40 protein-coding genes and 1 riboswitch are annotated in these 43292 nt (G+C 68.5%); of the genes, 24 read left to right on the top strand and 16 right to left on the bottom strand.

What is annotated here, in order from left to right; genetic code table 11:
• Positions 1 to 60: 60 nt before the first annotated feature.
• Positions 61 to 546 (bottom strand): SseB family protein, encoded by a 486-nt coding sequence (locus ABD088_RS04535; RefSeq protein ID WP_343900362.1) that lies wholly within the window; start codon positions 544 to 546, stop codon positions 61 to 63.
• Between the two features lie 129 nt (positions 547 to 675).
• Here ABD088_RS04535 and ABD088_RS04530 point away from each other — a divergent pair, with 129 nt between their 5' ends.
• Complete coding sequence (locus ABD088_RS04530) at positions 676 to 2382, top strand: fumarate hydratase (RefSeq protein ID WP_343900361.1); 1707 nt, start codon at positions 676 to 678, stop codon at positions 2380 to 2382.
• Positions 2383 to 2414: 32 nt separating this feature from the next.
• On the opposite strand, the gene ABD088_RS04525 is transcribed toward ABD088_RS04530, so the two are convergent.
• Complete coding sequence (locus tag ABD088_RS04525; RefSeq protein ID WP_343900360.1) at positions 2415 to 3362, bottom strand: M15 family metallopeptidase; 948 nt, start codon at positions 3360 to 3362, stop codon at positions 2415 to 2417.
• 101 nt (positions 3363 to 3463) lie between these two features.
• Between ABD088_RS04525 and dcd the strand changes: the two genes are divergently transcribed.
• Positions 3464 to 4045, top strand: coding sequence for a dCTP deaminase (dcd, locus tag ABD088_RS04520; RefSeq protein WP_343900359.1), 582 nt, complete (start codon positions 3464 to 3466; stop codon positions 4043 to 4045).
• A gap of 22 nt (positions 4046 to 4067) precedes the next feature.
• Here dcd and ABD088_RS04515 read toward each other — a convergent pair whose 3' ends face one another.
• Positions 4068 to 4835, bottom strand: a complete 768-nt coding sequence (locus tag ABD088_RS04515) for an SDR family oxidoreductase (RefSeq protein ID WP_343900358.1) — start codon at positions 4833 to 4835, stop codon at positions 4068 to 4070.
• A complete protein-coding gene (locus ABD088_RS04510) occupies positions 4832 to 6178 on the bottom strand; it encodes an MFS transporter (protein ID WP_343900357.1) in 1347 nt (448 codons plus the stop codon). Before ABD088_RS04510 ends, ABD088_RS04515 begins: the two co-directional genes overlap by 4 nt.
• Positions 6179 to 6331: 153 nt before the next feature.
• On the opposite strand from ABD088_RS04510, the gene ABD088_RS04505 reads away from it, so the two are divergent.
• Genes ABD088_RS04505 through mnhG form a run of 6 tightly spaced genes read left to right on the top strand, consistent with a single transcriptional unit; the run spans position 6332 to position 12833 of the window.
• Positions 6332 to 9319 (top strand): Na+/H+ antiporter subunit A, encoded by a 2988-nt coding sequence (locus ABD088_RS04505; RefSeq protein ID WP_343900355.1) that lies wholly within the window; start codon positions 6332 to 6334, stop codon positions 9317 to 9319.
• The gene (locus ABD088_RS04500; protein WP_343900354.1) at positions 9316 to 9888 is read left to right on the top strand and encodes a Na(+)/H(+) antiporter subunit C; all 573 of its coding nucleotides are present in this window, start codon (positions 9316 to 9318) and stop codon (positions 9886 to 9888) included. The genes ABD088_RS04505 and ABD088_RS04500 overlap by 4 nt, the downstream gene beginning before the upstream one ends.
• Positions 9885 to 11510, top strand: coding sequence for a Na+/H+ antiporter subunit D (locus tag ABD088_RS04495; protein WP_343900352.1), 1626 nt, complete (start codon positions 9885 to 9887; stop codon positions 11508 to 11510). Before ABD088_RS04500 ends, ABD088_RS04495 begins: the two co-directional genes overlap by 4 nt.
• 41 nt (positions 11511 to 11551) lie before the next feature.
• Positions 11552 to 12175 carry a Na+/H+ antiporter subunit E gene (locus ABD088_RS04490; RefSeq protein ID WP_372710426.1) on the top strand — a complete coding sequence of 208 codons (624 nt, stop codon included), beginning with the start codon at positions 11552 to 11554 and terminating at the stop codon, positions 12173 to 12175.
• Positions 12172 to 12438 (top strand): MrpF/PhaF family protein, encoded by a 267-nt coding sequence (locus ABD088_RS04485; RefSeq protein WP_343900348.1) that lies wholly within the window; start codon positions 12172 to 12174, stop codon positions 12436 to 12438. Before ABD088_RS04490 ends, ABD088_RS04485 begins: the two co-directional genes overlap by 4 nt.
• Positions 12435 to 12833, top strand: coding sequence for a monovalent cation/H(+) antiporter subunit G (mnhG, locus tag ABD088_RS04480; protein WP_343900347.1), 399 nt, complete (start codon positions 12435 to 12437; stop codon positions 12831 to 12833). Before ABD088_RS04485 ends, mnhG begins: the two co-directional genes overlap by 4 nt.
• Positions 12834 to 12840: 7 nt before the next feature.
• Here mnhG and ABD088_RS04475 read toward each other — a convergent pair whose 3' ends face one another.
• Entirely contained in the window at positions 12841 to 13110 is a 270-nt protein-coding gene (locus ABD088_RS04475) for a DUF4235 domain-containing protein (RefSeq protein WP_343900346.1), read from the bottom strand.
• A gap of 68 nt (positions 13111 to 13178) precedes the next feature.
• Positions 13179 to 13305: riboswitch (TPP riboswitch) on the top strand.
• Positions 13306 to 13357: 52 nt separating this feature from the next.
• Between ABD088_RS04475 and ABD088_RS04470 the strand changes: the two genes are divergently transcribed.
• Positions 13358 to 13978, top strand: a complete 621-nt coding sequence (locus tag ABD088_RS04470; protein ID WP_343900345.1) for an ECF transporter S component — start codon at positions 13358 to 13360, stop codon at positions 13976 to 13978.
• A 4-nt stretch (positions 13979 to 13982) separates the two neighbouring features.
• On the top strand, positions 13983 to 16394 hold the full coding sequence (locus ABD088_RS04465) for an ATP-binding cassette domain-containing protein (RefSeq protein ID WP_343900344.1): 2412 nt from the start codon (positions 13983 to 13985) through the stop codon (positions 16392 to 16394).
• 12 nt (positions 16395 to 16406) lie between these two features.
• On the opposite strand, the gene ABD088_RS04460 is transcribed toward ABD088_RS04465, so the two are convergent.
• Complete coding sequence (locus ABD088_RS04460) at positions 16407 to 17663, bottom strand: SH3 domain-containing protein (RefSeq protein ID WP_343900343.1); 1257 nt, start codon at positions 17661 to 17663, stop codon at positions 16407 to 16409.
• Between the two features lie 25 nt (positions 17664 to 17688).
• Complete coding sequence (locus ABD088_RS04455) at positions 17689 to 18564, bottom strand: aminodeoxychorismate lyase (protein ID WP_343900342.1); 876 nt, start codon at positions 18562 to 18564, stop codon at positions 17689 to 17691.
• A 69-nt stretch (positions 18565 to 18633) separates the two neighbouring features.
• On the opposite strand from ABD088_RS04455, the gene cls reads away from it, so the two are divergent.
• Positions 18634 to 20127, top strand: a complete 1494-nt coding sequence (gene cls, locus ABD088_RS04450; RefSeq protein ID WP_343900341.1) for a cardiolipin synthase — start codon at positions 18634 to 18636, stop codon at positions 20125 to 20127.
• Between the two features lie 24 nt (positions 20128 to 20151).
• Here cls and ABD088_RS04445 read toward each other — a convergent pair whose 3' ends face one another.
• From ABD088_RS04445 to ABD088_RS04420, 6 genes are read right to left on the bottom strand one after another with little or no spacing between them, the layout of a single operon-like run.
• Entirely contained in the window at positions 20152 to 22230 is a 2079-nt protein-coding gene (locus ABD088_RS04445) for a chorismate-binding protein (RefSeq protein ID WP_343900339.1), read from the bottom strand.
• The gene (locus ABD088_RS04440) at positions 22220 to 22723 is read right to left on the bottom strand and encodes a low molecular weight protein-tyrosine-phosphatase (RefSeq protein WP_343900337.1); all 504 of its coding nucleotides are present in this window, start codon (positions 22721 to 22723) and stop codon (positions 22220 to 22222) included. The genes ABD088_RS04445 and ABD088_RS04440 overlap by 11 nt, the downstream gene beginning before the upstream one ends.
• Positions 22724 to 22776: 53 nt before the next feature.
• Positions 22777 to 23403, bottom strand: a complete 627-nt coding sequence (locus ABD088_RS04435; RefSeq protein WP_343900336.1) for a LysE family transporter — start codon at positions 23401 to 23403, stop codon at positions 22777 to 22779.
• A 9-nt stretch (positions 23404 to 23412) separates the two neighbouring features.
• Entirely contained in the window at positions 23413 to 24078 is a 666-nt protein-coding gene (locus ABD088_RS04430; RefSeq protein ID WP_343900335.1) for a Pr6Pr family membrane protein, read from the bottom strand.
• Positions 24062 to 24892 (bottom strand): class I SAM-dependent methyltransferase, encoded by an 831-nt coding sequence (locus tag ABD088_RS04425; protein WP_343900334.1) that lies wholly within the window; start codon positions 24890 to 24892, stop codon positions 24062 to 24064. Before ABD088_RS04425 ends, ABD088_RS04430 begins: the two co-directional genes overlap by 17 nt.
• A gap of 37 nt (positions 24893 to 24929) precedes the next feature.
• Positions 24930 to 25391: a MarR family winged helix-turn-helix transcriptional regulator gene (locus tag ABD088_RS04420; protein ID WP_343900333.1), complete on the bottom strand. Its 462-nt coding sequence runs from the start codon at positions 25389 to 25391 to the stop codon at positions 24930 to 24932.
• A gap of 33 nt (positions 25392 to 25424) precedes the next feature.
• On the opposite strand from ABD088_RS04420, the gene ABD088_RS04415 reads away from it, so the two are divergent.
• From ABD088_RS04415 to ABD088_RS04380, 8 genes are all read left to right on the top strand, one after another.
• Complete coding sequence (locus ABD088_RS04415; RefSeq protein ID WP_372710266.1) at positions 25425 to 27611, top strand: MMPL family transporter; 2187 nt, start codon at positions 25425 to 25427, stop codon at positions 27609 to 27611.
• A 123-nt stretch (positions 27612 to 27734) separates the two neighbouring features.
• Positions 27735 to 27857: a hypothetical protein gene (locus ABD088_RS04410; RefSeq protein ID WP_343900330.1), complete on the top strand. Its 123-nt coding sequence runs from the start codon at positions 27735 to 27737 to the stop codon at positions 27855 to 27857.
• A 21-nt stretch (positions 27858 to 27878) separates the two neighbouring features.
• A complete protein-coding gene (locus tag ABD088_RS04405) occupies positions 27879 to 29579 on the top strand; it encodes a DEAD/DEAH box helicase (RefSeq protein ID WP_343900329.1) in 1701 nt (566 codons plus the stop codon).
• 243 nt (positions 29580 to 29822) lie between these two features.
• Positions 29823 to 31682 (top strand): molecular chaperone DnaK, encoded by a 1860-nt coding sequence (gene dnaK, locus ABD088_RS04400; protein ID WP_343900328.1) that lies wholly within the window; start codon positions 29823 to 29825, stop codon positions 31680 to 31682.
• 15 nt (positions 31683 to 31697) lie between these two features.
• Positions 31698 to 32327, top strand: coding sequence for a nucleotide exchange factor GrpE (locus ABD088_RS04395; RefSeq protein ID WP_343900327.1), 630 nt, complete (start codon positions 31698 to 31700; stop codon positions 32325 to 32327).
• 87 nt (positions 32328 to 32414) lie between these two features.
• Positions 32415 to 33398 (top strand): DnaJ C-terminal domain-containing protein, encoded by a 984-nt coding sequence (locus ABD088_RS04390; RefSeq protein ID WP_343900326.1) that lies wholly within the window; start codon positions 32415 to 32417, stop codon positions 33396 to 33398.
• A gap of 62 nt (positions 33399 to 33460) precedes the next feature.
• Positions 33461 to 33907 carry a heat shock protein transcriptional repressor HspR gene (locus tag ABD088_RS04385; protein WP_343900325.1) on the top strand — a complete coding sequence of 149 codons (447 nt, stop codon included), beginning with the start codon at positions 33461 to 33463 and terminating at the stop codon, positions 33905 to 33907.
• Between the two features lie 10 nt (positions 33908 to 33917).
• The gene (locus ABD088_RS04380; RefSeq protein WP_343900323.1) at positions 33918 to 34856 is read left to right on the top strand and encodes an alpha/beta hydrolase; all 939 of its coding nucleotides are present in this window, start codon (positions 33918 to 33920) and stop codon (positions 34854 to 34856) included.
• 56 nt (positions 34857 to 34912) lie between these two features.
• On the opposite strand, the gene trmB is transcribed toward ABD088_RS04380, so the two are convergent.
• Both trmB and ABD088_RS04370 read right to left on the bottom strand, forming a co-directional pair.
• Positions 34913 to 35779, bottom strand: a complete 867-nt coding sequence (gene trmB, locus ABD088_RS04375) for a tRNA (guanosine(46)-N7)-methyltransferase TrmB (protein ID WP_343900322.1) — start codon at positions 35777 to 35779, stop codon at positions 34913 to 34915.
• A 34-nt stretch (positions 35780 to 35813) separates the two neighbouring features.
• Positions 35814 to 37340 (bottom strand): polysaccharide deacetylase family protein, encoded by a 1527-nt coding sequence (locus ABD088_RS04370; RefSeq protein WP_343900392.1) that lies wholly within the window; start codon positions 37338 to 37340, stop codon positions 35814 to 35816.
• 137 nt (positions 37341 to 37477) lie between these two features.
• Between ABD088_RS04370 and ABD088_RS04365 the strand changes: the two genes are divergently transcribed.
• The 3 genes from ABD088_RS04365 to clpB all read left to right on the top strand — a co-directional run bounded on the left by ABD088_RS04365 (position 37478) and on the right by clpB (position 41219).
• Positions 37478 to 37894: a YccF domain-containing protein gene (locus tag ABD088_RS04365; protein WP_372710270.1), complete on the top strand. Its 417-nt coding sequence runs from the start codon at positions 37478 to 37480 to the stop codon at positions 37892 to 37894.
• Between the two features lie 125 nt (positions 37895 to 38019).
• A complete protein-coding gene (locus ABD088_RS04360) occupies positions 38020 to 38478 on the top strand; it encodes a VOC family protein (RefSeq protein WP_343900320.1) in 459 nt (152 codons plus the stop codon).
• A 134-nt stretch (positions 38479 to 38612) separates the two neighbouring features.
• On the top strand, positions 38613 to 41219 hold the full coding sequence (gene clpB / locus ABD088_RS04355) for an ATP-dependent chaperone ClpB (protein WP_343900319.1): 2607 nt from the start codon (positions 38613 to 38615) through the stop codon (positions 41217 to 41219).
• On the opposite strand, the gene ABD088_RS04350 is transcribed toward clpB, so the two are convergent.
• Entirely contained in the window at positions 41216 to 41803 is a 588-nt protein-coding gene (locus tag ABD088_RS04350) for a septum formation family protein (RefSeq protein ID WP_343900317.1), read from the bottom strand. The genes clpB and ABD088_RS04350 overlap by 4 nt on opposite strands.
• Before the next feature lie 196 nt (positions 41804 to 41999).
• Here ABD088_RS04350 and ABD088_RS04345 point away from each other — a divergent pair, with 196 nt between their 5' ends.
• Both ABD088_RS04345 and ABD088_RS04340 read left to right on the top strand, forming a co-directional pair.
• Positions 42000 to 42227: a DUF3073 domain-containing protein gene (locus ABD088_RS04345; protein ID WP_343900316.1), complete on the top strand. Its 228-nt coding sequence runs from the start codon at positions 42000 to 42002 to the stop codon at positions 42225 to 42227.
• A 117-nt stretch (positions 42228 to 42344) separates the two neighbouring features.
• Positions 42345 to 43271, top strand: a complete 927-nt coding sequence (locus ABD088_RS04340; RefSeq protein ID WP_343900315.1) for a Sir2 family NAD-dependent protein deacetylase — start codon at positions 42345 to 42347, stop codon at positions 43269 to 43271.
• The last annotated feature ends 21 nt before the right edge of the window (positions 43272 to 43292 follow it).

The raw sequence follows: 43292 nt of genomic DNA, 5'->3' as shown, positions 1-43292 counted from the left end.
CGCGCCGAACAAACGCTCATTGACTGCCTACGACCACTGAAACCAATAGGAATTAATCATCTAGGCGCCTGCTGGGGTCCCGCCGTCGTTCGTTGCCGTGGGCGCCTGCGCTGCCGGGGAACCGTCGGGGGCGAAATCGCGCTTGATGGCCTCCACTCCGTCGGCAGGGATCTCGAAGCCCAGCTGGTGCCCGGGGTTCAGGACCAGGCCGGCGCCGGAGAGGTTGTCGATGACCGCTGCTCCGACCACCCGCACGGCGAAGGGGGCCTCGGCGATGTAGGTCTCGGGAATGCGGTTCACGTGGGTGAACAGGGCGATGACCGGCTCGCCGTCCTTGTTCTGCAGCAGCAGCGGCTGGACGTTGTCGGTTTCCTCGGTCACCTGTTCGCGGCTGAGGAAGAAGACCTCCTCGGACAGGAAGGTCGCGATGACCTGGCCCGCCTTGGCCTCATCGGCCTGCCCTTCGTGGAGTACCGTCTCCAGGTGGGTCTGCGGCTCGTCGGGATCCGGGGTTTCGGATGGGGTCTGGTTTGGCTCTTCGCTCATGCCTTCCAGCCGATCACGCCCGCCGATGAAGCGCAACCCGCCCCGCCGCAACGCAGGGTGTGCGGTTCGGGGAACCGGGCGCCCCGAATTAGACTGGGCGCAAACAACCCCGGATGCCAAGGATGCCCCATGACCGAGTTCCAGTACGAGGACCTGTTGCCGATCGGCCAGGACGAGACCACCTACCGCCGGATCGCCACCGAGGGGGTGCGCACCGTTGAGGGGCCCGCCGGCAGGACGTTCCTGGAAGTGGACCCGGAGGCGCTCTCACATCTGGCCCGGACCGCGCTGCATGACATCTCGCACTACCTGCGCCCGGCCCACCTGCAGCAGCTGCGCAACATCCTCGACGACGAGGAAGCCAGCGCCAACGATAAATTCGTCGCCCTGGACCTGCTGAAGAACGCCAACATCGCAGCCGGCGGCATCCTGCCCATGTGCCAGGACACCGGCACGGCCATCGTCATGGGAAAGCGCGGCCAACACGTGCTCACCCAGGGCCCGGACGAGAAGGCGCTGTCGCAGGGGATCTACGATGCCTACACGCAATTGAACCTGCGCTACTCCCAGCTGGCACCGCTGACCACGTGGGAGGAAAAGTCCACGGGCAACAACCTGCCGGCCCAGATCGAGCTCTACGCCGACACCGAGCCGGGCCACGAGGAGCAGTACAAGTTCCTGTTCATGGCCAAGGGCGGTGGCTCGGCCAACAAATCGTTCCTGTACCAGGAGACCAAGGCGATCCTGAACGAGAACGCCATGTTGACGTTCCTCGACGAGAAGCTGCGTTCACTGGGAACGGCTGCCTGCCCGCCGTACCACCTCTCGATCGTCATCGGCGGCACCAGCGCCGAATTCGCGCTGAAGACGGCCAAGTATGGTTCCGCGAAGTACCTGGACAACCTGCCGACCACCGGTGCCATGACCGGACGGGGTTTCCGGGACGTGGAGTTGGAGGAGAAGGTGCTGGAACTGACCCGCCACTTCGGCATCGGCGCCCAGTTCGGCGGCAAGTACTTCTGCCACGACGTGCGCGTGGTGCGCTTGCCCCGCCACGGGGCCTCGCTGCCCGTGGCGATCGCCGTATCCTGCTCGGCGGACCGGCAGATGCTGGCCAAGATCACCGCCGACGGGGTTTTCGTCGAACAGCTCGAGACCGATCCCGCCCGGTTCATGCCCGATGAGTCCCACCCGGCCCTCGCGGCCCACGATGACGAGACGGACGGGGTCTCCGGCACCGGAGGCTCCTCGGTGGTCAAGATCGACCTGAACCGGCCCATGGGCGAGGTCCTCGCGGAACTGTCCAAGCACCCGGTGAAGACCCGCCTGTCGCTGACCGGGCCGCTGGTGGTGGCCCGCGACATCGCCCACGCGAAGATCCGCGAACGGCTCGACGCCGGTGAGGACATGCCGCAGTACCTCAAGGACCACCCGGTCTACTATGCGGGCCCCGCCAAGACCCCCGAGGGCATGGCCTCCGGTTCCTTCGGCCCCACCACTGCAGGGCGCATGGATTCCTATGTCGACCAGTTCCAGGCGGCTGGCGGGTCCATGGTGATGCTCGCCAAGGGAAACCGTTCCCGTCAGGTGACCGAGGCCTGCAACAGCCACGGGGGCTTCTACCTGGGCTCCATCGGCGGCCCGGCGGCGCGACTGGCCCAGGACTGCATCCGCAAGGTCGAGGTCCTCGAGTACGAGGAACTGGGCATGGAGGCCATCTGGAAGATCGAGGTCGAGGACTTCCCGGCCTTCACCGTGGTCGATGACAAGGGCAACGACTTCTTCGCCGAGACGCTCAAGCCGACGTTTACCGGGATCCCGGTCCGCGCCAAGTAGGTACTGGTGGGGCTACCGGGTCGTCGTCTGCGTCAGCGCGTGGCGGCGGTCCGGGCCCATGCGGGCATCCACCGGGTTTCCTCGGCACGGCGGGCCGCTTGCTCGGCGGCTGCCTGGCGCAGCGCCTCCTCGACGGCGGCCTGCCGTTGGGCATCGGCCTCCTGGCGTGCGGTGCCTGCGCGGTGCTCGTCCCGGGCCTGCACGAGCTGGTCCGAGTACTCCTCGAAGGTGGCGACGTCCTGTGCCCGCATCTTGCGTGCCGCCGTCGTGCCCACATAACGCAGGTGCCACGGTTCGAAGTTGTAGCCGGTGGTGGCCTGCTGGTCCTTCGGGTACCGGATGATGAACCCGAATTCGGCGGCGTGCGCAGCGGTCCACTTGCCCTCCGGCAGATCGGCCAGGCAGGCACGGAGCGAGCATTGGCCGCTGGCTGCACCGATATCGGCCGACAGGCCCAGCTGGTGTTCGCTGGTTCCGGGGCGGGCCGAGATCCTGGAGGCGTAGGCCTCGCCGTACATGTTCGTGTAGCGGCGGAACAGGCTCACCTGGTAGCCGTGGGACCGGTAGGCGCTCTCCACGATGAGGCCGTGCCCGTCCTGGCGTGCGGCGGCGAAGAGCTTTTCCAACGCGGCGGCGGCCTGGGGGACCATTTGGGCGCCGGAACCATGGACGGCCACCAGCTTCTTCGGCGTGTAGTCCCGGGGCTGCAGGGGGTGGTGTTCGTTCACCAGCACCAGCGGCGAGGCCGGGTCGTCGGTGAAGGCCGCGAAATCCTGTTCCTGGCTGGAGGTCTTCGACTTCTCCTCGTGGCCGGCCTGCCCCGGAGCGGGTTGGGAGGAGGACGACGGCGATGCCTGGGTCTCCTGCAGGTCACCCACGGGAGAAGCGTGGGCGGCGGCGGGCAGCACGAACGCAGCCGCGAGGGTGGCCGTGAGGGCCACCGCGGCCGAACGACGGTGCAGGCGTGATGATGTCGGCATGGTGTAGGTGGTGTGCCGGGCGCTCCGCGGCGTTCGCGGTGCAACTCAACCCACCGACTTCAGGATAACGCCGTCCGGGCTGCATGGGCTATTTTGGAACGGTGCTGATTTCAGACCGCGACATCCGGACAGAACTGGACTCGGGGCGCATCGGGCTGGACCCGTATGACCCCCAGATGATCCAGCCCGCCAGCGTCGACGTCCGCCTGGACCGTTTCTTCAGGCTTTTCGACAACCACAAATACGCCCATATCGATCCCTCCTTGGAGCAGCCCGAGCTGACCCGTCTGGTGGAGGTCGACCCCACCGAGGCGTTCATCCTGCACCCGGGCGAGTTCGTCCTGGGATCCACCTACGAGCAGGTCACGCTGCCCGATGACGTGGCTGCCCGGTTGGAGGGCAAGTCCTCATTGGGCCGTCTGGGCCTGCTGACGCACTCGACAGCAGGGTTCATCGACCCGGGTTTCTCCGGGCACGTGACCCTGGAACTCTCGAACATGGCGACCCTGCCGATCAAGCTGTGGCCCGGCTCGAAGATCGGCCAGTTGTGCTTCTTCAAGCTCTCCTCGGCCGCGGAACACCCCTACGGTGACGGCAAGTACGGCAACCGGTACCAGGGCCAGCGCGGCCCCACGGCATCACGGAGCCACCTGAACTTCCACCGCACCGACCTCGGCGCGTAACCTCCGGCCGGCGGGCCGGCGGTCAGCCGCGCCCGGTGAACGGCATCCCGGTGGCCGTGACCACCAGTGAATCCACCGTGACCTCCAACGGCAGTTCGGCCAGCTGGCGTACCAGCCGGGCCGCGTGGGCCACGTCGAAGACCGGCTCGACCCGGCTGCTGCCATCGGCCTGCAGGGTCCCGGTGGTGAAACCGGCGGTGAGCTCGGTGGCCGTGTTGCCGATGTCGATCTGCGAAGCCGTGATCCCGCAGCCCCTGCCGTCCAGCGAGATCGACTTCGTCAGGCCCGTGATGGCGTGCTTCGTGGTCGTGTAGGCCACGGAAGCCGGACGCGGGGTGTGGGCGGAGATGGATCCGTTGTTGATGATGCGGCCGCCGCGCGGATCCTGGGCCTTCATGGCGCGCACCGCGGCTGCGGCACAGAGCATGCTGCCGGTCAGGTTCACCGCGACGACGTCGTTCCACTCCTCGACGCTGATCTCGTCCACTGCAGCCCGCGGACCGAAGGCCCCCGCGTTGTTGAAGAGCACGTCGACCCGCCCCCAGGCCTGCACCACGGCGGTGAAGAGTGCCTCGACCTGACCGGGCACGGTGACATCGGTGGGGACGACGAGGGCCTGCGGATGCCCGTTGGCGGTCTGTTCCAACGCGTCGGCCCGGCGCCCGGCCAGGGCCACCTGCCATCCGGCGTCCAGCAGTTCGCGGGCTACGGACCGTCCGATGCCCGACCCCGCCCCGGTGACGACGATGACCCGTGCCTGGGGGTCCTGCTGGCTTCCTGCCGTGGTCACGGGGTGGCTTCCGTGGGGGCGGGTGCTCCGGGTTTGCGTACGGGAAGCAACAGGCACAAGCCGACCAGCAGGACAAGCATGATGCCCAGGATGCCGTAGCGCTGGGCGCTGCCGGAGGCCACATGCGGGGCGGCCAGGGCAATGGCGAGGGAGAACAGGGCCGGGGCCAGGAAGGACACCGCGCGCCCCGTGGTGGCATAGAGTCCGAACAGCTCGCCCTCCTTGCCCGTCGTCGCCAGCCGCGCCAGGAACGCACGGGACGAGGATTGGGCGGGGCCGACGAACAGGCACAGCATCAGGCCGAACACCCAGAACCCGGAGGCGCCGGGGGAGAGGAACACCCCGGTGGCGGCGACCAGAAGCCCGCAGAGGGAGGCGACGATGACCGCCTTGGGGCCGATCCGGTCATCGAGGAACCCGCCGATCATGGCGCCGGCGGCGGCCACGACATTGCCGATAATGGCGAACGTGATGACCTGGCTGAGCTCGAAGCCGAACGTGCCGGCGGCGATGACCCCGCCGAAGGTGAAGACCGCCGCGAGCCCGTCGCGGAACACTGCTGCGGCGATGAGGAAGAAGACGGTGTGCGGTTCGGTGCGCCAGAGGGCCTTCACGCTGCGTCCGAGCTGGCGGTAGGACTCCAGGAAGCTCACGCGTGCCATCTTCTGGCGGCGCTTGACCTCCGGGACGGCGAAGAGGACCGGCAGGCCGAATCCGAAGAACCACACGGCGGAGAAGATCGCGACCAGCCGCAGGTTCAGGGAGCCGTCCGTGGAGGCTCCGGGCCAATCCACCACGGGCTGCACGAAGAGGAACAGCACCAACGCCAGCGCCAGGATGCCGCCGAGGTAGCCCATGCCCCACCCGAAGCCGGAGACCTTGCCGATCGTCGCCGGGGTGGAGATCTGCGGGAGCATCGCGTTGTAGTTCACCGTGGCGAACTCCGAGAAGATGCTGGCCACGGCGATGAGGGTGGCGCCGAGGATGAGGAAGCGCGGGTCGGGAAGCACGAAGAAGCAGGCAGCCGTCGCGAGGGCAACCAGCAGCGTGTTCACCCCCAGCCAGAACCGTCGTCGTCCTCCGGCGTCGGAACGCTGTCCGGTCACCGGGGCCAGCAGGGCGATGACGACGCCGGCGATCGCCAGGGCATTGCCCAGCACCGCCGAGTTCGCATCGGTCTCGCCGAAGAGGGAACTGGTCAGGTAGACCGTGAATACGAAGGTGGTCATCACGGCGTTGATCGCCGCGGATCCCCAATCCCAGGAGGCCCAGGCGAGGACCTGCTTCGAAATCGTCGCCGCACCGCGGGACGGGAGGGCCGTGGGCGTGGCGTTCGGGCTCATGCCTGCATCGTAACGCCCTGCGCGAAATATCCGGGGGGACCAGCCACAAAAAGAGGTATTGCATTGATTAACTGTTAAACTCAATTCAAATACCTGACCGAACAAGCTGCGGTGACCAACCATGCGTGGCCCCGAGCCCTTCAGGAGTACATAGTGGCAGTGGTTCTCATCGCACTCTTCGCGGTGAGCGCCGTCGCGCCGTTGCTCTTCCGCAGGTTCGGACGTGCTTCGTTCTACCTGCTCGGTGCGGTTCCCGCCGTGTCCTTCGTCTGGCTGCTGCTTAACTTCCAGTCGTTCACCTCGCCGGATCAGGCAGCGTTGGGCGGCGAGCCGAACGCGCCGCCGGGACTGGTGCTCCAGTGGATCCCCGCCTTGCAGCTGGAGCTTGCCTTCCGGATGGACGCCCTGGCAGCGGTTCTGAGCCTGCTCATCCTCGGCGTCGGTGCGCTGGTGCTGTTCTACTGCGCCCGGTACTTCAAGAACGAGGACGCCAACATCGGCCCGTTCGGTGCCCAGCTGCTGGCGTTCGCCGGCGCCATGTTCGGCCTGGTGATCTCCGACGACGTGATCCTGCTGTTCATCTTCTGGGAAATCACCACCATCCTGTCCTACCTGCTGGTGGGCTTCGCCCGGGCCCGCATCTTCGCCCGCCGTTCGGCACTGCAGGCGCTGCTGGTCACCACCTTCGGCGGGCTGGCCATGCTGCTCGGCCTGGTCATGATCGGCCAGAGCGCAGGAACCTACCGGCTCTCCGAGATCATGGCGATGGCCCCCGAACTGGTCTCCCGGGGCACGCTCATCGACGTGGCCATCGCCCTGGTCCTGCTCGGCGCGGTCAGCAAATCGGCGCTGGTCCCCTTCCACTTCTGGCTGCCCGGCGCCATGGCCGCCCCCACCCCGGTCTCCGCCTACCTGCACGCCGCAGCCATGGTCAAGGCAGGCATCTACCTGGTGGCACGCCTGGCTCCCGGCTACTCGGACACCGCCTATTGGGACCCGCTGGTCATCGGGCTGGGCCTGGCGACCATGCTCATCGGTGGGTGGAGGGCCCTGCGCCAGACGGACATCAAGCTCATCCTGGCCTACGGCACCGTCTCCCAGCTCGGATTCCTCATGCTGGTCATGGGGCAGGCCAATGCCGACGCCGCCATCGCCGGGCTGGCCATGATGCTGGCCCACGGCTTCTTCAAGGCGGCACTGTTCCTGGCAGTCGGCATCATCGACCACCAGGCGGGAACCCGCGATGTCCGGCTGCTCTCCGGGCTCTGGCGGACCGCCCCGAAGCTGTTCGTCGTGGCGCTGCTCTCGGCAGCCTCGATGGCCGGCATCCCTCCGCTCTACGGGTTCGTGGCCAAGGAGTCGGTGCTCGAGGTCCTGTTCGCCGCACACGGTAGCTGGGGGACCGTGGTGCTCATCGGCGTCGTCCTCGGTTCCATCCTCACCGTCGCCTACAGCGCCCGGTTCATCTGGGGAGGCTTCGCCAGCAAGCCGGGCATGCCGGACACCCCGTTCAAGGCGGTGCCCTGGCTGTTCCTGGCCGCCCCGGCGCTGCTGACCGCCATCACGGTGGCCTTCGGCTTCTACCCGGCACCGATCGAGCACGCCGTCGCGTCCTTCGCCACCCTCTTCCCGGCCTCGGAGCACCCGATCCACCTGGCCCTGTGGCACGGGTTGACCCCGGTGCTGGGGCTCTCGGCCCTCATGGTCGTCGGCGGCCTGCTGCTCTTCCGCTGGCGCACCGGATTCGGAGCCCTCCAGGCCCGGGTGCCGGCGCTGCTCGACGCCGAACGGACCTACAAGGCGACCCTGAACGTCATCGACGAGGTGGCCGTCTGGGTCACCGGGCGCACGCAGCGTGGTTCGCTGCCGTTCTACCTGGGGGTCATCCTGCTGGTGGCGCTGATCGTCCCGGCCGTCGCCGCGTTCGCGAACGACACCCCGCTGCCGACCTCGATTGCCTGGTTCGACACCCCCGCCCAATTGGTCACGGGGCTGTGCATGATCGTCGGCGCGCTGGCCGCGGTGCGGGCCAACAGGCGCTTCCTGGCGGTGCTCATGGTCTCCGTCACCGGGTATGGCATGGCGTTCATCTTCGCCCTGCAGGGCGCCCCCGACCTCGCGCTGACGCAGCTGCTGGTGGAGACCATCGTGCTGGTGGCCATGGTGCTGGCGCTGCGCGTGCTGCCCCCGCCGTTGTGGACGGCGAACCCCTCGGGGCACCGGCTGGCCCGTGCGGTCCTGGGCATCGGATTCGGGCTGGCCATGATCGCCATCGCCATGACCGCCATGGCCTCGCGCGTCGCCGACCCGATTTCACTGTCCTTCCCCGAGCTGGCCTACTACGGCGGGGCCGGGAAGAACATCGTGAACGTCACCCTGGTGGACATCCGCGTCTGGGACACCTTCGGGGAGATCACCGTCCTGGCCGTGGCGGCGACCGGTGTGGCCTCGCTGATCTTCGTGCGGGGACGCGGCGACGTGCGCCGGCGGGCCCACGAGGTCGAGCCGGGATCCGTCGGGCGCGCCCGGACGGACGGGGGCGGCGGTAGCCGAGCCGCCGCAGCGCTGGCCACCGCACGGCATTTTGCCCAGTCGGCCAAGGACGCCTGGCTGGTGGCCGGCAAGACCATGGCGCCGGAAAGCCGTTCGATCATCTTCGAGGTCGTCGCCCGACTGGTTTTCCACACGATCATCCTCTTCTCCATCTACCTGCTGCTCGCCGGGCACAACACGCCCGGCGGCGGATTTGCCGGAGGCCTGTTGGCCGGGCTCGCGATGACGATCAGGTACCTGGCCGGTGGCCGCTTCGAACTCGTCGAGGCCACCCCCATCAGCCCGGGCACCCTGCTCGGCCTCGGACTGGGCACCGCTGCCCTGTCCGGCGTCGTGCCCCTGCTGCTCGGCGGCCACCTCTTCCAATCGGCAGTCCTGGAATTCGCGTTGCCGCTCTTCGGCGAACACAAGTTCGTCACGGCGACCTTCTTCGACATCGGTGTCTACCTCGTCGTCGTCGGCCTGGTGGTCGACGTATTGCGCAGCCTGGGATCTGAAATCGACGAGAAGATCGAAATGCGCCGCGCCCGATCCGCCAGGGGAGCCCGCAACACCGAGAGCCGGCAACGGACGGGGGCCGGACGATGACCGTGAACGTGACCCTACTGCTGGTGATGGGTGTGCTCTTCGCCACCGGCATCTACCTGCTGCTCGAACGCAGCCTGACCCGCGTGCTGTTGGGGATCATCCTGGTCGGCAATGGCGTGAACCTGCTGATCCTGGCTGCCGGGGGGCCGAGCGGGGTGGCCCCGCTGTATGAAGCAGGAACCCCCGCTGGCGATTACGCGGACCCCCTGCCGCAGGCGTTGATCCTCACCGCCATCGTGATCACCTTTGCGGTCACCGCGTTCCTGCTGGCCATGATCTACCGGTCCTGGGTCATCGCCCGGCGCGATGAACTCACCGATGACGCCGAGGACCGCCGCGTCGCGGTCAAGAGCGCCTACGACTTCGAGGAGGACTCGGAAGTCGCCGTGGAGACCTCCGAGTTCCCCGAGGACGCCGATGACGACGGCGCCATGGAACGTCCCGGCGAAACGACCCACGCCCGGGCAGCCCGGGAGGCCGGGGAACGCCTCGCCGATGACTTCCGGCAGGCCTCCTCCGAGGAGAGCGCAGGAACCAACAACCACCGCAGGAACAGGAAGGCGCGATGATGGGCACACAGACCGCAATCGACTTCGCGCCGCTGGCGGTGCTGCTGCCGATCTTCGGGGCCGCCCTGGCCTTCGTGCTGCGACGCCACGTGCTGGCCCAGCGCTCGGTGACCATCGGCGCCCTGGTCGCCACCCTCGGGCTGGAGGCCTGGATGCTGGTCTCCGCCTGGCAGAACGGGGCACAGGCCGTCACGATCGGCGGGTGGGCGCCGCCCTTTGGCATCTCCCTGGTGGTCGATGAGTTCTCCGCGCTGATGCTGGTCGTCTCCACGGCTGTCAGCCTGACAGTGCTGCTCTATGCCACGGGCCAGGGCATGGCCGACGGGGACGAGGACGGACCGGTCTCGGTCTTCCACCCCGCCTACCTGATCCTGGTCGCCGGGGTCTCCAATGCCTTCCTGGCCGGTGACCTCTTCAACCTGTATGTGGGCTTCGAGATCCTGCTGACCGCCTCCTACGTGCTGCTGACCCTGGGCGGAACCACAGCCCGCATCCGTGCCGGTGTGACCTATGTGGTTGTCTCCGTGGTCTCCTCCGTGTTGTTCCTGGTGGCCATCGGCATGATCTACGCGGCGACCGGCACCGTGAACATGGCCGACCTGGCCATCAAGCTCGCCGACATCGACCCCGGCACCCAGATGGTGCTGCACGTGATGCTGCTGGTCGCCTTCGGCGTGAAGGCAGCGGTCTTCCCACTGTCCTTCTGGCTGCCTGACTCCTACCCCACGGCGCCGGCGCCGGTCACCGCGGTGTTCGCCGGCCTGCTGACCAAGGTCGGCGTCTACGCGATGATCCGCACCGAGACGCTGCTCTTCCCCGGAGACCGGCTCAACACCGCCCTGATGGTCGTGGCCCTGCTGACCATGCTCGTGGGGATCCTCGGCGCCCTCGCGCAGGCGGACTTCAAGCGCATGCTCTCCTTCACGCTCACCAGCCACATCGGCTACATGGTCTTCGGCCTGGCCACGGGCAGCGTCGTCGCGCTCGCCGCCACCGTCTACTACGTGGCCCACCACATCATCGTGCAGACCTCGCTGTTCCTGGTCGCCGGCCTCATGGAACGCCGGGGCGGGACCACCAACGTGGACCGGCTCGGCTCCCTGGCCAAGCTCTCACCGGTGCTGGCGGTGCTGTTCTTCGTCCCGGCCATGAACCTGGCGGGCATCCCGCCGTTCTCCGGCTTCCTGGGCAAGCTGGGGCTGCTGCGTGGCGGCGTCGACCTCGGCACCCCGCTGGCCTGGGTGCTGCTCGCCGGGGCCCTGGTCACCTCGTTGCTGACCCTGTTGGCCGTGGCCCGCGTCTGGAACCGCGCCTTCTGGCGCCGCGCCGACGACGCGGAGGACCCGGACCCGATCCTCCTCATCCCCTCCGGCCCGGCGACCTCCTCCGGTGCCGGAGCGGTGGCCACCGCTCCCGCCAAGCGGGCGGCCGCCCAGGACGACCGTGACCTGCTGCCCCGGACCATGGTCTACTCGACCGGTGCCCTGGTGCTGCTGGGTGTTTCCCTGACGATCTTCGCTGGCCCGTTGTTCGATCTCGCGGACCGGTCGGCCCAGCAGATGATGGAGCGCACCCCCTACATCGAGGCCGTCCTGGGCTCCCACGCAGGAGGAGGCTCGTGAGCCCGCACCGACACCACGTCCGCCCGGCACGGCCCTCCGAGCTGCTCACCGGTTCCCGCGGAGCCCGCGCCAGGGCACGACGACGGCGGGCCAGGTTCTGGATCGAGCTGCCCCTGACACTGTGGATGGTGGTGGTCTGGGGCGCCCTCTGGCAGGACTTCAGTGCAGGGAACCTCGTCTTCGGGTTCCTGGTCTCGCTGGCCATCGTCGCCACCTTCAAGCTGCCCCCGGTCGAGCTGAGCGGGCGGTTCAACGTCTGGCAGGCCTTCCTGTTCGCCCTGCGGTTCCTGTGGCAGGTCGTCAAGGCCAGCATCCACGTCATGTTCATCGCCGTCGTCCGCGGTCCCGCGGTGCGCAACGCGGTGGTGGGCATCCGCATGCGCAGCCACGAGGACCTCATGGCCACCGCGCTGGGACATGTGCTGACCCTCATTCCCGGATCGTTCGTCGTCGAGGTCGACCGGACCACCTCGACGCTCTACCTGCACGTGCTGGACGTCAACGACGAGGCGCAGGCCGAGGCATTCCGCCAAGAGGTGCGGGACATCGAGGCGGCGCTGATCCGTGTCATGGGCAGCCGGGACGAACTGGTGGCACTGCGCTCCGAAGGCGCCTCCCCGGACACCGCCGACGCCCCCACGCCGCGGACGGAAGGAAAAGCATGATCATCATCGCCGCCTGGATTTCCGGCGTCGCCCTGGCCATCGGCGGGGTCATGGCCCTGGTCCGGCTGGCCCGTGGCCCCTCCATCCTGGACCGGACCCTGGCCCTGGACGTCCTGCTGGTCATCATCATGTGCGGGCTCTGCCTCGACATGGCGGTGAACCGGCACCTGAACCACATCGTCTTCATCGTGGTCGGCTGCCTGGTGGCCTTCATCGGGTCGGTGACGATCGCCCGCTACGTCACTGATCGGAGGACCCCATGATCGCCGTCGCCTGGGTGGATGGGGGGACGGTCGACACCGTCCTGGACTGGATCACCGCCATCTGCATGGTCGGTGGGGCCCTGATGTCGGTGGCCGCCGGCATCGGCCTGCTGCGCTTCCCCGACCTGTTCTCGCGCATGCATGCCGCCACGAAGCCCCAGGTGCTCGGGTTGTTCCTGCTGCTGCTCGCCGTCGCCCTGCAGATCAGGGCCTGGGCCGCCGTCCCGGTGCTGGTGCTCGCCTGGTTGTTCCAGCTGCTCACCGCACCGGTCACCGCCCACATGGTGGGGCGCGCCGCCTACCGGACGAAGCACCTTAAAGCAGACACGCTGGTCCTCGATGACCTCAATGAAGTGGTCTCCGAGGCCCAGCGTCGTCTGGACGAAGGCAGGTAACGGGTCCTTAGACCTCGTCCACCGTCTTGTTGAAGTGGCGGATCGTCCGCTGGGTCCCACGATTGGTCAGGACCTGGATCACCGCCGCCACGACGGCAGAGGTGACCGCGAAGCCCAGTGCATGACGCATGCTGGCCTCGGCCTGCGCCTCATGGTCACCCGGCTTCGGGGGCTTCTGCCCGGTGGCCTTGGTCCAGACGGTGTCCACGAGCTTGCCGCCAATGAACCCGGCCCCGATCGACACGATCGAACCGAAGACTTTCAGTAATACGTTCACGAACGATTCTCCCGTCGGTAGGTGATTACCCGCCCAGCATAACGCGCTGTAGACTGGCCGCACTGAATCACCTACGACAGGGGAGCGTCTCCATCCGGCCCAGGCCGGCTCCGAGGACGCTGAGAGTGCGGATCGCCGCAGACCCTCGAACCTGCTCCGGCTCGTACCGGCGAAGGGAGTCGAGAATCTCAGGACGCGCGGGCCCCGCGACGTCCTCCCCTCCTTGAACAACAAGGAGGAAGACCTCATGAGCAGCACCTTCACTACGGCACCGCCCGCCCGCCCTACCTGGCGCGTGGTGGACATCGTCGTCGCATCCGTCATCGCCGTTGCCTCCGGCGTCATCTTCTGGGGGTGGAACACGGCCCACCACCTGCTGGATTTCGCGTTCCTTGCCTTCCCGCCGTCGTCGGCCCTGCTGGCAGGGATGTGGCTCTTCCCCGCGGTGCTCGGCGCGCTCATCATCCGCAAACCCGGTGCCGCATTGTTCTGCGAAATGGTTGCCGCGGTGGTCTCCTCGTTGTTGGGCTCCGAATACGGGTGGACGGTCTGGGTCTCCGGGCTCGTCCAGGGACTGGGCGCCGAACTGGTGCTCGCCCTGTTCCTCTACCGCCGCTGGTCGCTGCCCGTGGCCCTGCTGGCCGGCCTGTTCACCGGGATCTTCGGTGGAGTCAACGACGCCTTTGTCTTCGCCTGGTTCCCCGACTACACGCAGTTCATGAAGCTGGCCTACGTGGCCTGCATGGCGGTCTCCGGCGTGGTCATCGCCGGGTGGGGCAGCTGGGCGCTCACCCGTGCACTGGCCCGCACCGGAGCGCTGTCGGCCTTGGCCTCGCGGCGGGCGGCCCACGAGCGGATCTCCGGTTGACCCGATGACGCACCACCTGCATGTGCCCCCGGCGGACCCGAGGGGTCTGCGCGGCACCGAACCGGCACTGCCCGGGGTCCGCGGCGCGGCCGTCCGCGCCCGCGGGTGGGGTTTCCAGCATGCAGGACGCGCGCAACCAGCGCTCCAGGGTGTGGAGCTGGACATCACAGCGGGCGAGCGGGTGCTGCTGGTCGGCCCCTCGGGGGCCGGGAAATCGACGCTGCTCCATGCCCTGGCGGGCGTGCTGCACGGCGACGAGGACAACACCACCGCCGGCGAACTGCTCATCGATGGAGTTCCGGCCCATGAGGCCTCCGCCCACACCGGGCTCATGCAGCAGGACCCCGAAACCCAGGTCGTCCAGGCCCGGGTCGGCGACGATGTGGCCTTTGGCGCCGAAAACCTCTGCGTTCCGCCCGCCGAGATCTGGCCGCGGGTGTCCGCGAGCCTGCGGGCCGTCGGCCTGGACCTGCCACTGGACCACCCCACCTCCGCGCTCTCCGGCGGACAGAAGCAACGCCTGGCGCTGGCCGGGATCCTGGCCATGCGCCCCGGACTGGTGCTGCTCGATGAGCCCACGGCCAACCTGGACCCCGACGGCGTGATCGACGTCCGCGACGCCATCGTGGACTCGGTGGCGCACAGCGGGGCGACGATGGTCATCGTGGAGCACCGGCTGGCTGCCTGGGCCGACGCCGTGGACCGGGTCATCGTCCTGGAGCCCGGCGGCGGAGTGGCCTGCCAGGGCACCCCCGCCGAGTTGTTCGCCCCGGGCCCCCTCCGCGACCGACTCATCCGGGCGGGCATCTGGGTTCCCGGCCACACCCCGGAACTCGGCCCGCGGACACCGGAAGCTCCGACGGGCCCGGGGCTGCTGCGCGCCCACGACCTCGCAGTAGCGCGCACCCCGCGCAGCATCCCCGCTGTGACGGGGGTGCAGCTGGAAGTAGCCGCCGGACAGGCGGTGTGCATCACCGGGCCCAACGGGTCCGGGAAATCGACGCTCGCGTTGACCTTGGGCGGACTGCTGCCCGAGCGCTCCGGAACGGTGGAGGCACTGACTGGGCTGGGGAGCACCGACAGTTCGACCCGGACCGCCGATGACGGGCACTCCCGCCGTCCGTACAGCTGGCGTGCCGGGGAACTGGTCGCGCGCATCGGCACCGTCTTCCAGGAACCCGAGCACCAGTTCGTCACCGCCACCGTGCGCGAGGAGCTGGCCTACGGCCCCCGGCACGCCCAACACCCAGGAAGCCGCGAACGCATCCATGACGACGCGGAGATCGAGCGCCGCGTGGAGGTCCTGCTGGACCGGTTGGGGCTGCGGGAACTGCAGGATGCCAACCCGTTCACGCTCTCGGGTGGGGAAAAGCGCCGGCTGTCGGTAGCTACCGTGCTCGCGGCGCGGCCCCGCCTGCTGATCCTCGACGAGCCCACCTTCGGACAGGACGCCATCACCTGGCGTGAACTGGCCCTGCTGCTGCGTGCGGAGCTCGACGACGGCGTCGCCATCATCGCCGTTACCCATGACACCGATTTCGCCGCGGCGTTGGGGGCCACCACCTACCCGGTGGCCGCTGCCCCGGCCGAGCCCGGCGAACGGGGGCGCGGGGACGGCGGACCCGGCCTCGAACCCGATGCCGGTGCCCGCGCCAGCTTCTTCGGCCGCTGCAACCCGCTGGCCAAGCTCGCCGCGGTGGTCCTGGCGACGACACCGTTGATTGCCTCGCTGGACGTGGTGGGTTCGACCCTGGTCGCGGTGGCCAGCGTGCTGTTCCTGCCCCTGGCCGGCATCAAGCCGCTGCGTTTCCTGGTCCGTGCCTGGCCGCTGCTGGTCGCCGGGCTCTTCGCCGCCTGGGGCACGGCCCTGGTGGGCAACGACTCGGGGGCCGTCCTGTGGGACCTGGGCGTCGCCACGATCAGCCAGGGGTCCTTGGCTTCCGGCGTGGCCACCGGGCTGCGCCTGCTCGCCGTGGCAGTGCCGGCAGTCATCGTCCTGTCCAGCACGGACCCCACCGATCTGGCCAACGCGCTGGCCCAGCAGGCCAGGCTGCCCCATCGATTCGTGCTCGGCGCCCTGGCCGGGATGCGGCTGATCGGGCTGTTGGCCGAGGAATGGACCACCCTGGGCATGGCCCGTCGCGCCCGCGGCGTCGGATCCCAGGGCGGGGCCGTACAACGGCTGAAGGCCAACGCCGGCCAGAGCCTGGGGCTGATGGTCCAGGCCATCCGCCGGGCATCACGCCTGGCGGTGACCATGGAGGCCAAGGGATTCGGCGGCAGCCGGCGCACGTGGGCCCGCACCGCGCGCTTCGCCTGGCGCGATGCCGGGCTCGTCACTGCAGGGCTCGCTCTCGGGGCAGCGGCCCTGTTCGCGGCGATGGCCACCGGAACCTGGAACCTCGTCTGGGGGTGACCCCCCGGCGGCTCAGCGCATGTACTCGAAGTGCCAGGCCTCCGCGTAGGGCGAGCCCTCCTCATAGACCGTGTGGTGCACCCACCCGTACCGCTTCGAGTAGGCCTTGAGCCAGAGGTGGTAGGTGCCGCCGAAACCGTAATCGCGCGTCTCCGGGAAGTCGATGGCCAGACCCCAGCCGTGGTTCGACGTGCCCGGCTTCGCGGCAATCATCGACCCCAGTTCCCGGTAGAGGTACTCCTGGGTGCCGCGCGTGCGGTACGTCAGGTCGATCTCGAGGTTGCGCCCGAACTTCTTCTTGAAGGCCTGGTTCATGGTCGTCAGATCCGCCAGCGCCGGCCCGGCGATGAGGTTCTGCCCCGGATCCCACGAGATGGCCACGAGGTTCGCCGACGCGAGCTTGCCGTTGGCCATCTTGCGGATCTGTGCCGCCGTGGTCCTCCCGGACCAGGTGCTGGTCCGCGGCTGGCTGCGCCGCAGCGTGCTGGCCCGCACCCACCCGGTGGCACCGGCGGTGCGCACGCAATACCAGCCGGCCGGGGTGGCATGGGCCTTTTCCCTCCGGGTGTCCCGCCACGCGACGGTTCCGGCGGGGAGGTCCCCGATCATCACCGCGCCATGGGCCAGGTAGGACAAGTCGGAGCCGTTGGCGGAGAAATAGTAGCGGGCACTGGTGGGCAGGCCGTTGCGGGTGGAAGTGTAGGCAGGCTCCCGGGACGTGTCGGGTTTCAGGTACTGGTGCGAAACGTACCCGGTCTTGCCGCCATAGGTCAGCCGGTACCAACCGGTGGAGGCGACGCCGGTGGCGGTGAACCGCGCGTTCTTCGCCAGCGTGCCCAGTTTGCTGCCGTTGGACGACGCGGAGGACCTGACGTTCAGCGCGGCCAGGGTCTGGACCCTGACCTTGACCGGCACCACTTGGGGTGCGGCCTTCTGCGCCGCGGCGACGACCTGGACATACCGGTTCGAGATGTACCCGGTGGTGCCCCGGTAACTGATCCGGTACCAGCCGTGGGCAGCCCGGCCCGTCGTGGAGACCGTGCTGCCCTTCGGCAGCGTCCCGAGGCGGCGCCCGGAGGCCGTGGCGGTGGCGCGCACGTTGAGGTTAGCCGTCGTCTTGACCCGGGTAGCTGCCGCGTGGGCGGCCTCCGGGACCAGCAGGTTTCCCGCACCGCCGAGCAGGGAGGCGGCGGCCAGCGCTGCGACGCCGAAGAGCCGGCGCCGTCCCAGTGGGGTGTCGGCCGGTGGGGGTGTGGGGGCGCTGTCCATGGGGTTCCTTCCCCGTCGGTGGTGCCTAGCGGATGTTCCCGACCATGGCCGAGAGTTCGTCGTGCAGTCCGCGGTCGCGGCCGATGGCGGTGCCGTCGATCGAGGTCACCGGTGCCAGCAGGCGGATGCTGGACACCAGCCAGACGGCGTCGGCCTCCAGCAGGTGGTGCGGTTCCAACGGGCCGTAGCCCAGCGACCAGCCGGCTTCCCGGGCAGCGGCGAAGATCGCCCCCTGCGTGGTCCCGGGCAGGATGCCGGTCTCCAGCCGGGGCGTCACCAGGCGTTTGACCCCGTCCCGGTGGGTGGCCAGCAGGACCGTGGAGGTCGGACCCTCCAGGACCCGGCCGTCGCTGGAGGTGAAGATGACGTCGTCGGCGCCGACCGAGTGGGCGTGGCGCAGCGCCGCCATGTTCACCGCGTAGGACAGCGTCTTGGCGCCCATGAGCAGCCAGGGGGCGCGGTCCGCGAGCGCGGAATCGTAGCCGCGGTCCAGGAGCACGACGGCGATGCCCTCCTCGCGCTGCCGGCGCCCGATGGCGGGGGCCGGGGAGACGGTGACCCAGGCGGCACCGTGGGGCTGGCCCTCGGGTCCCCGGGTGAGAACCAGCTTCACCACCGCCTCGTCGGCGTCGTCGGGTTCGCCATACTCCGCCACCGCGGTCTCGATCGCCCCGCGCCAGGCGGCTTCCTCGGGCAGGGGCAGATCGCAACTGGCCGCGGAGGACCGCAGGCGGGCCAGATGTGCGTCGAGTTTGCGCACGGTCCCGCCGGTGTAGAGCATCGACTCGAAGACCCCGTCGCCGCGGACCACCCCCTGGTCGGTGACGAGCAGTTGCGGGGCGGAGGCGTCGGCCACCCGGCCGGCGGGCGTGGCGGAATCCACGAAAACCAAGACAGTCATGCGCACCAGATTACCCTCGGGGCCCCCGCGCAGGCCGATAGGCTGGACAGATGATCTTGGGTGGAAGGCATGTCGTTGACTGAGTCGTTGTCGTTGTTCCTCTGGGGAGAACTGCCCGGATGGCTGCTGGCGGTGTTGTGGACCATCGACATCGGCATCCGCGTGGTGATGCTCGGCATCGTCCCCGGCAACCGGCGCCCCACCACTGCCATGGCCTGGCTGCTCTCGATCTTCTTCCTGCCCGTGCTCGGCCTGCTCTTGTTCCTGCTCTTCGGCAACTTCAAGCTCTCCCAGCGGCGCGTCCAACGCCAGGCCGACGTCAACGCGCGCGTCTTCGAGGCCACCCGCCACCTGGACCTGCACGACGACGAGCTCGACGCCCCCGAGTGGGTGCAGTCCGCTGCGCTGCTGAACCGGAATCTCGGCGCCTTTCCGATCCAGCAGGGCAACCGCATCGAGTTCGTCACCGATGGCCGCGAAGCCATCCGGAAGATGACCGAGGAGATCCACACCGCCCAGAAATACGTCAACGTCCAGTTCTACATCGTCGGTGACGACCCGGACCTGACGGATCCGTTCCTGCGGGCCCTCGAGGAGGCCGTGAAACGCGGCGTCAAGGTCAGGTTCCTCTTCGACCACCTCGGCACCATGCGCACCCGGGGCTACCGCAAACTGCTGCGCCGACTGGAGGCCAGCGGCATGGAATGGCGGCGCATGCTGCCGGTTTCGCCGCTGCGTCGGCAGTGGCGTCGGCCGGATCTGCGCAACCACCGCAAGATCCTGGTGATCGACGGCGAGGTCGCCTACAGCGGCAGCCAGAACCTCATCGAGCCCGGCTACAAGCGCGCCTCGGCCCACAAGATCGGCCGGGAATGGATCGATTTGATGGCCCGGGTCAAGGGGCCGCTGGTCACCGCCCTCGACGTCGTCTTTGCCACCGACTGGTCCCAGGAGACCGACGAGAACCTCATACAGCACGTCAACGAGGGCGGTGTGCCGACCGAGCGTGGAGACGTCACCGCGCAGCTGGTGCCCAGCGGGCCGGGGTTCGATTCGGAGAACAACCTGCGCCTGTTCAACACGCTGATGTACTCGGCCACCGAGAAGCTGACGATCACCAGCCCGTACTTCGTCCCCGACGATTCGATGTTGTATGCGATCACCACCGCGGCCCAGCGCGGGGTCGAGGTGGAACTGCTGGTGTCCGAGCGCGGCGACCAGGCACTGGTCCACCACGCCCAGCGGTCCTACTACCTGCAGCTGCTGCGCGCCGGGGTGAAGATCTACCTGTACCGCAAGCCGTACGTGTTGCACACCAAGTGCTTCACCGTCGACGACGATGTGGCGGTCTTCGGCTCCTCCAACATGGACATGCGCTCGTTCTCGCTGAACCTGGAGGTCTCCGTGATGCTCCTCGGGGCCCGCGCCGTGCGGGAAATCGACAGGATCCAGGCCGAATACAAGGAAAAATCCACGCTGTTGACCCTTCAGGACTGGGAGGGCCGCTCACGGTGGGAACGCTACGTGGACAACGTCGCCCGCCTGACGTCCACGCTGCAATAGGCCACGGTGGCGGCTGGGCGGAGCTCAGTCGCCGGAACTGATCCGGGCAGCGAAAGTGGTTCCCACCGCCCGCAGGACACCGCGGGACTTGGTGGCCACCTCATCCCATTCCGCGGCCGGATCCGAGTCGGCGGTGATGGCGCCGCCGAGCCCCAATGAGAGCCGCCACCCGGCCGCGGGCCCGGGGTCCCGGTGGGAAACCAGGGTGCGGATCACCACCGCCAGGTCGGCGGCTCCGGTATGGGAGAAGTAGCCGGCCGCCCCGGAGTACACCCCGCGGGGGCGCCCGTTCTCCAACCGGTCCAGGATCGCCATCGTGGAGATCTTGGGCGCACCGGTCATGGAGCCGGGCGGGAAGGCGACGGCAACTGCCTCGGCCCGGGAGGCATCGGGAAGGAGCTTGGCCTCGATGGTGGACACCAGCTGGTGCACCGTCGCGTACGTCTCCACCGCGCACAGGCGGGGGACCCGCAGCGTCGAGGGATCGGCGAAGCGGGAGAGGTCGTTGCGCAGCAGGTCCACGATCATGATGTTCTCCGCCTGGTCCTTCGGCGCGGTGGCCAGGTCGGCGGCGAGTGCTGCATCCTCCGTCGGGTCGGTGGAACGCGGGCGGGTGCCCTTGATGGGTTCGGCCCGCAGCAGCCCGGTGGAGTCCAGCGACAGGAAGCGCTCGGGGGAGGAGCTGGCGACCGCGATCGAGTCCCAGCGGATGAAGTGCGCGAAGGGTGCCGGGCTGGAGGCACGCAGCGACAGGTAGGTGGAGTAGGGGTCGAAACCATCGTCACGGTCACCGTCTTGCTCCGGCACGTGTGAGTGCAGGGAGGTGGTCAGGCAGATCTCGTAGCTGTTGCCCTCGGTGATCTCCTGCTGGGCGGCCCTGATCTTCTCCAGGTAGCCGGTGCGCGAATCCTCGGCGGTGAACACCGGCGGTGCGCCGGCCGGCGCTGCCGTCCCGGAGCCTGTGGCAGCGGGGGTGTGCAGGACCTCCTGCAGCGCATCCAGCCAGGGGGCTGCGTCAGGGGAAGCCAACGCCAGCAGCCAGGCCTCGGAGCGTTCATGATCCAGGACCACTGCCCGCCCCGGGTGGAGCAGGGCCGCGTCGGGTGTCGGGCTCGAGGTGTTGTCGACACCTCCGGATTCGCGGCCGAGCTCATAACCGAGCCAGCCCAGCCATCCGAGCGCGAAACCGCAGTCGAAGCCCTCGGGTGCCTCGAGCCGGGCGGTGCCCCAATTGCGGTCCAGCCAGGCGAAGAAGCGCCCGGCCAGGCGGGTACGGGTGCAGCCGATGGCCACCTCGGTGGTTCCGGACCGGTGCTCGACCCGGGTGGCGGCAGCACCGCCGTCGTCGGCCAGGATGCTGAACCGGTTGCGGGTGTTGCCCGGGGTTCCCGCGCTGGAGGAGTCCAGGAACACGGCATGCCGACCCGGGAAATGCCGCTCGAACAGCCCAGCGGCGTCGATCGGCCCTTGAGGCAGCTGCAGCCGCCGGGAGATCAACGGCGGGGTGGCGGCAGCCTGGATCTCGGGGCGCAGCGTCTCCTGGAGTGCCGGGAGCTGGGCCAGGGCGCGCAGGGTGTCGGCGGGGGCGGAGCCGTCGGCCCGGTTGAACACCAGGATGTCGGCAAGGTCCGGAACGGGGTCGGTGGCGAGCCAGCCGCGCTCCTGTTCGGCCCAGCGGTCCCAGTGCGGGGCAAAGGTGTCGCCATCGCGCAGCAGTGCGCGCCGCCGTCGTGCGGTGTCCTGGACCTCGACCCAGATCACCGCGTCCAGGTAGGGGCGTGCCTCGCGGCAACCGGCCCCGACCCCCTCGACGATGACCACGTCGGCCGCCTTGGTGCTGCGGCGCTCGCCGTCGGTGTCGTGGACCCAGTCCCATGCGGTCCAGCGGGCGTCCTCGCCCCAATGCAGGGACTCCAGGACCTGGGCGACGTAGCGTTCGCGGCCGGCAGCCAGGCCGTCCCAGCCGGTGTAGACGTCCTCCAGGTGGAAGACCGAGACGCTGCGGTGGACCCGCAGGGCGGTGGCCAGCTCCAGCGCCAGCGTGCTCTTCCCCGCGCCGGAGCGGCCGTCAACCGCGATGAGGGTGGGGGATCTACGCGCCACGCGTGTCCGCGGTCTGCGCCTTGATGTGCTGGACCAGGCCGGGCAGGGCGGCGGAGATGAGCTGGGACGTCGTCTGGAAGTCGGCCTCGTCGCCATACCAGGGGTCGTAGATGCCCTGGCGTGCCGGTGCCTCCCGGGCCACTGCCGGGTCGAAGGAGCGCAGCATGCGGATCCGGGAGCGGTCCGTCTCGTCGGTGGCCAGCCGCCGCAGGTGGTTGAAGTGGTCGGTGTCCAGGGCCAGGATGAGGTCCGTCTGGGCGAAATCGGCAGCGGTGAATTGCCGGGCCCGATGCCTGGAGGCGGTGATGCCCTGGCCGGCCAGCACCTCGGCCGCGCGCGGGTCGATGGGGTTGCCCGTCTCCCAGTCGCTGGTGCCGCAGGAGGCCACGTCCACGTCCTCCAGCCCGGCATCCTGCACCGCCTGCCGCAGCATGTACTCCGCCAGGGGCGACCTGCAGATGTTTCCGGTGCAGACGGTCAGGATCCTGTACATGCAGCCAGTCTATGCATGCCGGGGCCGCGGTGGCAGGGCACGCTGCGGCGGGTCTACTGGTGCATCAACAGCAGGAGTGCGGCCACGAAGATGAACAGGGTCCCGAACACCAGGTTCAGGATGCGCTGGCCGCGTGCATTGCGGGTGAAACGGCGGAACCCCTTGGCGGTGGCGGCGAAGAAGAACCACATGACCAGGATGTCCACGGCCACGATCGTGCCGATGAGCACGAGGTACTGCGCCAGCAGCGGTTCCTGGGGCCGGATGAACTGCGGGGTGAAGGCCAAAAAGAAGACGATGGCCTTCGGGTTGAGCAGGTTCACCCAGAGGCCGCGGCGGAACATCGAGGTGGCCGATTCGTGGGCGCGGACGTCCAGTGCCGCCGTATCGGCGTCGGGTGTGGCGCGCAGTAGTCCGATGCCGAGATAGACGAGGTAGGCGGCGCCGAGGTACCGGACCACGGCGAAGGCGACGGGTGAGTTGGCGACCAGGACGCCGACCCCTGCGGCGACGATGAGCACATGCACCAACAGTGCCGCCTGCTGGCCCAGGATGCCCCAGAAGGACCTGCGGAATCCGGAGTTCAGGGCGTTGTTCATGGTGTTGATCGCCCCGGCGCCGGGTGTGAAGCTGATGAGGAGGCAGGCACCCAACAACGAGAGCCACAGCGAAAAGGTCACCCGAGGATCCTATGTCCCCGCTGGCCGCCGCCGGAGACCGGATGACCCGAGTGTGAAGACCAGGGCGCCGACGCCGACGATGGCCACGGCAATGCCCACGGCGTAGAGCGCCACCGCACCGTAGCCCTGGGATGGATCCAGGAAGGGGTAGGGCACCCACCCGTCGGTGGCGCCGCGCACCAGCACCACGGCCAGCCACACCAGCGGATAGGCGGCGACATAGCCCAGTTTCCGCAACGGGATGCGGAACGTGTCGGGGAACAGGAGCCAGTCGAGCAGGCAGTACACCGGGAAGACGACGTGCAGCACGGTGTTGGCCCAGGCCAAGTCGATGCCACCGGCCAACCCGGTGAGCAGGGTGTTGTAGACGATGCCGGTCACGACCATGTAGGTCGTCGCGGCTGCCCGCAGGATGACCAGGGTGGCCGGGATGCGCCGCCGGCGCAGGGACATCAGGGCGGTGGCGGCCAGGAGGGCGGCGGCGATCAGGTTTGACTGGATGGTGAAGAAGCCGAAGAAGTTGAACGGGTTCACCGGCGAGCGCGTCGAGGTGTCCAGGAACGTGGAGGTGACTGCGGCGATAACGACCACTGCGGCGACGAGCCGCAGGACGGAAGCGGTTCTGCGCAGGGAGCCCGTCCTGGCGGAGGGGGGCCGATCAGTCCTGGGCGACATGGGCAATGAGTTCGACGCTGGGCATGATGAACACCGCTGCAGGGTCTGACGCCCAATCGCGCCAGCCGGCGGCGATGGATTCGAGGGCGGGAAGATCGGCGAACCCGTGTTCGAGGGCCTGCTCGGCATAGCTGGAGTGCAGGGCACGCTCCGCCCAGCCCAGCCCGAATTCGTTGCGTCGTTCGGGGGTTCCGTGGATCCAGGTCGACGCGGTGATGTCCAGGTCGGCGGGTTCGAATCCGGCGTCGAGCGACCAGGCCAGTAGTCGGCGTCCGGCATTCGGCTCGGCGCCGTTGGAGCGCGAAATCGCGTCGTAGACCTCACGCCACCGGTCCATCGCGGCACTGCCGGGGAACCATGACATGGCAGCATAGTCGGCCTCCCGCAGCGAGAGCACTCCGCCCGGTGCGGTGACGCGGCGCAATTCGCGCACGGCGGCCACCGGGTCGGCGAGGTGGTGGAGCACCTGGTGGGCATGCACGATGTCGAAGGAGCCGTCGTCGTACTGCAGATCGTAGATGTTGCCCGGTTCGTAGGTGGCGTTCTGCACGCCCTGTGCCGCGGCGAGGTCGCGGGCGGTGGCCAACACGTCCTCGGAACGGTCGACGCCGATCGCCTGGCCGCTGCCATCGGGGGAGGCAATGCGGCGGGCGAGGTCCAGGGTGATGGACCCCGGCCCGCAGCCCACGTCGAGCAGGCGCTGGCCGGGGGCCAGGTGCGGCAGCAGGTGCGGGGCGGAGTCGGCGGCGGTGCGCACCGCATGGGCGCGGACGACGCTCTCGTGGTGGCCGTGTGAGTAAACCTCATTGTCCATGGGTTGAGCCTAGGCCGCGGGGGCGTGCCCCGGACAGCTAGATGTCGAGTTTTTTCGTCGCGTCGTCGACCGCCCGGGAAGCATCCGCCATGAAGCGGGAGATGATGCCGACCTCTGCCTCGGTGTAGCCGTCGATGGCCTGGCCCAGGGCGCGGGCCAACGGGCCGAACATGCGCCGGCCTTCGGAGACGGCATGGTCGGTCACCGCGATGCGCACCACCCGGCGGTCCTCCTCCGAACGGTGACGCACCACGTGTCCGCTGCGTTCGAGGCGGTTGACCAGGGCCGAGGTGGCCGGCGGGCTCAGGTGCAGTTCCCGGCCCAGCGCAGATGCCGTGGGCGGTTGACCCGCCTGCTCATGGCGCATGATCACCGTGATGGCATTGAGGTCGCTGCGGTGCATCGAATTGTCGCCGCCGGTGGTGTCCACGAAGCGGTCCGACGCCTGGGTGAATTCCTGGAGGAGCCGGACCAACTGGAAGTTTGCTCCGTTGTCCACTGTCGAAGTCTAGCGCCGATCGGTTATGATTCCATGGTGAAACTATTTCAGGATGGAAGTAAGTCCGTGGCTGGGCCGTCGCACTCCCGGGTGCGCCTGGCGGTGTGCGCGGTCCTGGTGTTGGTGTGGCTGGGCGTGGCAGGGATCGGCGGACCGACGTTCGGGAAGCTGGACCAGGTCCAGAGCAACGACCAATCGAGCTTCCTGCCTGCCTCGGCGGAGGCCACCCGAGCCCTGCAGTGGCAACAGCGGTTCGACGGCAGCGGCGCCATTCCCGCCGTCGTCGTGCTGGAGGCTGCCGACCGGGCCGACCTGGCGAAGGTCGACCTGAAGGCCCTGGCCGCCGACGTGTCCGGCCTGGATGCCATCGCCGGGAAGGTGGCTGGTCCGTTCCCCTCCAAGGACGGCCTCGCCGTCGAGATGATCGTCCCGCTCGATGGCGCCGTGGATACCGACCAGGCGGTCGCGTCGCTGCGCAGCCTGCTGGGGGCCGACCTGGCGCCCGGGGTGAGCGCCTACGTCGCCGGTCCGGCGGGGCTGACCGCCGACCTGATTGGTGCGTTCGCCGGGATCGACGGGATCCTCCTGTTGGCGGCGCTGGGTGCGGTGCTGGTCATCCTGCTGCTGGTCTACCGGTCGCTGCTGTTGCCGCTGGCTGTCCTGTTCACCTCGGTGTCTGCGCTCTGCGCGGCGATCCTCGCGGTGTTCTGGATGGCCAAGGCGGGATGGATCGTGCTGGATGGGCAAAGCCAGGGGATCCTGTCCATCCTGGTCATCGGGGCCGCGACGGACTACTCGCTGTTGCTGGTGGCCCGGCACAAGGAGGCGATCGCCTCCGGGGCGGGGCGGCTGCAGGCGGTCCGTGCGGCAGTCCGCGGGGCCGGAGCGCCGATCGTCGCCTCGGCGGCAACGGTGACCGTGGGGCTGTTGTGCCTGGTCTTCTCCGATCTGAACTCGAACAAGGCCCTGGGCCCGATCGGGGCCTCGGGGATCGTGTTCTCCGTCCTGGCCACGCTCACCCTGCTGCCCGCGCTGTTGGGATTGCTGGGCCGGGGCGCCTACTGGCCGCTCATCCCGCGCCACCACGACCATGTCCCGTCCTCCCCGGTGGACGGCGCGGGCCTCTGGGCGCGCACGGCCCGGCTGGTGCGCCGGCATCCGCGCCGGATCTGGATCGCCACTGCCCTGCTCCTGCTGGCAGGATGCACCGGGGTCAGCCAATTGCAGGCCACCGGCGTCCCGCAAAGCGACCTGGTCCTCGGGCAGACCGAGTCGGCCAGCGGGCAGGAGGCGCTGGCCCGGCACTTCGACGCCGGGGCGGGCAGCCCGGCCACCGTGATCGTCGATTCCGGCCACGGCGAGGCCGTGCTCGAAAAGGTCAAGGGGGTCGACGGCGTTGCCGACGCCTTCCTGCAGGCCCCCGGGGGAGCGCCCGCCGGCGTCGGTGCCCCCGGCGCGGAAACCCAGCCCCAGGTCGTGGACGGCCACGTGCTGCTGAGCGTGACATTGTCCGACGCCGCCGATTCGACGGCCGCGCAGGATACGGTCACGGCGCTGCGGACGGCGACCCATGCCGTGGATCCCGATGCCCTGGTCGGCGGTCCCAGCGCCGTGGCCCTGGACACCAACCTCACGGCGGAGGCGGACTTGGTGAAGATCATCCCGCTGGTGCTGGGGGCGATCCTGCTCATCCTCGTCCTGCTGCTGCGCTCGATCGTGGCACCGGTGCTGCTGGTCCTGACGACGGTGCTCTCCTACGGAACGGCCATGGGCGTCTCTGCCCTGGTCTTCAACGGTGTCTTCGACTTCCCCGGGGCCGACCCGTCGGTGCCGCTGTTCGGGTTCGTGTTCCTGGTGGCCCTGGGGGTGGACTACAACATCTTCCTGATGACCCGCGTGCAGGAGGAATCGCGCCGGCACGGCACCCGGGACGGGGTGTTGCGCGGGCTGGCCGTCACCGGGGGAGTCATCAGCTCGGCGGGCATCGTGCTGGCAGCGACCTTCGCGGCACTGGGCGTCATCCCGATCATGTTCCTGGTCCAGCTGGCCTTCATCGTCTCCTTCGGCGTCCTGCTCGACACCCTGGTGGTCCGGTCGCTGCTGGTCCCGGCGCTGGCCTACGACCTGGGCGATCGGATCTGGTTGCCCTGGAAACCGGGGACCCGGATCGGCGACGCCGCGGCCGACGCTGCGCCGCCCGTGAGATCCGGCACACAATAGGAAAGGCGTGGAAGCCGCTGCTAGACTGATGGGCAGTGGCTCCACGCTTTCCGGCTCCGGTCGGATGCACGCGGGCCCTGCGTCGACAGATTTGACCCTTTTCCCGCCGCCCCGGCATCACCCATGATGCACCGGCAGCAGCGGCGGAAGACCCATCGCCTCCGGGCGATTGGCGGAGCACCCCACCTGGGGGCCCAGGCCATCCTCTTCTTCGGCGACCTGCGCGCCGAACCCGGTTGCGCATAGCAACGACCGAAAGCAGCCCCCGTGAGCGTTTCCTTTACTTCCCTTGGCGTGCCCGCACGCCTGGCCGACATCCTGTCCGCCCAGGGAATCGATTCCGCCTTCCCTATCCAGGAAGCCACCCTTCCCTCCACCCTGGCCGGCAAGGACGTGCTCGGCCGCGGCCAGACCGGCTCCGGCAAGACCCTGGCCTTCTCCCTGCCGCTGGTGGCCCGCCTGGCCGCCGACCCCAAGCCCCGCAAGGCCCGCTCCCCGCGCGCCCTGATCATGGCACCGACCCGCGAGCTGGCCACCCAGATCAGCAAGGTCGTCATCCCGCTGGCCGAGGGCGCCGACCTGCGCACGGCCGTCGTCTTCGGTGGCGTCTCCCAGGTCCGCCAGGAAAAGGACCTCAACGCCGGCGTCGACATCCTCATCGCCTGCCCCGGACGCCTGGAGGACCTGCTCAAGCAGCGCGTCGCCGATTTGTCCCGCGTCGAGGTCTCCATCCTCGACGAGGCCGACCACATGGCGGACCTCGGCTTCCTGCCGGTGGTCAAGCGCATCCTGGACCAGACCCCGCGGGGCATCCAGCACATGCTCTTCTCCGCCACCCTGGACAACGGTGTGGACAAGATCGTCCAGCGCTACTTGAGCAACCCGGTCGTCCACTCGGTGGATTCCTCGCAGGCCGCGGTGGACACCATGGACCACCACGTCTTCATGGTCGACGCCGACTCCAAGAAGGAGCTGGTGCTCGAACTGGCATCGGGCACCGGGCGCCGCATCATGTTCATGCGCACCAAGCACCACGCCAAGAAGATGGCCGTCTGGCTCTCCAAGTCCGGCGTGCCCGCCGTGGACCTGCACGGCAACCTGAGCCAGAACGCCCGTGACCGCAACCTCGCCGCCTTCGCCGGTGGCGACGCCCGGGTGCTGGTGGCCACCGACGTTGCCGCGCGTGGCGTGCACGTCGATGGAGTCGAGCTGGTGGTGCACATCGACCCGCCGGCCGAGCACAAGGCGTACCTGCACCGCTCCGGGCGCACCGCCCGGGCCGGGTCCTCCGGAACTGTGGTCACCATCGCCACTCCGGACCAGCAGGGCGACGTGAAGTCGCTGCTGCGCGCCGCCGGCATCAAGGTCCCGCTGGAGCGGGTCACCCCGCAGGCCGCCTCGGTTGCGGCAGTGCGTGGCGACAAGGCCGAGCCGGTCAGCTACGTGGCACCGACGCCGCACTCCACCCCGCGGGCGAAGTCCTTGGCAGATTCCGACGCCGCCGGTGGCCGTGGCCGCCGTCGTGGTGGGCGCGGCAACTCCCGTCCGGGCCGCACGGAGGCCCCCTCCGGCGATCGCCGCCCGGCGCGCGATGGTGCCGACCGTTCACGCGATGCCCGCAACAACCGCGGCGAAGGCGCCGGTCGTCCGGCCGCCGAACGCGGTGAGCGCGGTGGGCGTGACGGTGGCCAGCGCGGCGACGGCATGGGAGGTCGCGCAGGCGGCACCCAGCGTGCCGGCGGCCGCAGCCGTGCCGGACAACGCCAGGGCGCACCCCGCGCCGAAGGGCGCGGCGGCGATTCCAGCAGGTCCGCTTCCTCCTCGCGTCCGTCCTCGTCGGGCAACCGCGGTTCCAACACCATCGGCGAAGCCATCGGGTCCAAGGCCCAGGAGGCCCTCGGCGCGGGTCGTCCCGGCCGTGGCCGCGGCAGCCGCCGGGCCGGTGCCCCGCAGTCCAACCGCAAGTAGGCTCCCAGCTGCCGGACCCCGAGTCCGTCAACCAGGTTCCTGAAGGCGCCGCTTCCCCCATCATGAACGGGGAAGCGGCGCCTTTTTGCATCCCCCCACACCACCCCGAAACCAAACTTGAGCGGATCGCACTCAACTTCGAGTTGACATCAAAATGAGCCTGAGTAGACTTGAGTGCAGAACGCTCAACCTCCCGGGTTGGGCGGAGAACCCAGCATTTCCCACCGGAAAGAAGGATGCATTATGTCCCGTGCCGTAGGTATCGACCTCGGAACCACCAACTCGGTCGTCTCCGTTCTGGAAGGCGGCGAGCCCACCGTCATCGCCAACGCCGAAGGCGCACGCACCACGCCGTCCGTGGTGGCCTTCTCCAAGGCAGGCGAGGTCCTGGTTGGCGAAATCGCCAAGCGCCAGGCCGTCAACAACATCGACCGCACGATCGCTTCCGTCAAGCGCCACATGGGCACCGACTGGACCACCACGGTCGATGACAAGAAGTACACCGCCCAGGAGATCTCCGCGCGGACCCTGATGAAGCTCAAGCACGACGCCGAGTCGTACCTGGGTGAAAAGGTCACCGACGCGGTCATCACCGTCCCGGCCTACTTCAACGACGCCGAGCGCCAGGCCACCAAGGAAGCCGGCGAGATCTCGGGCCTGAACGTCCTGCGCATCGTCAACGAGCCGACCGCGGCCGCACTGGCCTACGGCCTGGACAAGGGCAAGGAAGACGAGCTCATCCTCGTGTTCGACCTCGGCGGCGGCACCTTCGACGTCTCCCTGCTCGAAGTCGGCAAGGACGAGGACGACTTCTCCACCATCCAGGTGCGTTCCACCGCCGGCGACAACCGCCTCGGTGGCGACGACTGGGACCAGCGCGTCGTCGACTGGCTGCTGGCCCAGGCCAAGTCCAAGGGTGCAGACCTGTCCAAGGACAAGATCGCCCTGCAGCGCCTCAAGGAAGCTGCCGAGCAGGCCAAGAAGGAACTCTCCAGCGCGACCAGCACCAACATCTCGCTGCAGTACCTCTCGGTCACCGCCGACGGCCCCGTCCACCTGGACGAGCACCTGAGCCGCGCCAAGTTCCAGGACCTGACCAAGGACCTGCTCGAGCGCACCCGCAAGCCGTTCAACGATGTCATCAAGGAAGCCGGCGTCAAGGTCTCCGACATCGCCCACGTCATCCTCGTCGGCGGCTCCACCCGCATGCCGGCCGTGGCCGACCTGGTCAAGGAGCTGGCCGGCAAGGAAGCCAACAAGGGCGTCAACCCGGATGAGGTCGTCGCCGTTGGCGCCGCACTGCAGGCCGGCGTCCTGAAGGGCGAGCGCAAGGACGTCCTGCTGATCGACGTGACCCCGCTGTCGCTGGGCATCGAGACCAAGGGCGGCGTGATGACCAAGCTCATCGAGCGCAACACGGCCATCCCGACCAAGCGGTCCGAGACCTTCACCACCGCGGATGACAACCAGCCGTCCGTGTCGATCCAGGTCTTCCAGGGCGAGCGCGAATTCACCCGCGACAACAAGCCGCTGGGCACCTTCGAACTCACCGGCATCGCACCGGCCCCGCGTGGCGTGCCGCAGGTCGAGGTCACCTTCGACATCGACGCCAACGGCATCGTGCACGTGTCCGCCAAGGACAAGGGCACCGGCACCGAGCAGTCGATGACCATCACCGGCGGCACCTCGCTGGCGAAGGAAGACATCGAGCGCATGGTCCAGGAAGCCGAGGAGCACGCAGCCGAGGACAAGGCCCGCCGCGAGGCAGCCGAGACCCGCAACGCCGCCGAGCAGTCCGCCTACTCCGTGGACAAGCTCATCAAGGACAACGAGGACAAGCTGCCCGAGGAGGTCAAGACCGAGGTTCAGGCCGACGTCGACGCCCTGAAGGCTGCCCTTGAAGGCCAGGACAACGACGACGAGGTGAAGGCCGCCTACGAGAAGCTCCAGGCGTCCCAGACCAAGCTCGGCGAGGCCATCTACGCCCAGGCCCAGGCCGACGGCGCAGCCGGCGAAGCCGGTGGCGAGTCCACCGGTGCCGAGGCCCCGGAAGAGGACATCGTCGACGCCGAGGTTGTCGACGAAGACGACGAGAAGAAGTAAGGCGGTTCGATTCCGATGCCACACCACGGCAACGAAGAAGAGCACGGCGAAGAGCCGGTGCGCTTCACGGACAAGCGCAAGGTCGATCCCGACACGGGTGAGGTGCGTGATGCCGCAGGGCAGGAGGACGTGACCGCAGCCGAAGACGGCGTCGAGACCGAGGACGCGCTGGCCCAGGCCGAGCAGATCCTCAACGAGGCCGGTCAGGAGCAGCCGCCCGCTGCAACGACCGACGGCGAAGCGGAGCTGCGCAACGACCTGCTGCGTTTGCAGGCCGAGTACGTCAACTACCGCAAGCGCGTCGAGCGCGACCGGGAAGCAGTACGCGATCTGGCCGTCCAGTCGGTGTTGAACAGCCTGCTGCCGGTGCTCGATGACCTGGACGCCGCGCGCAAGCACGGCGACCTGGACGAGGGCCCGTTCGCGGCGGTGGCGAAGAAATTCGACACCATCCTCGCCGGCCACGGCCTGGAGCGCATCGCGGACGCGGGGGTCGCCTTCGACCCCAACGTCCACGAGGCACTGATGCAGCAACCCCACCCCGAGGTCCCCGAGGACCACGTGGCGCAGGTGCTGCGCAACGGCTACCGGAAGGGCGACCGGGTCATCCGTGCGGCCCAGGTGGTCGTCTCCACCGGCGAATAGCACCACCCCTCCCCGGCCGTCCCACACCAGTGGGGCGGCCGGGGACCCCTTAACTTTCCCGAACCACGCAGAAACAGGAGGCGCCCGATGGCCAGTCAGGATTGGGTCAACAAGGATTTCTACGCCATCCTCGGCGTCTCCAAGGATGCCAGCGACGCCGACATCAAGAAGTCCTACCGCAAGATGGCGCGCAAGTACCACCCGGATACCAACCCCGGGGACGCCTCGGCGGAGCAGAAGTTCAAGGACATCACCGAGGCGCACTCCGTGCTGTCCGACCGGGAGGAACGCGAACAATACGACGCGATCCGGGCCATGGGCTCCGGTGCCCGCTTCTCCGCCGGGGGAGCCGGCGGCGGTCCGGCAGGCGGCGGCGGCGCAGGTTTTGACGACATGTTCGGCAACCTGTTCAATTCCGGTGGTGCCCGCCGCGGCGGCGGGTTCCCCGGCGGGGGACAGGTTCCCCCCGAATTCGCCGACCTCTTTGGCGGCGGCGGCGGTTTCGGCGGCTTCCAGCAGGCACCCCAGAAAGGGGCCGACCGCACCGCCTCGACCACCATCTCCTTCGCCGGTTCCATCCGCGGCACCACCATCGGGCTGCGCGAACCGGATGGCGAGGTCATCGACGTCCGCGTCCCCGCGGGCATCCGTGACGGCCAGAGCGTGCGCGTACGCGGCAAGGGCCAGCGCGGCCCGGCCGGCAACGGGGACCTGATGGTCAAGGTCTCGGTCAAACCCCACGCGTTTTTCGCCCGCGAGGACAACAACATCAGGATCCACCTGCCCGTCGGCTTCGCCGAAGCCGCGCTCGGGGCCACCCTGGAAGTCCCGACACTGACCGGGGAGACCGTGAAGATGAAGGTCCCCGCGGGAACCTCGTCGGGTCGGACCCTGCGCCTGAAGGGCCGGGGTGTGAAGACCTCCAAGGCCACCGGCGACCTGCTGGTGACCATCGACGTCGTCGTCCCCCAGAAGCTCAACGCCGAGGCCCAGGAGGCGGTCAGGTCCTTCGCCGAGGCCACCGCTGACGCCAACCCCCGGGAAGGGCTCGCCGCGAAGGCGGTACTCTAGCCCCGACGCCGCCCCACCGGGCGGCTGCACGTCACACGGATGGACCACGAGGAGGGAATCACATGTCAGAGGGCAAGGCACTGGCCATCAACGACCGGTTCATCCCGGTCTTCGTGATCTCCGTGGCCGCCGAGCTGGCGGACATGCACCCGCAGACACTGCGGCAGTATGACCGGATGGGCCTGGTCTCGCCGTCGCGCCAACGCGGCAAGCAACGCCGCTACTCCAAGCACGACGTCGAATTGCTGCGTGAGGTGCAACGGCTCTCCAAGGACGGTGTCTCCCTGGAGGGCATCCGGCGGGTCCTGGAGCTGGAGAACCAGGTCGCCGCGTTGCGCGCCCGGGTGGCCGAGCTGAGCAATGAACTCGAGGACGTCAGCCGCCGCTCCTCGGAGCTGCAACGCGTGTTCGCGGCCGGTGCCGGAGCCGGGGACGTGGTCAGCCTCTCGCGCGGCCAACGTCCACGCGCCCGGAGCCAGGCAGTCGTCATCTGGCGCCCGCAGGACTAGGCACACCGGCATGGCTGACACACCACCGGCCACGGTCGCCGAACTGATCGCCCGGGCCGAACACCGCTTCGAGACGGCCCAGCTCCGGCGCGACGCGATGGACCAACGCCGCAAGGCGGCCATCGACGGCGTCGCCCACGCGCTGCGGCCCACCTCGATGGATCCGCGGATCCCCACCCGCCGGTTGCTGTTCCTTGACCTGGACGGTCCCGATCCGCTAGCCGCCGTGGTGCTCGGGGATCCCGATACCGCCACCCACTTGACCTGGCAGGTCTCCGGAGCCGGCATCCGCCCGGGCACCGCACTGTGGGGCAGCGCCCGCGAAGCAGGTGAACTGCTGGTGGCCCAACGCGCTGCCGGTGCCGAACGTCCCGCGGTGATCGCCTGGCTCGGCTATCCGGCACCTGGGCTGCTCCGGGCCGTCTTCAACCGGGCCGCCCGCACGTCGGTCGAACGCCTGGCCCATGACATCCGGCGCATCGGTGCCCTGCTGCCCGCGGACGTGCACACCGGCATCGAGGCCCATTCCTACGGAGCCACCCTCTCCGCCCACGCGCTGGCCCGGCTCGCTGGCGAGGCCGTTCCCGCAGGGGCCCGGCGTACCCGGATCGACACGTTCGCCACCACGGGTTCCGCCGGCATCCCGGCGCAGCTGCTCGCCGACCCGCAGACGCTCGGCGTGCCCCTGGACCGCCGCTTCGAGGCGGTGGCCACCCGCGACCACCTCGCCCGGTGGGGGCGTCTGCTCAGCAGGCGGACCGCGGTGGCGGGTCTGCCGTTCGCCGTCGAGGGCCATCCGGACTCTGGCCTGCAGGCAGTCACCGGGCACAACACCTCCCGCTACGTCCCCGGTGCCGCCCGCGCCGAATACGGCTACCGCGACCCGGGAACCCTCTCCCTGCACAACCTCGCGAGGATCCTCATCGGCGCAACGCCGACCTGGACATAGCGGGGTCCCCTGAACGAGCAGCCGAGGGGAGGCGACGGCCTGCTTCCGCCGTCGTCCTAGCCCGGAGTGTCGTTCCTGCGGTAGGCCAGGTCGAAGACCAGCCGGCCGGCGGCCACTGCCTTGCCCTCGAAACTGGTGCGGATCCGGCCTTCATAGCGCGGCGCCCAGCCGCCGGTTTCGTCGACGAATCCCGGTTCCGGATCATGGCCCTCCAGCCCGCCGCGGCGCACCTGGGTCAGCGGTGAGTCCGTGCCGGACTGCTCGCCGGGATGCAGCGAGGTGAAGTCCTCGGAAGCGTCCAGGATCCTGCGCATCTGCTCGGCGTAATGGGACCAGTCGGTGGCCAGCCGCCAGGTTCCTCCCGGCGCCAGGACCCGTGCGGCCTTGGGCAGGAACGACTCCTTGATCAGGCGGCGCTTATGGTGCCGCGTCTTGTGCCACGGATCGGAGAAGAAGATCCACAGTTCGTCGACGGAACCGGGCTCGAGCATGACGTCGAGCACTTCGGGTGCATTGGCCTGCACGGCCCGCACGTTGGTCAGGCCCTTGGCATCGATCCGGGCCATGAGCTGGGCCAGCCCCGGGAGGTAGACCTCCACGGCGAGGAAGTCGCGTTCCGGGTGGGCCTCGGCGGCCGCGGCTATGGCCTCGCCCAGCCCGGTGCCGATCTCCACGGTCAGCGGTGCCCGGCGCCCGAAGGCCTGCTCCGCGTCGAAGCTGAAGTCCTCGTGGACCGACGTGTCAGCGTGGTCTCGGGGGACCTGGATGACGTAGTCGCCGGAGAGGCGGTCCCAGGAGTCCTTGCGCTTGCCGTGCAGGCGCGATCCGCGGCGCACGAAGGACACCGGATCGGTGCGGTAGAAGCTCAGGTCGTCGACGGCCCGACCGCTGGCCGGGGGCTTGGGCGCTACAGGATCATTCATTGGACCAACGTTAGCCGCCGCCGGGTACCGGACGCTATTTGCCGGTGGGACCGTGGCTGTAGGCCACCTGGGCCTTCGGGTTCGAGGACTCCAGGAGCTCGGACACCGTGACGAAGTGGTACCCCTGTGCCGCGAGCCGATCCAGGATGCGCGGCATGGCGTCAACCGAGGTCGGGTGGATGTCGTGCATCAGCATGATCGCCCCGGGATGGGCATCACGCAGCGCGGACCGCGCGACGATATCGGCATCGCGGTGCTTCCAGTCGAGGGTGTCGACGTCCCACAAGATGACGGGGGTGTGGACCAGGCGGTTCACCTCGCGGTTGGTGGCTCCATACGGCGGCCGGGTCAGCGTCGGTGTGGAACCGGTGGCCGCCGCAACGGCATCGTCGGTCCTGCCCAGTTCCTCCCGGGCCTGCTCCGGGGCCAGACCGGGTAGCGACCGGTGCGACCAGGTGTGGTTTCCGATCTCGTGTCCGGCGTCCGCTGCCTGCTTGAGCACCTCGGGGTAGCGCTGCGCGTTGGGGCCGACGACGAAGAAGGTCGCCCGGGCGTCATGGTCGGCCAGCATGGACAGCAGCCGGCCCGTCGACGGTCCCGGACCGTCGTCGAAGCTCAGGGCGATGCATTTGACCTTCCGGCAGTCCGGCGATGTGCGGGTGGTCGGCTGGCCGGCGGCCCGTGGCGTGGGACTGGCCCCCTCGCGTCCTGTGCCATCGCCGGAGCCGTCGTCCTGCGGCGTGGACGTGACGGGTGCCGGCTCCATGCCTGCCGCGCGGACGGCGAGCCCCCGCTGGCTGAGCAGGGGGAGCAGATCCTCTGCGGCGATCGTGGCGATGACCGGTGAAACGGATCCCGGGGCCACCGAGTAATCGTCGAACTCCACCAGGGCGTTGCCCCGGGCATCGAAGTTCACTGAGTCGAACAACGCCGCAGCGGGTGAGGCGGCCTCTTCGGGGAAGACGTCGTCGTCGGCTGCCAACTGCTCGGAGGTCAGTGAACGGAACCGCTCCCAGTCCTTGTCGGAGTCGAACAAGTCCCTCGGAGCCAGGGTTTTCCGGTCCTCACGGTCATACCAGAGCGTGCGGTAGGACGATCCGCCGCTGGCGCCCAAGAAGGTATATGTGCTCTGCCGGACCCCGAGCATCCGGTCCGAGGAACCGGTCAGGGTCGAAGAGGTGTTCAACTCCGGTGGGGCGACACCGTCGAAGGCCTGTGGCGAGAGATCGTCGACGTAGTGGTCGATGGTGCCCTGGAGCGCCCGCTCCTGGCTCTGGCCGAATTCCGGTTCGCCCGGAAGGGTGTACCAGCTGGCGTGGATGTTGCGCTGCTCGTCCGAACGGCTGGCCCGGTCCACCCCGGCCAACAGCCGCTCATTCGTTTCCCCGTCGGCGGCGTCGCCGGCATCGATCGGTGCCGGCGTACCGACCCCGGCCCCGGCGCCGTCGGGCGCCGGCAAAGAGGCGTTGGGGGACAGCGAGCAGCCGGACAGCAGGGAAGCCATCAGCAGGCCGACGATCCCCCAGCGCAGGGGGAGGCGCCGAGTCATCATGGGTTCCATCTTCACCCGTTGAGGTTACCGTCCAGTACCAAATGCGGGGTTCGGCCGATGATCGTTAGCAAAACTTAAGCGGACGACGGCGAAACCAGGGTGATCCCGGATGGCGGGGAGCGGATCCAACGGGCAGACTGGAGGGCATGAGCGGACCCGTGAACCTGATCCTGAACATCATCTGGCTGGTCTTCGGCGGCCTCTGGCTGGCCCTGGGGTACCTGCTGGCCGGCATCGTGTGCTGCCTGCTGATCGTGACCATCCCCTTCGGGCTGGCTTCGTTCCGCGTCGCCAACTACGCGCTGTGGCCCTTCGGGCGGACGATCGTGGACCGTGGCGGTCGCACCGGCTTCTTCTCGACCCTGGGCAACGTCATCTGGATCCTTGTCGCCGGCATTTGGATCGCCATCGGCCACGTGCTGACGGCCATCCCGATGTTCGTCAGCATCATCGGGATCCCGCTGGGCATCGCCAACCTCAAGCTCATCCCGGTATCCCTCGTGCCGCTGGGCAAGGTCATCGTGCCCTCGGGGTCGCGCCTGCCGATGGGCCCTGCCGCCTGACTATTCCCCGGCGGTGACGAGGCGGCTACATTGGGGGTGGGCCGCGGTGTCCGCGGCATGGCCACCCCGAAACCAGCCTTTTCGTGCCTGCCGGTGGCCCGGGTCCGGAACCTGGGAGGTTCCCCATGCAAGACATCGTCAATTGCCTGTGGTTCGAGGACCGTGGCCTGGAAGCCGCCCACTTCTACACGGACCTGTTCCCGAACTCCCGGCTCCTGGGCCAATCTCCCGGCCCGGACCCGGATGTTCCGATGACGGTCTCCTTCGAGTTGGACGGCCGGTCGTTCGTCGCCCTCAATGGTGGGCCGATGTTCACCTTCAACGAGGCGGTCTCGTTCCAGATCATGTGCGATACGCAGGACGAGATCGACCACTATTGGGACGCGCTGACGGCCGGTGGTGAAGAATCACGTTGCGGATGGCTCAAGGACCGTTTCGGGGTGTCCTGGCAGGTGGTTCCCGTGCGCCTGCCGGAGCTGCTGTCCAGCGAGGATCCCGCGGTCGCGCAACGGGTCGCCGAGGCCTTCATGCCGATGAACAAGCTGGATATCTCCGTCCTGGAGGCGGCCGCCGCCGCGCAGTGAGCCCGTGTGGGCCGTGCGCCGGGAGGGGGATCTGTCCGGAGGGCCTATGCCCAGGGAATAATCCGCACCGATCAAGACTTGAGCGTAGTAGACTCAAGTATTGAAAAGGGTTGGACTGCCAGGAAAGGATCCGCATGGACACCAAATTCACCACCAAAAGCCAGGAAGCGCTCTCAGCCGCGGGCATGAACGCCTCCACCGCAGGAAATGCGCAGGTGGAACCGGCGCATCTGCTGAAGGCATTGATGGATGAACGGGGCTCGCTCGCCGTCGAGTTGTTGAAAAAGGCAGGCGTGGACCCGGAAATAGTTTCCGTTGCCGCCAGCAACGCGATCCATGACCTGCCCGCCTCCTCCGGCACCACTGTCGCCCAGGCCCAGTACTCACGCGCGTTCCTGCAGGTCATCAATTCGGCCACCCAGGCCGCCACCGATCTCGGGTTCGGAAGGGTTTCCGCCGAGCACCTGCTGCTCGGGTTGGCATCAGACGCGGGGACAGCAGGCCAGATCCTGCGCAATTCCGGGGCGTCGTCGGAGGCCCTGAAGGCGGCCGTCGAGGGACTGCGCGGCGACAATCCACGCGACACCGAGGACCCCGAAAGCACCTTCGAGGCACTGGAGAAGTTCGGTACCGACCTCACGGCCATCGCCCGGTCCGGAAAACTGGATCCCGTCATCGGCCGCGACGCGGAAATCCGGCGGGTGGTCCAGGTGCTCTCGCGGCGTACGAAGAACAACCCGGTGCTCATTGGCGAGCCGGGCGTCGGCAAGACCGCCGTGGTGGAGGGACTGGCCCAGCGCATGGTGGCCGGCGACGTCCCCGAATCACTGCGGGGCAAGAAGCTCGTATCCCTGGATCTCGGCTCGATGATTGCCGGAGCGAAATACCGTGGCGAGTTCGAGGAACGCCTCAAGGCAGTGCTCGAGGAAATCCGGGATTCCGACGGCCAGGTGGTCACGTTCATCGATGAGATCCATACAGTCGTCGGTGCCGGTGCCTCGGAAGGGGCGATGGACGCCGGGAACATGCTCAAGCCGATGCTGGCACGCGGGGAACTGCGCCTGATCGGTGCGACCACGCTCGACGAGTACCGCCAGAACATCGAGAAGGACCCCGCGCTCGAACGCCGGTTCGCCCAGGTCTATGTGGGGGAGCCCAGCGTTCAGGACACGATCGGCATCCTGCGCGGTCTGAAGGAACGCTACGAGGCCCACCACAAGGTCGAAATCGCCGACTCCGCGCTCGTGGCCGCCGCGACGTTGTCCAACCGCTACATTTCGGGCCGGCAGCTGCCGGACAAGGCCATCGACCTCGTCGACGAGGCCGCCTCGCGGCTACGCATGGAAATCGACTCGGCGCCCGAGGAGATCGACGAGCTCCGCCGGGTCGTGGACCGCATGACCATGGAGGAACTTGCCCTCAAGGGCGAGAGCGACGCGGCATCCCGCGAGCGACTCGAAGCGTTGCGCACCGAGATGGCCGATCGACGGGAGCGCCTCGATGCGCTGAACGCCCGGTGGGAAGCCGAAAAGGCCGGACTGAACCGGGTCGGGGACCTCAAGGTCGAACTCGACGGTCTGCGCTCCCGCGCCGAACGCCTCCAACGCGACGGTGACCTCGAGAAGGCCTCGCGCCTGCTGTACGGGGAGATCCCGGAACTCCAGCGCCAGCTGGACCAGGCACAGGCGGCGGAACAGGACGTACGCACCGAAGCCATGGTCTCCGAAGAGGTCACGGCCGATGACATCGCCGACGTGATCTCGGCGTGGACGGGCATCCCGGCCGGTCGCATGCTCCAGGGGGAGAGCCAGAAGCTGCTCGGCATGGAGTCGCTGCTCGGAGAACGGCTGATCGGCCAGCGATCCGCCGTCGCAGCGGTATCCGACGCGGTGCGCCGCTCCCGGGCCGGGATCTCCGACCCCGACCGGCCCACCGGATCGTTCCTGTTTCTCGGGCCGACCGGCGTGGGCAAGACGGAGCTGGCCAAGGCCCTGGCCGATTTCCTGTTCGACGACGAACGGGCCATGGTGCGCATCGACATGTCCGAATACGCCGAGAAGCATTCGGTCTCCCGGCTCGTCGGTGCGCCTCCGGGATATGTCGGATACGAGGAAGGTGGCCAGCTCACCGAAGCCGTGCGCCGCCGCCCCTACTCGGTGATCCTGCTCGACGAGGTGGAGAAGGCCCACCCCGAAGTGTTCGACATCCTGCTCCAGGTGCTCGACGACGGGCGGCTGACCGATGGCCAGGGGCGCACGGTGGATTTCCGCAACGTCATCCTGGTGCTCACCTCCAACCTCGGGTCGCAGTTCCTCGTTGACCCGTCGCTGGACGAAGCGGCGAAGAAGCAGGCGGTGATGAACGTGGTGGACGCCTCGTTCAAACCGGAGTTCCTCAACCGCCTCGACGACGTCATCCTTTTCGACCCGCTGTCGCTCGAGGATCTGGGACGGATCGTGGACATCCAGGTCTCCATCCTGGCCCGGCGGCTCTCAGCACGCCGGCTGGTCCTGCAGGTCAGCGACGCGGCCCGGGAGTGGCTGGCGCTGACCGGATATGACCCCGCCTATGGTGCGAGGCCCTTGCGCCGGCTCGTCCAGCGCGAGATCGGGGACCGGCTCGCCCGGGCAGTCCTCTCCGGCGGAATCGCCGATGGGGACACTGTGGAGGTCGACGCGCCAGAGGGCGAAGAAGGCCTGACGGTCACCCGTTCAGCGGCCGCGGAAGCCGAAGAGGGCTAGGCGGACGACGACGGCAGCAAGGATGCCGTCGTCGTTCCCTCTTCCAGGGAAAGGAAGCAGGCGACGCTGCGGTCCCCGGCATCCCAGGTTCCCGCCGAGGGGCGGCTGAACGCGTAGTTCCAGTTGCCTTCCAAGGCGGAACCGGGATCGAGCCGGATGGCGCGGCAGGCCGCTTCGGCCTTCGAGGTCACGCGTGGATCCCCGGGGTAGGGGACATCATCCAGCGTCTTGACGCCGATCAGCTGGGCGCCATGCGGGGTGGTGCAGGTCACGATGGTCGCCGGATCCAGGGGTGAGGTGAAGTCGGCGAGGCAGTCGCCGACCTGGAACTGGTGTGCGGGCGCATTCTCGGCGATGATCCCGTCAATGCCCGGCGACGGGTCCCGGGCGACGGTGGGCGACGCCTCGGGGTTCGCCTGCATGGCATGGGTGAGCCGGGTGATGCCGAAAACAAGGATCAGGATGATGCCCAGGGCCCCGATGAGAAGCCATCCCGGTGCGATCCCGAACCGATGGCCGCCCTGCGTTTCGGCCGGACGCGCAGGCTGGTAGGACGGCTCGTGCCGGTCGCTGGACTCCTGCACGGTCGCTCCATTCAGGGTAAGTGCGGCGATGAGAGTATTGCCACCTACTCTAGCGGCCGGAACGGGCCGTGCGGGGACGGCGTCCGGGGTCGAAACATGTTAACCTAGGAATACGAAAGAAACAGCCAAATTCTCCGGGGCCTTCCTCTTGGATTGAGGAACCACCTCCGGATCTAGCGATAAAGGGGGTCACGCCATGGGGCGCGGCCGTCAGAAGGCAAAAGCGACACGGCAGGCCAGGGATATCAAGTACTATTCCCCGGCCACCGATTTGTCTGCCCTGCAACAGGAGCTGGGTGGTGGCCGAGGCCATGCCGCCCGGACATCCTCACCTGCCGATGATTCCAGCGACGCGGATTACGCGGAGTATGGGAAGCGGTACTCCAGCGATGACGAAGACGGCGAAGCCCGTCGACTAGGCTGACCCCCCTCGCGCCATGATGGTGCGGCGGCGATGATTTCCACCCCAAGCGGTGCCGAGGCGCCGGGCGGTCCCTCGGGGCCGCCCGCGCCTTTTATCGTGCCCTGAAGCGAGGATGACATGGATCTCCCCATCGCCACTGCCCACCGGGCGGCCATCCGGTCCATCGAGCGCGTCGTCGCCGAGACGGCACCAGCCCAGGACGCGGACATCGCCCGTGCAGGAATTGCCGCCATGCTGGAGCGCGGCTCCGTCCTCGCGTTGACCGGGGCCGGCATCTCCACCGATTCCGGGATCCCCGACTACCGCGGCCCCCGCGGCTCGTTGCGGTCCCATCGGCCGATGACCTACCAGGAGTTCAAGCACGATCCGGCGGCCCGTCAACGCTATTGGGCCCGCAGCTTCGTTGGCTGGCGGCGTATGGCCATCGCGGAACCCAACGAGGGACACCGGCTGCTGGCCGAACTGCAAGGAGCAGGCGCCGTGCATGGCGTGGTCACCCAGAACGTGGACGGCCTGCATCGGCGGGCGGGTTCCCCGGATGTGGTGACCCTGCACGGTGACCTGGACGAGGTCAAGTGCCTGAACTGCGGTGCCGTGGAATCCCGTCCCGGCCTGGACCAGCGCCTGGCCGCGGCCAATCCCGGATACCTCGAGCGCATCGTCGTGGATCCGGATTCCGTGAACCCCGACGGTGACGTGATGCTCTCCGATGACCAGATCGCCGACTTCACCATGGTGGGTTGCCTCTCCTGCGGCAGCCTCGAGCTCAAACCCGACGTCGTATACTTCGGGGAAAACGTACCCGCGGAGCGCAAGGAAGCTGTGCGCCGCCTCGAAGAGGCCTCCACGGGCCTGCTGGTCATCGGCTCCAGCCTGGCCGTGATGAGCGGCTACAAGCTGGTGCTCAACGCCGTGGCTGCCGGGCGTCAGGTCGCCATCATCAATGGTGGGCCCAGCCGTGGCGATGCCAAGGCAGACTGGCGCTGGCGCACCCGGGTCACCCCGGCACTACGGGAGCTGGTCGCGACGCTGCCTGCCCCGTGAACGGGAATGGCCGCCGGTTTC

It is taken from the genome of Arthrobacter rhombi, assembly GCF_039526245.1.
GTDB lineage: Bacteria > Actinomycetota > Actinomycetes > Actinomycetales > Micrococcaceae > Arthrobacter_H > Arthrobacter_H rhombi.
The sequence above is the reverse complement of the archived record's forward strand: the minus strand, read 5'-3'. Positions and strand labels throughout refer to the sequence as shown.

What these genes read in the sequence shown, in the direction of transcription:
- ABD088_RS04535 (WP_343900362.1), bottom strand. Translation starts at nt 546, where the DNA reads ATGAGCGAAGAGCCAAACCAGACCCCATCCGAAACCCCGGATCCCGAC.
- ABD088_RS04530 (WP_343900361.1), top strand. Translation starts at nt 676, where the DNA reads ATGACCGAGTTCCAGTACGAGGACCTGTTGCCGATCGGCCAGGACGAG.
- ABD088_RS04525 (WP_343900360.1), bottom strand. Translation starts at nt 3,362, where the DNA reads ATGCCGACATCATCACGCCTGCACCGTCGTTCGGCCGCGGTGGCCCTC.
- ABD088_RS04510 (WP_343900357.1), bottom strand. Translation starts at nt 6,178, where the DNA reads ATGAGCCCGAACGCCACGCCCACGGCCCTCCCGTCCCGCGGTGCGGCG.
- ABD088_RS04500 (WP_343900354.1), top strand. Translation starts at nt 9,316, where the DNA reads ATGACCGTGAACGTGACCCTACTGCTGGTGATGGGTGTGCTCTTCGCC.
- ABD088_RS04495 (WP_343900352.1), top strand. Translation starts at nt 9,885, where the DNA reads ATGATGGGCACACAGACCGCAATCGACTTCGCGCCGCTGGCGGTGCTG.
- ABD088_RS04485 (WP_343900348.1), top strand. Translation starts at nt 12,172, where the DNA reads ATGATCATCATCGCCGCCTGGATTTCCGGCGTCGCCCTGGCCATCGGC.
- mnhG (WP_343900347.1), top strand. Translation starts at nt 12,435, where the DNA reads ATGATCGCCGTCGCCTGGGTGGATGGGGGGACGGTCGACACCGTCCTG.
- ABD088_RS04470 (WP_343900345.1), top strand. Translation starts at nt 13,358, where the DNA reads ATGAGCAGCACCTTCACTACGGCACCGCCCGCCCGCCCTACCTGGCGC.
- ABD088_RS04465 (WP_343900344.1), top strand. Translation starts at nt 13,983, where the DNA reads ATGACGCACCACCTGCATGTGCCCCCGGCGGACCCGAGGGGTCTGCGC.
- ABD088_RS04460 (WP_343900343.1), bottom strand. Translation starts at nt 17,663, where the DNA reads ATGGACAGCGCCCCCACACCCCCACCGGCCGACACCCCACTGGGACGG.
- ABD088_RS04455 (WP_343900342.1), bottom strand. Translation starts at nt 18,564, where the DNA reads ATGACTGTCTTGGTTTTCGTGGATTCCGCCACGCCCGCCGGCCGGGTG.
- cls (WP_343900341.1), top strand. Translation starts at nt 18,634, where the DNA reads ATGTCGTTGACTGAGTCGTTGTCGTTGTTCCTCTGGGGAGAACTGCCC.
- ABD088_RS04440 (WP_343900337.1), bottom strand. Translation starts at nt 22,723, where the DNA reads ATGTACAGGATCCTGACCGTCTGCACCGGAAACATCTGCAGGTCGCCC.
- ABD088_RS04430 (WP_343900335.1), bottom strand. Translation starts at nt 24,078, where the DNA reads ATGTCGCCCAGGACTGATCGGCCCCCCTCCGCCAGGACGGGCTCCCTG.
- ABD088_RS04425 (WP_343900334.1), bottom strand. Translation starts at nt 24,892, where the DNA reads ATGGACAATGAGGTTTACTCACACGGCCACCACGAGAGCGTCGTCCGC.
- ABD088_RS04415 (WP_372710266.1), top strand. Translation starts at nt 25,425, where the DNA reads ATGGTGAAACTATTTCAGGATGGAAGTAAGTCCGTGGCTGGGCCGTCG.
- ABD088_RS04410 (WP_343900330.1), top strand. Translation starts at nt 27,735, where the DNA reads ATGATGCACCGGCAGCAGCGGCGGAAGACCCATCGCCTCCGGGCGATT.
- dnaK (WP_343900328.1), top strand. Translation starts at nt 29,823, where the DNA reads ATGTCCCGTGCCGTAGGTATCGACCTCGGAACCACCAACTCGGTCGTC.
- ABD088_RS04395 (WP_343900327.1), top strand. Translation starts at nt 31,698, where the DNA reads ATGCCACACCACGGCAACGAAGAAGAGCACGGCGAAGAGCCGGTGCGC.
- ABD088_RS04390 (WP_343900326.1), top strand. Translation starts at nt 32,415, where the DNA reads ATGGCCAGTCAGGATTGGGTCAACAAGGATTTCTACGCCATCCTCGGC.
- ABD088_RS04385 (WP_343900325.1), top strand. Translation starts at nt 33,461, where the DNA reads ATGTCAGAGGGCAAGGCACTGGCCATCAACGACCGGTTCATCCCGGTC.
- ABD088_RS04380 (WP_343900323.1), top strand. Translation starts at nt 33,918, where the DNA reads ATGGCTGACACACCACCGGCCACGGTCGCCGAACTGATCGCCCGGGCC.
- trmB (WP_343900322.1), bottom strand. Translation starts at nt 35,779, where the DNA reads ATGAATGATCCTGTAGCGCCCAAGCCCCCGGCCAGCGGTCGGGCCGTC.
- ABD088_RS04370 (WP_343900392.1), bottom strand. Translation starts at nt 37,340, where the DNA reads ATGGAACCCATGATGACTCGGCGCCTCCCCCTGCGCTGGGGGATCGTC.
- ABD088_RS04365 (WP_372710270.1), top strand. Translation starts at nt 37,478, where the DNA reads ATGAGCGGACCCGTGAACCTGATCCTGAACATCATCTGGCTGGTCTTC.
- ABD088_RS04360 (WP_343900320.1), top strand. Translation starts at nt 38,020, where the DNA reads ATGCAAGACATCGTCAATTGCCTGTGGTTCGAGGACCGTGGCCTGGAA.
- clpB (WP_343900319.1), top strand. Translation starts at nt 38,613, where the DNA reads ATGGACACCAAATTCACCACCAAAAGCCAGGAAGCGCTCTCAGCCGCG.
- ABD088_RS04345 (WP_343900316.1), top strand. Translation starts at nt 42,000, where the DNA reads ATGGGGCGCGGCCGTCAGAAGGCAAAAGCGACACGGCAGGCCAGGGAT.
- ABD088_RS04340 (WP_343900315.1), top strand. Translation starts at nt 42,345, where the DNA reads ATGGATCTCCCCATCGCCACTGCCCACCGGGCGGCCATCCGGTCCATC.